The 57,671-nt window shown below is 43.6% G+C and carries 47 protein-coding genes, 1 other RNA gene and 1 riboswitch (1 of these 49 running past the window's edge); of the genes, 33 read left to right on the top strand and 15 right to left on the bottom strand.

Features of this window, described 5'->3' with window-relative positions; genetic code table 11:
- Nucleotides 1-82 carry the start of a MocR-like pyridoxine biosynthesis transcription factor PdxR gene (pdxR, locus tag FPZ44_RS25415; RefSeq protein ID WP_144995321.1) on the bottom strand. 1,325 nt of this gene lie to the left of the window's left edge, so 82 of the gene's 1,407 nt are visible here — the first part of the coding sequence; it begins with the start codon at nt 80-82; its stop codon lies off the left edge, out of view.
- 124 nt (nt 83-206) lie between these two features.
- Between pdxR and FPZ44_RS25410 the strand changes: the two genes are divergently transcribed.
- Nucleotides 207-1,196 (top strand): proline dehydrogenase family protein, encoded by a 990-nt coding sequence (locus tag FPZ44_RS25410; RefSeq protein ID WP_261378555.1) that lies wholly within the window; start codon nt 207-209, stop codon nt 1,194-1,196.
- 122 nt (nt 1,197-1,318) lie between these two features.
- Here the strand turns inward: FPZ44_RS25410 and FPZ44_RS25405 are convergent, their stop codons facing one another.
- From FPZ44_RS25405 to FPZ44_RS25395, 3 genes are all read right to left on the bottom strand, one after another.
- Nucleotides 1,319-3,091, bottom strand: coding sequence for a methyl-accepting chemotaxis protein (locus FPZ44_RS25405; protein ID WP_144995319.1), 1,773 nt, complete (start codon nt 3,089-3,091; stop codon nt 1,319-1,321).
- Nucleotides 3,092-3,261: 170 nt separating this feature from the next.
- Nucleotides 3,262-4,866 (bottom strand): class I adenylate-forming enzyme family protein, encoded by a 1,605-nt coding sequence (locus FPZ44_RS25400; RefSeq protein ID WP_186786241.1) that lies wholly within the window; start codon nt 4,864-4,866, stop codon nt 3,262-3,264.
- A 245-nt stretch (nt 4,867-5,111) separates the two neighbouring features.
- Nucleotides 5,112-6,455, bottom strand: a complete 1,344-nt coding sequence (locus tag FPZ44_RS25395) for a lytic polysaccharide monooxygenase (RefSeq protein ID WP_186786240.1) — start codon at nt 6,453-6,455, stop codon at nt 5,112-5,114.
- A gap of 778 nt (nt 6,456-7,233) precedes the next feature.
- Between FPZ44_RS25395 and FPZ44_RS25390 the strand changes: the two genes are divergently transcribed.
- A complete protein-coding gene (locus tag FPZ44_RS25390) occupies nt 7,234-7,467 on the top strand; it encodes a hypothetical protein (protein ID WP_144995315.1) in 234 nt (77 codons plus the stop codon).
- Between the two features lie 133 nt (nt 7,468-7,600).
- On the opposite strand, the gene FPZ44_RS25385 is transcribed toward FPZ44_RS25390, so the two are convergent.
- The 4 genes from FPZ44_RS25385 to FPZ44_RS25370 all read right to left on the bottom strand — a co-directional run bounded on the left by FPZ44_RS25385 (nt 7,601) and on the right by FPZ44_RS25370 (nt 12,743).
- A complete protein-coding gene (locus FPZ44_RS25385) occupies nt 7,601-8,974 on the bottom strand; it encodes a cryptochrome/photolyase family protein (RefSeq protein ID WP_144995313.1) in 1,374 nt (457 codons plus the stop codon).
- 110 nt (nt 8,975-9,084) lie between these two features.
- Nucleotides 9,085-9,549 carry a C40 family peptidase gene (locus tag FPZ44_RS25380; RefSeq protein ID WP_144995311.1) on the bottom strand — a complete coding sequence of 155 codons (465 nt, stop codon included), beginning with the start codon at nt 9,547-9,549 and terminating at the stop codon, nt 9,085-9,087.
- A gap of 3 nt (nt 9,550-9,552) precedes the next feature.
- Nucleotides 9,553-9,697: riboswitch (cyclic di-AMP (ydaO/yuaA leader) on the bottom strand.
- Nucleotides 9,698-9,937: 240 nt separating this feature from the next.
- Nucleotides 9,938-10,771 (bottom strand): carbamoyl transferase, encoded by an 834-nt coding sequence (locus tag FPZ44_RS25375; RefSeq protein ID WP_261378561.1) that lies wholly within the window; start codon nt 10,769-10,771, stop codon nt 9,938-9,940.
- A 7-nt stretch (nt 10,772-10,778) separates the two neighbouring features.
- On the bottom strand, nt 10,779-12,743 hold the full coding sequence (locus FPZ44_RS25370) for a M1 family metallopeptidase (RefSeq protein WP_144995309.1): 1,965 nt from the start codon (nt 12,741-12,743) through the stop codon (nt 10,779-10,781).
- 151 nt (nt 12,744-12,894) lie between these two features.
- On the opposite strand from FPZ44_RS25370, the gene FPZ44_RS25365 reads away from it, so the two are divergent.
- The gene (locus tag FPZ44_RS25365) at nt 12,895-13,398 is read left to right on the top strand and encodes a YwhD family protein (protein WP_144995307.1); all 504 of its coding nucleotides are present in this window, start codon (nt 12,895-12,897) and stop codon (nt 13,396-13,398) included.
- Nucleotides 13,399-13,842: 444 nt separating this feature from the next.
- On the opposite strand, the gene FPZ44_RS25360 is transcribed toward FPZ44_RS25365, so the two are convergent.
- Nucleotides 13,843-14,463 (bottom strand): TetR/AcrR family transcriptional regulator, encoded by a 621-nt coding sequence (locus FPZ44_RS25360; RefSeq protein WP_186786239.1) that lies wholly within the window; start codon nt 14,461-14,463, stop codon nt 13,843-13,845.
- Between the two features lie 240 nt (nt 14,464-14,703).
- Between FPZ44_RS25360 and FPZ44_RS25355 the strand changes: the two genes are divergently transcribed.
- On the top strand, nt 14,704-16,950 hold the full coding sequence (locus FPZ44_RS25355; RefSeq protein WP_144995303.1) for an MMPL family transporter: 2,247 nt from the start codon (nt 14,704-14,706) through the stop codon (nt 16,948-16,950).
- Between the two features lie 124 nt (nt 16,951-17,074).
- Here the strand turns inward: FPZ44_RS25355 and FPZ44_RS25350 are convergent, their stop codons facing one another.
- Nucleotides 17,075-19,135 (bottom strand): transglycosylase domain-containing protein, encoded by a 2,061-nt coding sequence (locus FPZ44_RS25350; protein ID WP_144995301.1) that lies wholly within the window; start codon nt 19,133-19,135, stop codon nt 17,075-17,077.
- A 119-nt stretch (nt 19,136-19,254) separates the two neighbouring features.
- Nucleotides 19,255-20,322, bottom strand: a complete 1,068-nt coding sequence (locus FPZ44_RS25345; protein WP_144995300.1) for a hypothetical protein — start codon at nt 20,320-20,322, stop codon at nt 19,255-19,257.
- 293 nt (nt 20,323-20,615) lie between these two features.
- On the opposite strand from FPZ44_RS25345, the gene speE reads away from it, so the two are divergent.
- Both speE and speB read left to right on the top strand, forming a co-directional pair.
- Nucleotides 20,616-21,443, top strand: a complete 828-nt coding sequence (gene speE, locus FPZ44_RS25340) for a polyamine aminopropyltransferase (protein WP_144995298.1) — start codon at nt 20,616-20,618, stop codon at nt 21,441-21,443.
- A gap of 25 nt (nt 21,444-21,468) precedes the next feature.
- Nucleotides 21,469-22,338 carry an agmatinase gene (gene speB, locus FPZ44_RS25335; protein ID WP_144995296.1) on the top strand — a complete coding sequence of 290 codons (870 nt, stop codon included), beginning with the start codon at nt 21,469-21,471 and terminating at the stop codon, nt 22,336-22,338.
- A 165-nt stretch (nt 22,339-22,503) separates the two neighbouring features.
- On the opposite strand, the gene FPZ44_RS25330 is transcribed toward speB, so the two are convergent.
- The 3 genes from FPZ44_RS25330 to FPZ44_RS25320 form a co-directional block, all read right to left on the bottom strand.
- The gene (locus FPZ44_RS25330) at nt 22,504-22,920 is read right to left on the bottom strand and encodes a hypothetical protein (RefSeq protein WP_144995294.1); all 417 of its coding nucleotides are present in this window, start codon (nt 22,918-22,920) and stop codon (nt 22,504-22,506) included.
- A 247-nt stretch (nt 22,921-23,167) separates the two neighbouring features.
- On the bottom strand, nt 23,168-24,307 hold the full coding sequence (locus FPZ44_RS25325; protein ID WP_144995292.1) for a S41 family peptidase: 1,140 nt from the start codon (nt 24,305-24,307) through the stop codon (nt 23,168-23,170).
- A complete protein-coding gene (locus FPZ44_RS25320; protein ID WP_186786238.1) occupies nt 24,307-25,539 on the bottom strand; it encodes a copper amine oxidase N-terminal domain-containing protein in 1,233 nt (410 codons plus the stop codon). The genes FPZ44_RS25325 and FPZ44_RS25320 overlap by 1 nt, the downstream gene beginning before the upstream one ends.
- Nucleotides 25,540-25,866: 327 nt before the next feature.
- On the opposite strand from FPZ44_RS25320, the gene FPZ44_RS25315 reads away from it, so the two are divergent.
- The 10 genes from FPZ44_RS25315 (at nt 25,867) to FPZ44_RS25270 (ending at nt 39,470) form a co-directional block, all read left to right on the top strand.
- Nucleotides 25,867-26,391, top strand: coding sequence for a tubby C-terminal domain-like protein (locus FPZ44_RS25315; protein ID WP_144995287.1), 525 nt, complete (start codon nt 25,867-25,869; stop codon nt 26,389-26,391).
- 133 nt (nt 26,392-26,524) lie between these two features.
- A complete protein-coding gene (locus FPZ44_RS25310) occupies nt 26,525-27,103 on the top strand; it encodes a YwiB family protein (protein WP_144995285.1) in 579 nt (192 codons plus the stop codon).
- Nucleotides 27,100-28,779, top strand: a complete 1,680-nt coding sequence (gene argS, locus FPZ44_RS25305) for an arginine--tRNA ligase (RefSeq protein ID WP_144995283.1) — start codon at nt 27,100-27,102, stop codon at nt 28,777-28,779. Before FPZ44_RS25310 ends, argS begins: the two co-directional genes overlap by 4 nt.
- 205 nt (nt 28,780-28,984) lie before the next feature.
- The gene (locus FPZ44_RS25300) at nt 28,985-30,742 is read left to right on the top strand and encodes a sensor histidine kinase (RefSeq protein WP_144995282.1); all 1,758 of its coding nucleotides are present in this window, start codon (nt 28,985-28,987) and stop codon (nt 30,740-30,742) included.
- 2 nt (nt 30,743-30,744) lie between these two features.
- Entirely contained in the window at nt 30,745-31,503 is a 759-nt protein-coding gene (locus FPZ44_RS25295) for a LytR/AlgR family response regulator transcription factor (RefSeq protein WP_144995280.1), read from the top strand.
- 193 nt (nt 31,504-31,696) lie between these two features.
- A complete protein-coding gene (locus FPZ44_RS25290; protein WP_261378560.1) occupies nt 31,697-32,257 on the top strand; it encodes an ECF-type riboflavin transporter substrate-binding protein in 561 nt (186 codons plus the stop codon).
- Between the two features lie 49 nt (nt 32,258-32,306).
- Nucleotides 32,307-34,028, top strand: a complete 1,722-nt coding sequence (locus tag FPZ44_RS25285; protein WP_144995278.1) for an ABC transporter ATP-binding protein — start codon at nt 32,307-32,309, stop codon at nt 34,026-34,028.
- Entirely contained in the window at nt 34,021-34,854 is an 834-nt protein-coding gene (locus FPZ44_RS25280) for an energy-coupling factor transporter transmembrane component T family protein (RefSeq protein ID WP_144995276.1), read from the top strand. Before FPZ44_RS25285 ends, FPZ44_RS25280 begins: the two co-directional genes overlap by 8 nt.
- Nucleotides 34,855-35,179: 325 nt before the next feature.
- Nucleotides 35,180-36,976 carry a carbon starvation protein CstA gene (gene cstA / locus FPZ44_RS25275; RefSeq protein WP_144995274.1) on the top strand — a complete coding sequence of 599 codons (1,797 nt, stop codon included), beginning with the start codon at nt 35,180-35,182 and terminating at the stop codon, nt 36,974-36,976.
- A gap of 265 nt (nt 36,977-37,241) precedes the next feature.
- Nucleotides 37,242-39,470, top strand: coding sequence for a M1 family metallopeptidase (locus tag FPZ44_RS25270; protein WP_186786237.1), 2,229 nt, complete (start codon nt 37,242-37,244; stop codon nt 39,468-39,470).
- A gap of 90 nt (nt 39,471-39,560) precedes the next feature.
- On the opposite strand, the gene FPZ44_RS25265 is transcribed toward FPZ44_RS25270, so the two are convergent.
- Nucleotides 39,561-40,715, bottom strand: a complete 1,155-nt coding sequence (locus FPZ44_RS25265) for a S8 family peptidase (protein WP_144995270.1) — start codon at nt 40,713-40,715, stop codon at nt 39,561-39,563.
- Between the two features lie 397 nt (nt 40,716-41,112).
- Here FPZ44_RS25265 and rpoE point away from each other — a divergent pair, with 397 nt between their 5' ends.
- From rpoE to FPZ44_RS25180, 17 genes are all read left to right on the top strand, one after another.
- The gene (gene rpoE / locus FPZ44_RS25260; RefSeq protein ID WP_144995268.1) at nt 41,113-41,664 is read left to right on the top strand and encodes a DNA-directed RNA polymerase subunit delta; all 552 of its coding nucleotides are present in this window, start codon (nt 41,113-41,115) and stop codon (nt 41,662-41,664) included.
- A 406-nt stretch (nt 41,665-42,070) separates the two neighbouring features.
- Nucleotides 42,071-43,672, top strand: a complete 1,602-nt coding sequence (locus FPZ44_RS25255) for a CTP synthase (RefSeq protein WP_144995266.1) — start codon at nt 42,071-42,073, stop codon at nt 43,670-43,672.
- Nucleotides 43,673-43,957: 285 nt separating this feature from the next.
- The gene (locus FPZ44_RS25250; RefSeq protein WP_144995264.1) at nt 43,958-44,353 is read left to right on the top strand and encodes a response regulator; all 396 of its coding nucleotides are present in this window, start codon (nt 43,958-43,960) and stop codon (nt 44,351-44,353) included.
- A 234-nt stretch (nt 44,354-44,587) separates the two neighbouring features.
- Nucleotides 44,588-45,442, top strand: a complete 855-nt coding sequence (gene fba / locus FPZ44_RS25245) for a class II fructose-1,6-bisphosphate aldolase (protein WP_144995262.1) — start codon at nt 44,588-44,590, stop codon at nt 45,440-45,442.
- A 313-nt stretch (nt 45,443-45,755) separates the two neighbouring features.
- Nucleotides 45,756-47,003 (top strand): UDP-N-acetylglucosamine 1-carboxyvinyltransferase, encoded by a 1,248-nt coding sequence (locus FPZ44_RS25240; RefSeq protein ID WP_144995260.1) that lies wholly within the window; start codon nt 45,756-45,758, stop codon nt 47,001-47,003.
- 268 nt (nt 47,004-47,271) lie between these two features.
- Nucleotides 47,272-48,564, top strand: coding sequence for a transcription termination factor Rho (gene rho, locus FPZ44_RS25235; protein ID WP_144995258.1), 1,293 nt, complete (start codon nt 47,272-47,274; stop codon nt 48,562-48,564).
- Between the two features lie 35 nt (nt 48,565-48,599).
- Complete coding sequence (locus tag FPZ44_RS25230; RefSeq protein WP_144995256.1) at nt 48,600-49,868, top strand: radical SAM family protein; 1,269 nt, start codon at nt 48,600-48,602, stop codon at nt 49,866-49,868.
- A 188-nt stretch (nt 49,869-50,056) separates the two neighbouring features.
- Entirely contained in the window at nt 50,057-50,254 is a 198-nt protein-coding gene (rpmE, locus tag FPZ44_RS25225; RefSeq protein WP_028594973.1) for a 50S ribosomal protein L31, read from the top strand.
- 142 nt (nt 50,255-50,396) lie between these two features.
- On the top strand, nt 50,397-51,383 hold the full coding sequence (locus FPZ44_RS25220; RefSeq protein ID WP_144995254.1) for a helix-turn-helix transcriptional regulator: 987 nt from the start codon (nt 50,397-50,399) through the stop codon (nt 51,381-51,383).
- Nucleotides 51,383-51,961: a hypothetical protein gene (locus FPZ44_RS25215; protein ID WP_144995252.1), complete on the top strand. Its 579-nt coding sequence runs from the start codon at nt 51,383-51,385 to the stop codon at nt 51,959-51,961. The genes FPZ44_RS25220 and FPZ44_RS25215 overlap by 1 nt, the downstream gene beginning before the upstream one ends.
- A 135-nt stretch (nt 51,962-52,096) precedes the next feature.
- Nucleotides 52,097-52,363, top strand: an RNA gene (ffs, locus tag FPZ44_RS25210) — signal recognition particle sRNA large type.
- A 246-nt stretch (nt 52,364-52,609) separates the two neighbouring features.
- Nucleotides 52,610-53,701 carry an ATP-binding protein gene (locus FPZ44_RS25205; RefSeq protein ID WP_261378559.1) on the top strand — a complete coding sequence of 364 codons (1,092 nt, stop codon included), beginning with the start codon at nt 52,610-52,612 and terminating at the stop codon, nt 53,699-53,701.
- A gap of 113 nt (nt 53,702-53,814) precedes the next feature.
- A complete protein-coding gene (dnaX, locus tag FPZ44_RS25200) occupies nt 53,815-55,560 on the top strand; it encodes a DNA polymerase III subunit gamma/tau (RefSeq protein ID WP_144995248.1) in 1,746 nt (581 codons plus the stop codon).
- 35 nt (nt 55,561-55,595) lie between these two features.
- A complete protein-coding gene (locus tag FPZ44_RS25195; RefSeq protein ID WP_144995246.1) occupies nt 55,596-55,907 on the top strand; it encodes a YbaB/EbfC family nucleoid-associated protein in 312 nt (103 codons plus the stop codon).
- Nucleotides 55,908-56,025: 118 nt separating this feature from the next.
- Nucleotides 56,026-56,622 carry a recombination mediator RecR gene (recR, locus tag FPZ44_RS25190; protein WP_144995244.1) on the top strand — a complete coding sequence of 199 codons (597 nt, stop codon included), beginning with the start codon at nt 56,026-56,028 and terminating at the stop codon, nt 56,620-56,622.
- Nucleotides 56,623-56,781: 159 nt separating this feature from the next.
- On the top strand, nt 56,782-57,111 hold the full coding sequence (locus tag FPZ44_RS25185; RefSeq protein WP_261378553.1) for a DUF2508 family protein: 330 nt from the start codon (nt 56,782-56,784) through the stop codon (nt 57,109-57,111).
- Nucleotides 57,111-57,377 (top strand): pro-sigmaK processing inhibitor BofA family protein, encoded by a 267-nt coding sequence (locus FPZ44_RS25180; protein WP_144995242.1) that lies wholly within the window; start codon nt 57,111-57,113, stop codon nt 57,375-57,377. The genes FPZ44_RS25185 and FPZ44_RS25180 overlap by 1 nt, the downstream gene beginning before the upstream one ends.
- Nucleotides 57,378-57,671 lie beyond the last annotated feature (294 nt).

Below are 57,671 nucleotides of genomic sequence, written 5' to 3'. Positions count from 1 at the left end.
TAAGAATTTTAGTTCGATAGCTTTCATAAATTTGACGGTATAGAGGAGTGCCTGATGAGCGATCTAGCCCGATCCATGTCATACGATCAGTCCCTTGTTTTAAAAGTGGTACTCTCTGTTTTGTTCTGGATTGGTCCTGTTATCATCCATTTTAACACGGTAAGCTCATAGCTAATAAAGCTCATTTGAGTGTGAAGGAGATGATAATGATGTTGGAAACAGCAACTGTTTCGTCAGTAGCATCAGCCTGGGAAACTTCAGCTTCACAGGCATTAAAGGCTATGGCTCGCGATGAACAAATGAAAGCGCAAGTTCAACGCGCTGAAGGTTTATATCCATTATTATTAAGTGCTGCAAAGCGGTTTGTCGTAGGTGAAACTAGAGAGGAGGCTATATCAGAAGCGTGCAATTTGTTATCGAAAGGGTATAACGTATCTTTAGAATACATCTGTGAGAACATCCGTGATATACAGGATTGTATCTCGGCGAAGGATGAATTTCTTGGGCTCATTCGCATTGCTGGCCAAGCCAATCTGAAATCTACGGTGTCCCTTGATTTATCCTATATGGGCATGAATGCTGATCCACAGCTTGCTTATGAGCATTTACTAGAATTGGCCCAAGAAGCTGAACGTTGTGGTATTACCATCATGATCAGTGCTGAAGAATCAACTAAGATTGATCAGATTCTTGGAATTTATAAAAGAATAGGTGAAAGGTACGCAAATATAGGGATTACGTTGCAAGCTCATTTGCATCGGACAGTCCGTGATTATTTAGATATTCAAGCTTATCCAGGAAAAATCCGAATTGTAAAAGGAGCTTATCAAGAAGCGGCAGATGTTGCACTCGCGCGATCGGAGGAACTGAATGAACGGTATTTAGATATAGTCGAGATGATAGTGGCTACAGGACGTCCTATTTCCATTGCAACGCATGACGAAACTATTATTGAGGAAGTTGTGAAGAAGGGATATTTAAATCAGCCGAATGTTGAAATAGAGATGCTGTATGGAGTTAGACCAGAGCGACTAAAAGAACTGAAGGATGAGGGGTATCAAACAAAGGTTTATGTATTATACGGGGTGGAATGGTATTTATATGTTTGTCATAGGCTCGCAGAATTTCCTCCGAATATATACAAAGCAATCGCGGATATGGCTAATCCCTATGCTGAGAAAGAGTCTCCCTATTAAGTAGTTCTGCTTAATGCATACAAAATTCCATATTTATCGGAGTAAGCGAATAGAGGAGCGAGAGTAGGCTAGAATACGTAAAGGCCGGAAGTCTCCTGTTGGGGGCTCCGGCCTTAGATACTTTAAAACGATGATTCATTCACTTTGAATTTTCCGATACTTGCAGAGACAACTTCACTAAGTGAATGCAGACGCTCCGCCGATGTATGCAACGACTGGAATGCCGCAAGCTGATCAGAAGAGGAAGCGCCGATCATTTCCGTTGTTGCAGCCGCTTCCGCAGCGACATTGGATATTTCTTTGATGGCATCTACAACGTGACTTCGTAACTGTTCAATTTGTTGAATGTCACTGTTGACCGTATGAATGGAGGTCACGATCTGTTCGAAAGTGACAAACATCGATTCGAAGACAGTACCAGCTTCAGCGACAATTTGGCTTTGTTTGCTCGCTATTTGTTCCGTCGTTTTCATAATGGATAACGTATTGCTAAACTCATTATTAATATTGGAAATGGTATTTTTAATTTGTGTTGTAGCATCAAACGATTGTGTCGCAAGCTTGCGGATCTCAGTGGCTACTACTCCAAATCCTTGCCCTGCTTCACCTGCACGAGCTGCTTCAATGCTAGCATTCAAGGCAAGCAGCTTCGTTTGTTCAGTAATATCATTAATCGTTTGTACGACGACACTAATATTTTTCATATTATTAGCCAGACGGGCAATTTCTACAGTAGCTTTGCGTTGTACCTCGTCGGCTTGCGCAGTATGATCTTGAAGATCACGGACTTTATCCATACCGCCGCCTAGTACTTGTTCAGCTTGGGAGGATAGACCATTAATTTCCTTGCTCTTCTCACTAACTCGCTCGATGTTATTAGATAATTCTAACGTGCGCTGGTGTGCAGCTTCTGTTAATGAAGCTTGGAGAGTCGCTCCGTCTGCAATATTTACGATGGCCTTTTGGATGCTTTCACTCGTAGCCGTTGTCTCCTCAGAGATTGTGCTCAACTCTTCGGCAGATTCACTAACATCTTGTATTGAGCTTCCTACGGTAGCAATCAGCGTTTGGGTTTGGTCGATCATCGTTCTAAAGTCTTTAGATAACGCTCCGAGCTCGTCTTCCGCCATAGACTGAATTTGTACCGTAAGATCTCCCTCGGCCACTCGTTTCACATTGTCACGTAAGTGGCTAATTGGGCGGTTAATGGAACGAATTATGCCCCAGCCTAGAAGTGAACTAAATAGTACACATACTAGGATAATGATAACGGTATACCAAAGTAAAGATTGATAGTCTTGTTTGACTTCGGTACGCATTCGTTCATTTTCCTCGTTGTATAGTTCGCCGATCGCATCCAAGTTCTCTTCCATGCCATTGAATTTTTCATATCCCTCACCGTATGAGAGCTGAATACCTTGTTGGCGCACAGCAGGATCTGTGGACGATATATCCTTTAGAATGCGTTCCGCCACTGCCTCAAATTCTACCTTGGACTTGTTATATGCTTCGATAAGCTCTACTTCTTTGGGAAGAGACAGATTGTTTGCTGCATATTCGTTAAATCTGGAATGGGCCTGATCTTTTTGCTTTTCATAATATTCGAGCTGGCTCTTAAATTTGTCAGTGCCGGGCTCATACATATGAAGCGATCTTTCAGCCGTTATCCATTGGTACAGATCGATACCTACTGCCCTTATGAGCTCGGTATTTTGTGCGTGAACATTCAAACTTTTTTCCAAAGTGCTTTGTACTTTATAAAGATTGTACAGGCCTGTTCCCCCGATAATAAGGTTTGTTAAAAGGGCTACAGCGACTGCAATTAGTATTTTGGCACGAATAGATATTTTCTGAAAAACCTTTCCTGAGCGAATTGGTTGCCCCTGTTGTTTCATCTCTCTATTATCCCCTTATTTTCATGGTAATTGCGCAAACGTAATTAGTAGTAGTGTAGTTATAATATTTCATAAATAAAAATATTATGGATGATAAATATATGTTAATGCTAACATAGTAAATTGGGTTAATCTAGTAAGTAGGGCCATTGGCAGAGAATCATTTGCCATCAGTTAATCATTCGTGTCCGCCCCTCCCAAAACTTCCTTCTAATAGCCGCTTTATTCAACTTTCCTACCGCTGTTTTAGGGAGATTATCGATGATTTCCAGTCGAGTAGGAACCTTATAACTAGCTAGTTTTCGATAGAAGTATTGCTGCAACTCACTTAACGTAATCCATGATTTTTTATTCAAAGTAACGACGGCCGTAACTTCTTCTCCTTCGTCAGGCAATGGAGTACCTATTACAGCAATTTCACGAATGGAAGGGTGTTTGCTGAGTACTTCTTCAACTTCAGAACAGTAGACATTTGAACCATTTACAATAATCATATCTTTTTTTCGATCTACGAGATATAAAAATCCATCTTCATCGAATTTTCCTAAGTCCCCCGTGTATAGCCAACCGTTTCGAATGGCTTTCTGTGTTTCCTTGGGATTGTTCCAGTAACCCAACATCATCTGCTCGCCTTTACAAATAATTTCTCCTACCCTCCCTGATTGAACGTCGTGACCAAATTCATCAACGATACGTATTTCAAAAGGTTGTTGGCCCCAACTAGTAATATTTGAAGGGTTACCAACGGATAGTAGCCGCTCTAATTTACCATCTATAAAGCACTGGTTTACTGGCAAAAAACTAATACATTGACCACTTTCCGTTTGCGAATAGACTTCTTTAATTTGAGCATTAGGAAAAACTTTACGTGCTCTATGTAGTGTGTTCACACTGATTGGAGCTCCTCCACACGAGATCACTTCAACGGATTCCATACATCGGTCTTGGATACTGTCCATCGTAACGATATCTCTAAGTAAAAGCCCGACCGTGCCAAGATATTTTATTTGCTCGCGCTCAATAATATCAATGACATCCTTAGCTCGCAAAGGATAAGATTCTGCATAAATCAGACAGCCACCTTCATATAGGGTTGTCCACAGCATAAATTGTCCGGTTATATGAGCCTGATTTAACACAATAGCCTTCTTTGTAGGATTGTGACCTCCCCTTTTTATTGGGTCCATAAAAGACCAATGACTAATACTGCGATGAGAATGCATGACACCTTTAGAATGACTGGTTGTGCCCCCTGTATAAATGATGAGTGCTATGTCATCCGGGTCAGGCTCATACCATTGTGTTAGCGGTGGGGACGTGGCAATAAAAGTTTCTATGGAATGTGTATTACCGCTACCTTGCAAGGGAATAGCATAGGTATTGTTTAGTAAAGAGAAACATTCCTCTACTTGTAAATGATGAGAGTCGTATACGATAGCGATAGGGTCTGCACTTTGAAGTATTTGATTGATTTCATTCGGTACTAGGTTGGGGAAAATAGTAACCGGAATAGCACCTATTGCTATTGCAGCGCATTCGGCAATAACGAGATAGGGAGAAGGATGGCTTAGCAAGGCTATTCGATCTCCAGATTTGAAGCCTAGTCCGTGAAAGCTATAGGCGACGCAATTTACTTGATGCAGCAACTGCCCATAAGTAAGGATGATGTTCTGTTGTTTGATTGCGCAATTGGTGGGATGCATCTTTGCAACAGTGGGTAATATTTTTGAGAGCAGCATGTTTTTCCCCCTATTTAAGGTAGCTCCATTATTCATCACAATCACTCTTGCTGCATAATTAGAACGTATCATCATAACTGATTTACAGCAATGACTTTTTACGACCTTACGGATAAATTTTGTCGCTGGGTGGTCTTAAGTTGCATGGAGCTTTCATTGGGGCTTATTTATTATCTTTCACCCTGCTGGCAAGTGAGGTCGTTCTATGTATACATAAAATGGCCGCAGGTACCTCAACCAGGTGCCTGCGGCCATTTATGGTTATGACTTATCCGTTGAGCCTAAGGGATTACCTTCCATACATCAGCGCTGCCTGGTGTTTCACCTTGTGTCCACCATTTAGCCTCATAGTTTAGTCCGTTGTGCGACACTTTACTGCCGCCTACGTAAGCTGTTGCTGCACTCCATGCGGGATAAGTAGTTGATGCTGGCATTGTGGTGACATTCAATACATTGCTTGCTGCGGATACATTTCCAGCGGCATCAATGGCTTTGACCGAGAAGGCATAACTCGTATTAGGCGTTAAGCCTGTAACGAGATGTTCGATTGCTGTTCCTGGGACAGTCGTTATCAACGTAGTACCGCGGAATATTTGATATCCAGTAACTCCAACATTATCTGTTGAAGCATCCCACATTAATGGGATCGTTGTCGTTCCAATCATGCCCATGACATGCAAGCTGCCCGGAGCTGTTGGAGCTGATGTATCTGGGCCACTGGCAGCAAGCGTTTTGAAAGTTACTGTGTTGCTTGCCGCGGATACATTTCCGGCAGCATCAATGGCTTTAATTGTAATGTTGTAGGTTGTATTGGCAGTTAAACCGGTCAAGGTAGTAGTTAGTGCTCCGTTTATAGTCGCGATTTGGTTAGCACCATTGAAGATACGATACCCGACAACGCCAGTGTTGTCTGTAGACGCATTCCAATTGATTTTGGCGCTTGTTGTAGCGATATTGGATGCTGCAGCACCTGTCGGAGCAGTTGGAGCCGTAGTGTCGGAGCTTCCGCCTCCAAAGTTAACATCAATCACATTATAGAAAGCATTTAGTGTATCGGAAATTTCCCAAACTGCGAGGATTACTTGATAGCCTGACCGGCTAGGGACGTTACAAGTATCAGAGTAAGTGCCGCCTGGCTTCTGTCCATTGGAAGATACGCTGCAGAATGGTGTTAAATCGAATGAGGCGCGAGTAAGTGGGGCATTAGGGTCCCAATTTTGTTTTGTAATGTAATATTTCCAGCTTGCTGTTGCGTGAGGGACTTTGATGCTCCAGTTAAAGGTATTCGAACCTGCGCTTATATTAATTTTTGACCAGCGAGTGGAGGATTGTTGATCAAGTTGAGAGAACATGCCAACGCCAGCGCTTGCAATTTTCCCATCAGCAGGCCCGCCAGAAGGAAATCCTTTAGTTCCTTCTAGACTGTATGGCTCATAAATAATCAATCCACAGTTTGCATTTACGTTATTCGCACAAAGACCTGCACGACTGTTAGTTACGTAACCGTGTGCGGAAGCTTGATCCGCCAGTATGAGTGACATGGTGTAGAGGAGTACGAGTGTAATACCGCCAGTGATAAGAAATTTTAACGGATTGTTATTTAATAAGCGTAAAGAAGACATCATAAATCCCTCCATTTTCATATTCATGAATAGACAAACATAACCTGTGGTTGTCAGGTGCCAGCATTGGCTCTAGCTACTTAGAGTCAAAGACTGCCTGTTTGTTAACGAAAAAAATAGCCGCCTCCCTTCGTCAGTACGAATATATACAAACTTTTAGTAGAGTCCATACTCCCGATCCTTACCATTCAGTAGAAAGCGATTTCACTAGTAAATATGCAAGAAACTAGAAGCAACACTATCATATCCATGCTATAAAAAATGAGCAATACCGATCTTGCCGCGATTACAATTTTGATTCTATGGATACAGATAGATTAGCGGGTTCATTGAGCAATATGACTTAGATCTAAGTTTCTATACAGTTCTTGAAAACTACCATTTTCGAGATATGTCGGATTTTCAATGTAAGTAAGGAAAGGAGAAGGTGAGGATGCTCAGCTTTATATAAATTTTCAGGGGTAAGCTTCGTGTTCAATCCCTCCAGCTATTTTTTAAACGCAAAAAAGACCGCAAGGCTATACCTGTGGTCTACATGGCCCTCGATGGAGGGCAGCTTAAATAAACCAATTAGGATATTTATGGAATAAACTTATCATGCAAAGTTAACGTGTATTTCATTTTATTTTCAGGTTTATGCTTCATAATAGCTAATAAGTTGCTTCAAACATCATGATCTGGTTAATAACGTATGGGAAAAACATATGGCGAATTGTATGGTCTATAAATCGAATTTTTAATAAATAAAAGTTAGTTTTGAATCGGAAAGGTGGAAATAAAAATGAAAAAATCGACAAGTGCGGCGGCGGCGTGGTCTTTTTCAATGATGATGCTATTAGCGCCAACAATATCTGCTCAGGCGGATTCATCTGTACCAACTGCGCCGTCTGTCATCAAGATGGCAGAAGTACAAAAGCGTGTCGATAATCCGGATAAACGGCTACTGACGCGGGAAAAAAGCAATTTGTTCCACGAGAAACATGTCGAATCGGAACGTAATGCCAGCGAGAAATAATAAAAGTGTCGAAGAGGGCATTTGCAGTATATAAAGCTACTTAGGTGAACATAATTCCTTATTGCTGCAGCAATAGACCACATAGAAAAGCAGGCTATGAACGGATGATCAAAAGTCCGTTAAGCCTGCTTTTTCATTTATTTTGCTGCTTGTTTTGCTTCAGCAGTAAGCTATACTGCTCAATTGCACGAATACGAGCTTGTTTCAGATCGACAATGGCATTTGCTTGTGGTTGATGTATCGCTTTGTCGGAGAGATGAGCGATTTGTGGCAGCCATTGGCGAATATAAGAGCCGCTTGGATCGTATGTCTCTGATTGGCGTACTGGATTCATAACGCGGAAATAGGGGGCAGCATCATAGCCTAGCGAAGAGCTCCATAGCCATCCACCCCGATTGAGTACGTGATCGTAGTCAGCTAGTTTGTCTCGAAAGTAAGCTTCACCATAGAAAAATGGACAGAGTAGCTGCTTTGTTAAGAACATAGCTGTGACCATTCGAAGGCGATTGGGCATTGCTCCTGTTTCTTTTAACTGTGTCATAGCGGCATCAATGATCGGTATCCCGGTTTTTGCTTCCGCCCAATAGTTGAATGCATCTGTGTTGAAGCCAGACCAATCAAATTTCTGCTCATACGAGAAATAATCTGGGTTTCGCAATGCTTGATAGAGATAGAAGTCACGCCATGCGAGTTGGCGAACCCAGCTGTCTACATAAGAACTCTTATCTTGAGCAGCTACTTGTTCGTATACTTGTCGAATGGAAATAGCTCCTGTGTTTATATATCCGCTCATTTGACTTGTATGGCTCCACCCATACCTATCTCTTCCTCGCTCATAGTCGGGGAGCTTTTCTGCTAAGAAGTTTTGCAGTTTTTTCTGCGGTTCCTCTTCTGAAAATGAAGGGGATGTCGACTGTAGAGCGTCATACAACCATAGAGGGATCGAAAAATCTTGTATAGTACTTGGCGAAACTTGTACCGTTTCAAGGTCATTTAGCGAAGTAAGCATAGGCGGTTCCGCAAAAAGATGCATAGCCTGTTTCCATTTGTTATAAAATGGGGTAAATACTTTGTAAGGCTGATCACGGTTGGCAAAATGATCAAAGGAATCAGCATCAATAAGCATATGATCGATATCGGTTATTGTCTTTAGCCCGCAAGCTTGAGCCGTATCGATTAATGTCTGGTCGCGTTGTTTGGCATAAGGAGTTAAATCCTCATGAAAAGCGACTATCTGCAGAGGGTAATTAGCGGCTAACAAGAGTAGAACTTGATCAGGTGAACCATAGGCAATCACTAAATGTTGGTTGGCTTGCTGGTAGTTTTGTTGCAGGCGACTAACCTGCTGCAAGAAATGTCGACCACTATGCTCACGAGCGCGGCATTCATCTAGCAGCGCGGGATCTAGAACGAGTATATGAATGCCAGGCATGTGCAAGGAGCGAAGTTTATCGAATAGTCGCATGTCTGTCGTACGTAAGTCACGCCGATGAAACCAGACGTACATGGAAATTCTCCTTTCGAATTGAAGGTGAGGGGAAAATAAAAACCCGACAGGATGTGTTAATCACCTCCCACCGGGCTTGGTATCACGTATTCATATAAAAGAAATAAGTACTATTTAGCGTGTTTCTCGAATTGTGTGTCGCTCATTACGCGACGAGCACCCAAGTAACGATCTTCGTAATAGTTCATGCTAAGCTTGTCGATTGTAACGCCCTTATTCGTAGCAGAGTGAGCGAACTTACCGTCGCCTACATAGATACCAACGTGGGAAACGCCTTTGCCGCTAGTGTTGAAGAATACAAGGTCTCCAGCGCGAAGCTCGTCTTTGGAAACTTTAGTGCCTTCTTCAAACTGAGAGCCAGACGTACGAGACAAATCTAAGCCTAGTTTGTTAAATATGTAGCTAGTAAATCCTGAGCAATCAAAGCCGCTTGTTGTTGTACCGCCGTATTTGTAATCTACTCCGATTACTTTGTCGATTGCGCCATCCATTGTCGTTGCTGCGAATGCACTTCCTGCTCCAAATGATAGCAGTAGGCTTGTCGCCAGTGCGGCTGTGATTAATTTCTTCTTCAAGTATAGGTTCCCCTTCCGTGCCTGCGAGGTTAGCTGTAGGGTTCGGTTGAAGGTCTCCCTATGATCCCTGTGCAATCCGAGATCAATTCACCCAAAAACTTGGTTCCCCCGCTTCCCGGATGTCTCGGGAATTCGGCTTTCATAATAGGACATCTTACATTCCGTCACACGTAATTACAATTTTGCAAGAAATTCATCGTCGTTCATGACAAACTTGTAATAAATCTACGGTTTATTTTAACAGACATTTTCGGATTTTACAAACTGCTTATGTCCAAAAACGCAAAAAAACTTGCTTAAACCTATCATTTAGGCTCAAGCAAGCGTTTTCTTCATTCTTTTTTGTTCATTTTCTAACTATTTCTCGATATTACGCATGCAATCTGTTTTAAATAGGCTTGTTGTCGGTCTTTTGCCACAAATCAAACCGACTTGAAAGGCTCCATATTTGTAACAAAGTCCTTATGGCTGGATAAGCCTGTTGTAACAAAAGGGCAGTCATTCCTGTCCAAAACATAGCTGCTGCTGTAACTAATGTACTTCCGATCAATCCTATAGCGAGAAAGAATAAAGATATTCCGAGTATAGGCAGCAGAGCGCGTATACCCGTAAGTAGGGCTGACCATATTGATTGCTCACTAGCCTTTCCAAATTGCATAAATAAGAATAAGTGATGTACAATCCATCCACCAACAAGCCAGAGAATGAGTACGGGTGCTGCCTGTTGTAGGAGCTCATTTGCACTCATGGCACTTTCTAGAAGAGCAATTAATTTAGGTACGATCCAATATGCCGGGAGAAGTACGAGAATCAGTTCAAATATATATAGTAAGCTGATCGGTTTCCACAATGCTTTCATACCGCGAAAGAATGCAAGTCCTTTGCTATTGCGTTGTGAATAAGACATGCTGTGCAGCAATCCCGCATGAATGAGTGGAGTAAGCAGCATACGCAGTGCTACAAATCCGACGAGTGTCCATAAATAGGGCGCATACTCCGTTGTTTTAGTTAATTGAAAATGCGCCTCGATATGGAATAAAGAACGACTTAATTCTGTGGGAGCGGGCTCAGGATAGCGTTGCAGCAACGGAACGACGATATGATCAATGAAGCGGTACAAGAAGAATCCCCATAACAGCTGATAAATAAATAGAATAATCCAGATGTATAGATGTTCTTTGACCCAATCCCAACCCGCGTGAATATGAGGTTTTATTGTCATCAACTGATCACCATCCTAACAGCTTACTCATCATTTCGATCCATTTCATTGCCGTCCAATCAACGCGAGTACGTACGGGTTCTTTTACAGATGCCTTCATATAGTTATTAATTTGCTTATTGTCCAGCACGATCGTATGTAGAGGATCGACGAATACCCAAGCGAGCGGTGAAGAATGGGTCAGCTTGTATTGAATACGATCTCCTTCACCAGACCATACTTTGCGGGTTGTACTCCCATCTTCGAATCGGAATACAATGGGTACTTCAGGGTAATCGGCACCACGTTTGGAAATATGAACGATCGACTCATATTGGTTGCCAGTTTTGTTTAATTGAATGGACTCTACTGCAAAGTCAGCCATCTGCCGATCGTACACATACTGACTGAAAAATGAAGTCCAGCTGCGCTTGGTAACGGATTCCACAACGCGTTGAAAATCGGCAGTAGTAGGGTGCTTGAAACGATATTTTTCTGTATAGGTTTTTAATATTCGTTTCATTGTCTTCTCGCCTACTTGGCGCTCCAAGGCTACTAGTACGAGCTTTGCTCTTACATATACATTTTCTGCATAGTGTTCTTGATTATGATATTGCCAAGCTGACTGCTTTAACGGGGCAGGAGAAGTAATGTAGCTAGACTCCACCATCAAATTTGGGACAACCCCAAATTCCGATTCCATCAGCTTATCTTCAGCGTAAGACGTAAAGCCTTCATCCAGCCAGGCTTCCTCAAATTCGTTAGAAGCGAGTAAGCCGTAGAAGTATTGATGGCCGATCTCATGTACAACCGTTCGCTCTAAATCATAGCCTGGACTATCGTCACCGGCTCCGAATGTCGTCACTAGTGTAGGATATTCCATACCGCCAGCTCCGTTGGCTTCAAGCGGAGGTACTACAATAGATAGTGTTGAATACGGGTACTCTCCGTACCATTCGCTAAATTGATTTAGAGCTGCTTTGGCCGCATACATATAGCGTTCTTTTAGTGCTTGGTGTTTTGGATCTAAATAGAGCTTAATGCGCACGCCAGGCACATTTTTGGACGAGAAAGGTTCCTCAGCATAGATGAAATTAGGAGATGCTGCCCACGCAAAATCGTGTACATCATCGGCATAAAAGTGATATACCTTGCTACCATTCGCGGTCACAGGCGTTTTCGTTGGAAATCCAGTCGCTGCAACGATATAAGACTCAGGGACCTGAATCCGGACATTAAAAATCCCATAATTCGAGTAAAATTCGGAGTTCCCATGATATTGATGTACATTCCATCCATCTGCATTGCGTCCCCTTGTACCTGCCTTTTCATAGGCGGTGAGCTTCGGGAACCATTGTCCTGCCATAATGAAGTTGTCAGTAGCACCCATGCGTGCAAATATGCTTGGCAATTTCACTTCATACTTCATTTTTAACGTAATGCTCTCACCAGCTTTGACTGGTTGGGGCAGGCGTAATTTCATCACCGTTCGATCTTTCGCATTGCCATCATCTGGCTGAACGTATTCCAGTCGATTCATCAGAGGCAAGCCATCTTCTGTCTGAATCGCGGTGAGTCGCATATTGCCGTAGCCATTTGTAGGCATTGTATCTCCGCGTAGTTTCCCCCCAGACTCTTTCATGAAAGTGGTATCTGCTGATTCAAAGGCATTCGGATAAAGGTGAAAATAAAGTTCATTCACGGTTTTGCGCCCTGGATTGTTCCAGGTTACTGCCTGCAATCCGTGTAGGGTCTTAGACACCTCGTCCAGTTTCACGTCAATATGATACTCTGCAATTCGCTCTGAGCGCGGAGTATCGATTGGAGGTGGTGGGGGAGCAGCGGGCCCCTCTTTCCTCGTAATCTGTTCGGTTGCTTCAGGTCCGACAGAAGGGACTAGTTCATTAGGCAGCAGCCATATTAGCAAGCAAAATCCCGTTGTCATCAATACGATAGCATATAAGGCGGAGCGATAAGCATGAGCTCGGGTCATTGATTCGTACCTCCCGTTGACAAGCATCTACCGCATGTATATGTTGGCTTTTACCCGATTATTAGCTAAAATAAAAAATGATTGTGATCCGGTTGTATGCTGCTATCTAGACAAGTGGGGAGCATTTGCATACGAGGAAGGAGAATAGACTATGGAACAAGAAAAGAAAGCTAAGAAGCAGCTTGCATTCAATGTTGTAAGCAGCAATGATAAGCATAAAGGATTCGGTGCAGGCAGCATCGATCTGAATAGTGTATCACCGGTTATTATCGATGAGGGTCGAGCTTACATCGATATGGGTGCCATGCACGCAAAAAGTAAGGTAGAGCGTGGCATTAAATTTTCTATGAATAAGGAAGACGTGCCGAACGGTCGCCAATGTTGGATCGTTTGGGTTGCGGTGGATCGCTCACCAGAGGGTTCTTTCTATGGAGGCCTGACAGCTTGTGAGATGCTGGTGGATACAGAAGCAAAGCGTGGATGGAAGATCCTTGCTGACCATGTAAATAAGATGGATTATGCGATGAAGCGCCGTGTGATCGTTGATGGACTTGGTGCTGAAGAAAAAGCAGCCCTTCGTCAATTGCTTGAGACGCATAATGCAGAGTGGTGGGAACGTACTCCTGCTGAATTTAAGGCGGAGCTGGAGGCATAACGTCTCGTAATATGGATTTCGCGGGGAATTAAGTTCTTCTGTCCATATATGTAACTGCTCATTGTATACAGTGGCATCCTGTCATGAATAAACAACCTTTGTTCCGTAGCGTGCTGCGGTAATGAGGGTTGTTTTTTCGTTTTTATCATCTTTAAGATTGTGGGCTAGGTTAAAGTGTTGATGGGAAAGCAGACAAAAAAAGTCCCACCCCATAATATAAAGTCGCGGGGTGGGCAAAGTCTGTTACCTAATGAAGGGATTTAATTCAACGCAAAAATGTAACCCAAAGCATTAATTCAATGGTGAATCATGTCTAAAGGCTACGTTACAAATATTAGCAAAATTCGCTTTCGAGGGCAATAGGTAAAATTCGACAAAGTTCGCGAAATTTCACGCAAGGTGGTCATTATTCCGACCACCAGCGTTTAAAATGCAATTTAGCTACTACTTTTTCATTGCTCCTTGCCAGAAAAGATCTACGATGGATGCAGCCAGCTGTTCATGGGATGAGAATAGTTGGCGTGCGCTATCGCGGTTGCCCATCATGAGTAATGAGGAGAAAGCATGAGCAAGCAGCATAGGCGATCCTGATTGCAGTTGTCCTTGTTCCATAGCTTCCTCGAAATGTTGTGCAAGCAAATCATACAACATATGCTCAGCTGAACGAATTCGTTGTATGTGTTCCTCAGACAACTGTTTCTCTGCCTCTTTTAGCATGGTTTCCAGGTCGCTGTGCGGCTGTGCAATCTTTACATAAGCAACACGTTCCAATCGATCGCGCAAATGTCCTTCACTGTCCATAAGAGACTTAGTAGCTTTATGTGCAATCGTCAGCATAAATTCGATAGCCGCGGTGAACAATTCAGCTTTGTTGGAGTAATAGTAGTAAATAGTGGCTTTCGTAACGCCGCATATAGCAGCAATTTGTTGTAAAGATATAGCTTCATATCCCTGTTCCATAAATGTCTTGGCAGCCGTTTGAATAATGACCTTCTGAATAGGCATTTCTTGTTCATTGAGTTTTGGTCTGCCAGGGGTACGAGAAACTCGTTTTTGTTTCGACATGTATAGGTCACTCCATTTCTGCGTTTCGTGCATCTATTGATCAAAAAGTAGTTGTTAAAATATTAACCTTCGGGTATATATAATATTAGAGTTCTTAGTTAATACTTTTTACACATTAGATGAAATCAGCCAGTAGTTACGGTCTAGTATACCTTTCCAAGCTGTAAAAATCACCCGCAGCATAGGCGGAGAACGACGTAACTAATGGTAAATACGTGTAACCGTAGAAGGAGGAGCGTAATGGAAGGTTATCGTGGATTGACCAAGTGGGTTACTGGAAAGTATGGCAGATGGATAACTCTTGCGTTATGGATTGCTGTCGTACTCGTGTTAAGCTTCATTTGGCCAAATGTAAATTCACAAGAGAAAAATAATGAACCAAGCTTGCCAGAGTCGGCTCCGTCCGTTCAGGCGGAACAAATGGCAAATAAACAATTTCCAGGTGAAGATGGCTCGCCAGCCCTTATCGTATGGAAGCGTGAGGGAGGCATCGAGGTCGGAGATATTCATAAGCTGCAGACATTAACGAAGCAATGGCAGCAAAGTCCTTTGCCGTATATGGAAAAGGTTATACCTTTGCATCAACTCCCAACCCCTGCGGTGATGTCGCAGTTATCGGAGGATCGTTCTACACTTGTGTTCCCAGTTATTTTTGATGAACAGGCAGATCCTGATCAATTAAAAGAGGGCATAACACAGTTAAAGCGGGATGTCACAGATCAGTTCGCTGATGATCCATTTAGCGTAAGCTTAGATGATAAGGAGAAGCTGTCTGCACGTATTACGGGGCCTGTTGGTATTCAAATTGATGCTACAGGATTGTTTAAAAATGCAGATGTATCTTTGCTTATTGGAACGGTACTGCTTGTTGTGGTCATATTACTGCTTATTTATCGCTCGCCGATACTCGCACTCATTCCATTAATTGCTGTAGGGTTCGCTTTTGGTGTTACGAGCCCAATATTAGGCTATATGGCTCAACAAGGCTGGATTACGGTAGATGCGCAAGCCATTTCCATCATGACCGTACTCTTGTTTGGCGCAGGTACGGATTACTGCTTATTCCTAATTTCGCATTATCGTCAAATGTTGACGATAGAAGTTGATAAAGTCCGCGCCTTAGTTGCTGCTTTCCGTGGTTCGGCAGGTGCTATTGCCATGAGCGGCCTTACGGTTGTGCTTGCACTATTTGCCCTGCTGCTTGCTGAATATGGGCCTTATCAGCGTTTTGCGGTGCCGTTTAGTATTTCAATATTTATTATGGGTCTAGCTAGTTTGACGTTAGTGCCTGCTATGCTTGCTATTCTAGGAAGAGTTTCCTTCTTCCCATTCGTTCCTCGCACGCCACAGATGCAGGAAGAGAGAGCGAAACGTACTGGAAAGATAGGGCGGGCTCACAAGAAGCAGGCTAATCCTTCAGACAGTCGCATCGGAAGACTTGTCGTGAGCAAGCCTTGGAGCGTTATTGTTGTGACGCTGCTTTTGCTAGGTGGGCTTGCAAGCTTCTCACCACAAATCAAGTATACGTATGATCTGTTGTCTTCCTTTCCATCCAACATGGAATCCAGAGAAGGGTTTACAGTAATCGGGGAGCAATTTGCCGTTGGTAATCTGGCTCCCGTTCAAGTCATCTATGATTCAAATGGTAAGCCAACTTCAGTGGCAGAAGCTCTGCGTGCCTTACCGTTTGTATCTACTGTTTCCGAACCACAGGTGGGAAAAGAAAACAAAGAGATTATCGCTCACAATATCGAGTTCAATATAAACCCTTATTCCGTTGAGGCGATGGAGCACATCCCTGCCGTTCGTTCAATAGTGGAACAAGCGCTTCAGCAAGCTGGAGTGTCGGAAGTAGAGCAAAAAGTATGGATAGGCGGTCAAACTGCTGCACAGTATGATACGAAGGTAATAGGCCAACGAGATACACAGCTTATTATTCCAGTTGTTATCGGTCTTATTTCCTTACTGCTGCTCGTTTATTTGCGCTCCATTGTCGCGACTATATATTTAATTGCTACGGTAGTCTTGTCGTATTTCTCTGCACTTGGTCTTGGGTGGGTTATTTTCCATTACGGATTCGGTGTAGAGGCGATACAAGGAGCAATACCGCTCTACGCATTCGTCTTTCTTGTTGCCTTAGGTGAGGACTACAACATCTTTATGGTGTCTCGTATTTGGCAGAAGAGTCGGTATTTGCCGCTAAAGCAAGCTATTCGTGAAGGTGTGAGTGAGACGAGTTCGGTTATCACTTCGGCTGGCATTATACTAGCTGGCACATTCGCGGTCTTGGCCTCTTTGCCGATACAAGTGTTGGTGCAGTTTGGCACGGTTACTGCGTTAGGTGTGCTGCTCGATACGTTTATTGTACGTCCTCTACTAGTGCCAGCAATTACCGCTGTGTTAGGGCGTGCTGCTTTTTGGCCGGGATTGCACCGAAAGGTTGATGCAGCGCAGTTAAATAGCTCTACTGCTACGGAACAATCATAGTTGGCAGGATGTTAATAAAGGCAGATTGGTATCCAAGCTACTTTTGAATAAATATATATACAAAATAAAGCCCTGAAGATGCTGCATCTTCAGGGCTTACTGCTTAGATAGTACAATTTTAATGTTATTCTGACCACCAGCGTTTAAAATGCTGCCACCAAGACTTTTTCTTGGCTTCGGCTTCAGGGAGTACGGTCTCTGATTTGGACTTGTCGACTTGTTGCTGATCATGTTCATTGCATATTTCTTTAGGCTCTGTACCACGGACAAAGGTTTCAAGTTGTTTTGCGGAACAGCCTGCGCCAGCAAGCTTGCCGGTATTAGGATCGATATAGGTACTTACAATGTTATCTGGTACAGGGAAAAGCTTTGGTGGCACATTAGCCAATGCTTTTTCCGTGAATTGGGCAAATATCGGTGCGGATCGACGAGCATCTGATTGTGTTATCTTTTTGCCTTTGTCATAACCTACCCATACCGCAGTAGCTAGCTCAGGCGTATAGCCTACGATCCAAGAATCGGAATCGGTTGTCCCTGTTTTGCCGGCTACAGGTCGTTTAATCAGAGTAGATACCCGATTGCCCGTTCCTCCTGCCTCAAATACACTTTCCATAAGGTTGGTGAGGATGTAAGCCTCCTCAGGGAGTACCACTTGCTTCTCCACAGGTGTAGGAGCTTCATACAAGAGACGACCACCCGCATCTGTTACCGCTAGCACGGTACGCGGGGTTACTTGTCGCCCCTCATTGCTAAGTACAGCATAGGCAGTTGCCATTTGAAAAGGGCTGACAGGAAAAGTGCCTAATGCTAAAGATGGCAGCGGCTTTAGTCCATTTTGAATGCCTAATCTCTCCGCCATATTAACGACTTGCTCAGCTCCTACCTGCATCAGTGTGTTCACGGCATAAATATTATCGGATGCTGCAATTGCTTGTCGAAGCATAATATCGCCATAATATTTATCTCCATAGTTATTAGGCTTGTACACTTTGCGGCCTTCGTCATAGGTGAAAGAAGTCGGTTGGCTGACGAAGCGCGTGGCTGCCGTTATGGCTTTCTTCTCAAGTGCAGCTAGATATACAATCGGCTTAAACGAAGAGCCAGGCTGCCTTGTCTCCGCAAATACGCGATTGTATTGATTGGTGCGGTAGTCCTTGCCCCCGATCATCGCCTTTACATCACCTGAGCGAGGATCAATTGCGACCATAGCTGCTTGCAAATCGCCTTCCTCTGGGACATGCTTGGCTATTGCCGCTTCAGCGGCTGCTTGTACCTGACGATCCAGCGTCGTATAAATACGCAGACCTCCTGTGGCGAGCGTAGCTTCAGAAATACCTAATGCATTCAGTTCTTTTTTCACATAATCACGGAAAAATGGGGCCACAAGCAGCTCAGAGCGATCGGTGCGTGAGCGGAACGCAAGTACTTCGTCATAGGCTTCCTTTGCCTGTGTATCTGTAATTTGACCTAGCTCAACCATGCCGCGAAGGATAACTTGCTGTCGATCCTTCGCATTTTTCATGTTTAGCCAAGGCGAATAATAGGAAGGACCACGCGGGATGCCGACAAGCATTGCGCTTTCAGCAAGTGACAGTTTACGTGCTGACTTGCCGAAATACATTTGTGAGGCTGCCTCAATTCCGTAAGATCCGTGTCCATAGTAGACGTTGTTTAAGTACAACGCCAAAATCTCATCTTTGTTATATTTCATTTCCAGCTGTAAGGCGAGTAATGCCTCTTTCAGTTTGCGCTTCCATGTTCGTTCATGCGACAAATATAGATTGCGCGCCAATTGCTGTGTGAGTGTGCTTGCCCCTTGTTTTGTTGACATGTGCTCTAGGTTAACAAGGGTTGCTCTAGCGATGCCGCGTGCATCTACTCCCCAATGATGATAGAAATTACGATCTTCCGTTGCGATGGTGCCTTGAATGACATAGCGTGAGATCTGATCGATTTTAACGGATTGCCGCTGCATCGATCCTGATGTAAGCATGGCAACAGGCTTGCCCTCTCGATCTAACAGCTCGGAATCCTGCTGAATTTGCGATGGGGGCAGGTCTGTCATATATAAGTAGCCAATTACGGTCACTGTCGTGCCTAGGCCGAGTACGAATAGAGTGATAAAGCCGGTCAGCAACCATCGGAGCCAGCGGTTTTTGATTTTGCGTTGCGTTGTGACGGCCATTTCGAGTTCCTCTTTTCCTGATGCGACAACGATGCCGCAACTGATCTTAGTAATCAGTATGGAATAGGAACATTAAGGATATTCATTTCTGCTGCATATATTCGTGATTATTCCTGTGTTTAGAAACCAAACTCTACTTGATTCACGTTCAAGGATTCATTGAATTGAACATGGATAATAACCCCGTCTTTCTTATACAGACTCAATTGATACATTTTCTTGTCAAAGAAGGCTGTATACCCGGTAATATCAACGCCAAGTATCTTATCAATCAGAGGCTTGGCAGCTTGGACTGCCTCTTCTTTCGTGTATTTGTTATCTAGGCCTTTAAAATAAAGGACGTTGGAAAGGCCGGCTGAAAGTACTTTTCCACTCTCACCATGAATGTAGACCGATTGCAGCTCGTTCCCTGAATAAACGATATAATTTTCGTTGGTATCTCCTTCTTCTTCATCCAAACTTACGATGGTTTGAAAGTTCCAATATTCTATCCCGTTCTTGTCATTGGTACGCACTGCATAGTTAAAAGGTACCGGTTGTTTTGGTGTGAGGTGTCCAATGGCCACCTCAGCAGTTTGTCGATATTTATTATCGAGGGTATGTATAGGATGAATGAACTGATAGGCAGTACTTACTTCATTGCTTTTTAAATCATGCTTCATAATTAGGTATTGTCCCATATAAGTGCTAGAATCCACTATCTGTATGTGTTCTTTTTTGCTTAGAAAATCTTTTTCAAAATAGGCTTTCTCGATGTTAAATCTGGGTGGTGCGAGATTTTGAATCAACTCGTTTGCTGATTTGAAGGTAACAGCTGCAGGGCTTGAGATTTCCTTCTTGGAGAACTCTAATTTAATCGATACTATTTTAGCTGTTTTTCTATCAAGTATGATGACAGCATCCTTACTCTTTGATTCTAGGTACCAGCATGACATTTTTGTTTTGTTTTCTATCCAATCAAGTTTGTAAGCCCGGCTCAGAGTGAAGGTTTTGCCATTCCCATAGTTCTTTAGGGCTTGCTCAGCAGCGTTCAAGTATTCTTTATCCAACTTGGAGATATCGATACCTTCATCGTATTCATCTTGATAAGAGGTCGATTCAGCCGAGACTGAAGTGGTGGAGATAGTAAAGCTCAGGATCAGTGCTAAGACAAGTGTGCAGAGAAATGACTTTTTACAGTTATACATGGTGTATTAATCTCCTTTTTAAGTGGTAAATATAAACTACGGATCGCTAGCTCTATTTATTAAGGTACATAGTGGATAGCGTTTTCCACTTTACTACAAATTTCGGGTCGTGTAATGATAAACATTTCCTGCAAATTATATAAAATGGTTGATTTTTGGGGGGGATTCTATATAATAGCTTTTGTTTGGTGCAAATTGGAGATGAAGTGTTACGAATGTTACACCTGAACCATTACGAGCATTTCTAACTGGGACCAACGATACCATCACCCGAAGAAAGAAGGTTGATTGTTATGGAATTGTGGTTTACGGAGAAACAAACGCCGGCATTCGGCATTACGGCAAAGGTTCGCGAGACTTATGTAGATGAACAGACGCCATTCCAACATTTATCAATGGTGGAGACCGAAGAATTCGGCAGAATGCTCGTACTGGACGGCATGGTCATGACGACAGTAAAAGACGAGTTTGTATATCATGAAATGGTCGCTCACCCTGCGCTTGTGACGCATCCGAATCCGAAGAAAGTGCTCGTTGTGGGCGGTGGAGACGGCGGCGTTATTCGCGAAATTTTGAAGCACCCTTCTGTAGAGAAGGCTGTACTTGTTGAAATTGATGGCAAAGTCATCGAGTACTCCAAACAGTACTTGCCAGAAATCGCTGGCGAGTTGGACAATCCTCGTGTAGAAGTCATTGTAAACGATGGCTATATGCACATTTTGAACAGCAAAAACGAGTATGATGTTATCATGGTAGACTCTACGGAGCCTGTAGGCCCTGCAGCACCGCTCTTCGAGCGTGGTTTCTACCAAGGTATTTATGAAGCATTAAAAGAGGACGGCCTGTTCGTTGCACAGACGGACAACCCTTGGTTCAAAGCGGACTTGATTCAGCAAGTTAACCGTGACGTAAAGGAAATTTTCCCGATCGTACGTGTATACGGCGCGAACATTCCAACTTACCCAAGCGGCTTGTGGACGTTCACAATGGGAAGTAAGACGCATGATCCGCTTGAAGTGGATGCGGCTACGATCCCTGATATGCCAACAAAATACTACTCCTCACGCCTTCACCATGCAGCATTCTGCTTGCCGAAGTTCGTTGAAGATTTGACGAAGTAAGCGGAGCGCAAAGGAGAAGACGACGATGAGATTAGATCAAAAATATTCGGGTAACGTATTTATTCTAAGCTCTGACAACTACGAGGAATCCAAAGCAGTCATTTATGGTATGCCGATGGATTATACGGTATCATTCCGTCCTGGCTCCCGATTCGGCCCTGGCCGTATTCGCGAAGCATCTGTTGGATTAGAAGAATACAGCCCTTATCTCGATAAGAGCTTGGAAGAAGTAACATACTTCGATGCTGGCGATCTGCTGTTGCCATTTGGTAATGCGGCACGCAGCTTGGATGTTATTCAAGAGTATGTAGCGGGCTTGATGAAAGACGACAAGTTCCCAGTTGGACTTGGCGGCGAGCATCTTGTTTCGTGGCCGGTCATTCAAGAAGTATACAAGAAGTATCCGGATCTCGCGATTATTCATATCGATGCGCATGCTGATTTGCGTGAAGATTATGAAGGTGAGCCGTTGTCTCACTCAACACCACTGCTTAAGGCAGCGAAGTTGATTGGCAGCAAAAATATTTATCAGTTCGGCATTCGCTCTGGTTCCCGTGAGGAGTGGGCGTATGCGCGCGAGAACATCAATTTCTATCCGTATGAAGTAGCTGAGCCTTTGCGTAAAGTACTTCCTGAGCTTGCTGGTCGTCCGGTATATGTAACGATCGATATCGACGTACTTGACCCTAGCTGCGCACCTGGTACAGGTACGGCGGAAATTGGCGGAATCACGACGAAAGAGTTGCTGGAAGCGATCCATCTTATTGCTGGTTCGGAAGCGAACATTATCGGCTGCGACTTGGTTGAAGTAGCGCCGATTTATGATCCAACGGAGCAAACACAGATTGCAGCGAGCAAACTTATTCGTGAAATGCTGCTTGGTTTCGTAAAATAATAATCTAACGTAATCTTAACCACCTTTCTCGACTATGCATCTTATTTGTATAGCAGGAAGGTGGTTTTTTAGTTTGAAGTAGTAAGAGAAAGCGGCTGCCCCTTATCAAGAGGGGGATAGGGCAGCCTACTGCGTGCTGTCCTACTTATTTAAGTAGGAGTCGGCTTACAGTTTAGCGATAATAACGAATTGTGCGGATCTTGTATAGTTGTAAGGGCTGAAGAGAGACGTAACCCAATTATAATCGCCAGAAGAATAGTTGGTTGTAACATATAAGATGTCTCTTAAGTTATTTTCAACCCACCATCCACCACTGACAGGTTTGTAGTTTCTTCCACCTATATTTCTCCCGTTAAAGAAGAATGTAAAGAACGAGTTTGGATCAATGTCATAGGTGTACGAAAAACGATAGAACCCGTTGCCGAGATTTTGTGTAGCTTCTGCATCATCGGGAGTTACGGTTATTGATTGTTTATTTACGTCTTCAGGTATAACAACCCCTGCGTTCTTAGCCTTTACTGTTCTGCCAAATCGGATCGAGCCTCTTGGTCTAACTACTCTCGTATTCAGTGTATGGCTCATCTGAATCCCTCCTTATTTACTGCTTATAGTAAATGCATTTAGATTGGTAAGGGATTGGACTGATAATCTAATATATTTGCATGATTTTCATAGGGGGGTATCACTAGAGAGATATAAGTAGGATATAAATAGAGTTTAAAGCAAATGAAAACGCCCAGCATATCCATCTTGGAAGAGGAATGCTGGGCGCATTGTGTCTATTTGTAAATTCTTCATTAGGAGACGTATTAAGGGCTGTTTTATCTTTTTATATTTTCATTAGCCCGGAATTGATAAGCAAACGGTTTAGCTCGGCTTTTTTCTCATTTGAAATCGTATCTGGCTGAAGGCCCTTCTGTTGAATCTTGGTCATGTCTGGTGCAAAGAACTCTTGCGTCGTCAACATCAAGTAAGACCCATCGCTCAGCTCATAAGGCATTTGCATAACGCCTTTACCGTATGTTTTTGTACCTACGACAGTTGCTAGATCATAACCTTGCAGGAAGCCTGTAAGAGCTTCTGATGAGCTTGCTGTATATTCGTTTACAAGCACAGTCATCGTGTAATCAGGCTTCTTGCCTTTATCAAGGGTAGAAGAAGACACCAACCCTGCTGGACTCTTGTAGTAAGTAAACACGCCTTTGTCACGCAGCAAGGAAGCTACTTGTCTCGTTTCTTCCATCAATCCGCCTGTATTGTAGCGCAGATCGAGAATGACAGATTTCATGCCTTGTTTGCGCAGTTCATTCCATTGTGCTTCGAATTGCTCATACACCATTTGATCCATAAAGGTGTAGATGCGGATATAGCCTGTGCGCTTGTCCAGCATTTGGCCTTCTACAGCAGCCATCGGAAGAACAGCACGCTTAATTGTCTTCGTCAATTTGTCCTTACCACGTTGTACGACGAATTTAATCGACGAATCTTTTTTGCCAAATAAAACAGAGAAGATGTCTTGCTTCGTTTGATTCTTTACAGCTTTTCCATCGATAGAAACGATAATATCTCCTTGCTTAAGGCCTGCTTGTTCAGCAGTAGACCCTGGAGTAACTGTAACAATGCGGTATTGACCTTGCAGCTTTGCAAATGTAATTCCGATATGAGCCATTTCTTCACTCTCAGACCAGTTATTCATTTGCTCCCACTCTTCAGCCGTAATATGGCGGGAGAATGGATCTTTTAGCGTAGCAGCTAATTCTTGCATCGTGCTGTTTTTAATTTGCTCGTCTGTAAATGTGATGCCGTAATGCTCTTCAATGAGCCCTGCAGCTTCTTTTTTAACTTCTAGAGAAGTTGAGGCTGCCTCTGTATTTGCATATGCCTGATCAGGTTGAATAACGAATACACCTGTTAATAAGGTAAATGTCAGGACGAAGCTAATGATCGTGCGCATGGAACGAAGTTTCATTATAATTCACCGCCTATTACCGTAGTTGAGATTTCGTCGATGGAAGAGACTTTCCATTTGCCATCTTCCCCTCGCTCCAACGAATAGAGCATAGTTGATTCCATAGGTGGTGTATCCGTTTGATTCAACATGGTATATTTCTCGACTGTTGCGAAGAAGGCATGTTTATCATCTGCGGCAAGCACAACCTGCTGTTTAAGCTCAGCTTTCATATCAACTTGTGCAAATAATGTTTTGAATTTGCTCGAGAACATCATTTTTACAAGATAATTATCAGCTGTGAACAGGCTGTTCAGTTTATCCCAGTTCTCGCTGTTAATGGACTCTATGACGATATTAGCTACATCTTTAAACGCTTGCTGATCTGCTTCAGGCAAGGTTACTTTCGTTTTCTCCCAGCCCTCTTTTAGTTGATAGGAAACGAGATTCGGCGTTATAGAAATAATGCTCTCCAGCGATTCTTCGTTTTTACCTAGCTTCAATAAAAATGAAGAAGGCATAGTCATAGATGCAACTGCTTGATCCCCGTTATAAACACTGGAAACGACGGTTGCACTGACGGAAACACCATTTTCATTCACATCTGCAATCGATACATCTTCATAGCTTGACTTAATAAGTTTGTGGCTATATTGATTCTGGTTCTTCTCCATTAGCTTGTAGAAGTGAGATTGCTTGTCGAACATGTTCAGGTAAGCAGTTCGATCGCCACTATTCTCATACAAAGCTAATTTGGTGAAGAAGTCTTTTGTTTCTTTAAGTCTTCTCTCTTCTAGTGCTGCGGCTTGTTGATCATGCAGGGTATATGTATGTTTAGCACTATTGGATTTTAGTTCAAGCCCAATGATATCGCTCACAGAGCGCAGCGGGACATAGAGCTGGCCTTTTACTAGCGTAGCAGGGGCAAGCATTTTATGGTTAGTCTCCACATTGCCCTTATATTGCTTCACTTTCGCTGTATTCGTTTGGAATACGACGGTTTGTGAACCGTTGCTTGCTGTTAGGCTTTTGTTGGTTGTGCTCCATTTGAGCTTATAGCCGAGCTGCTGCAAGAGCGGGCGTACTTCAACTAAGGAAACTCCATTTTTGACAATCGGATTTACTTCACTAGTCGTAGATTGATTGTAGTTAATGATGATGCTAGGTGCTGCACTTGCGGTCAAGCTTCCAGTAGCGATGGCTATTGCTAGTGTGGCAGCAGTAACGGTCTTCTTCATGCTGACGTTGAACATGATGTCCCCTCCAATTAAGATATATGCGCATATATTCATGAAAAATATCCCAAAATACTAGTTTCATGTTATGTTATGACATGAAATAGAGTAAGTCTTCTTCATTAAGCAAAATATATAAGTTGAAAAATTAAGGTTTAATTTACCAACTTATTTTATCAGGAAATATGATGAAATAGGTTAAAAATCTATTAAATACAAAAATTATTACCTAATATTCGTAGAGTTAAATATATTTTAAACGAGGTATCTGTATCGATTCGCTTGTTATGTCTAGTAATATACATAGAAATCAGCAATTTATATCTTGGAAGAGGTGGAGATGAAATGGCTGTTTATACATATAAGTCACATTTTTACAAAAAGAGCACAAAAGAAATAGAAATTTTGGATGAGAATAATAATAGAATTGGCTCTATGCAGAGATATCATAAAAATAAATGGATGCGTGTTGTTGATCATATTATAAATGAATACGAAGTGAACCTCGAAGCGTTTCATGTGGATGGCGGCTCTATGATAAATGTTGTTGATATTACCCCACTCACAAAATTGATTGGCGCTGAATGGAAAATAGAGCATGCGGATGGGGAAATCAGCCTTATCTCAGATAAGACGAAAATAAAGACAAATATCCGTTATGAATTACAATATAAAGAAAAAAGATTTAGTTTTACGAAAGATCTAGGCGATCGAATTATGCGCTTGCGAGATGAATCGGATATGCTCCATGCAGAAATTACATATGATAAAATGCTCCCTCCTATTACGATTACGATAAAGAATCATACGGAAGAAGTAGATGTTCGGATGATAGCATGCGTGTATTATCTTTATTCGCTTCGAACCTAACGTATGGCCATTTTGGAGCATTATAGGCAGTAAGGTAGAAATGGACTACAAAAGCCTCCAAGAGGTTGCAAATTGCGGTCGTTTCCCGGATAATTGATGGAATCAGATTATTTAAGGAAATGGGAGTTACACGATGGCAGACAAGGTGAACTTGTCGAACGGGAATCCGGCGGCAGCGAACAAATATCGCACCCATCTTACGATTAAGAGTGTGCAGAATAAGGAACAAGTTGAGCATACTGTGGATGCGGACGTATACTGCAAGGGCAATCATATCTACATTAGATATGAGGAGCCCGTCTTGGCTGCTGAAGAGGATCGTTCTCAGGCGGTCAAGCGACGAAGTAGCTCAGCTGGAACGGCAGAAGATCAGGTCCAAGCAGTACCGGCTACGAATGTGATGCTGAAGCTTAGTGCGAATGAATGGAAGCTGACTCGACGCGGGGTCGTGGAATCGGAAATGTCTTTTACGCCGAATGTGCGTCTGAACGGCTACTATCGCTCTGCTGCATTGCGATTTCCACTCGTTACGGACACAAAGCAGTGGACACGACGTGATCAAGCTGTTGAAAAGAACGGAGTTATTGCGCATTTACCAGAGTATGTCGCATGGGCATACGATTTATATATAGAAGAAGACTGCGTTGGCCAATTTGCTTTGCAATTGACATTTAATTGGCCGAGCACATCAGAGAGGGAGCATGGAATATGAGCACAGGAGTTATTGAACGGATTAATCAAGGGGTTATAAAGGCTATTGAAGAGGCGATTTTGAAGGCAGGTATCGTAACACGTGAGGAAATGCCTGCATTTGTTATAGAATTTCCAAAAGATAAGACGCATGGTGACTTGGCTACAAACGTAGCGATGCAGCTTACTCGTATTGCCAAGCGCAATCCTCGTCAAATCGCAGAGGCGATTATCGAGAATTTGGATACAGCTGCAGCTTCCATTGAGAGCGCGGAAATTGCAGGCCCAGGCTTCATTAACTTCCGTATGAACAAGAGCTATTTGTACGATGTAGTAAAAGAAGTAGCGGAACAAGGCGACAACTACGGTCGTATTACGGCAGGTCAAGGACAACGTGTACAAATGGAGTTCGTTAGTGCGAACCCAACAGGAAGCCTTCACCTAGGCCATGCTCGTGGTGCAGCTGTTGGTGATGCAATTTGTAACGTACTAGACTTCGCGGGTTATGAGGTAACACGCGAATACTATATTAATGATGCTGGTAATCAGGTTGTAAACTTGATTTTGTCTCTTGAATGTCGCTACAAGCAAGCGCTTGGGCTTGACGCAGAGATGCCTGCAGATGGTTATCACGGTGAAGATATTAAAGGCTTTGCTCAAGAGCTGGTAGAGCAAGAAGGCGATCGTTTGCTTCAGCTTTCAGAAGAAGAGCGCACAAAGTTCTTCCGTGAGTTCGGTTTGAAGAAAGAATTAGACAAAATTAAACGCGATTTGGCACGTTTCAAAGTTAACTTCGACGTATGGTTCAGCGAGACTTCGTTGTATGAGAGTGGCGTAATTACGCAGGCGTTGGACGAATTGAAAGCACGCGGAAAAGTGTTTGAAGAAGGCGATGCTACATGGTTGCGTACGACAGAGTATGGCGATGACAAAGACCGTGTATTGATTAAAAATGACGGTACTTACACGTACTTGATGCCGGACATCGCTTACCACCGTGATAAATATGCTCGTGGCTTCGATCGTGTTATGAACATCTGGGGTGCTGACCACCATGGTTATATTCCGCGTATGAAAGCAGCTATGGAGGCGCTTGGCAATGATCCGGATAAATTGATCGTACTTGTAGCGCAAATGGTAAGCTTGTTCCAGGACGGCGAGAAAGTGAAGATGTCTAAGCGTACGGGTAAAGCCGTAACGATGGAAGATTTGATGGATGAAGTAGGCGTAGACGCAATTCGTTACTTCTTCACGATGCGTTCGACAGATTCTCATCTCGATTTCGATATGGACCTTGCAATCTCCAAGTCCAACGACAACCCTGTCTTCTACGTACAATACGCACATGCTCGTATTTGCAGCATCTACCGTCAAGCAGAGGAGCAAGGTGTTGCTTTGAAGCCGCTAAGTGAAGTTGATCTCAGCACATTGACAGCTGAGCATGAACTTGACTTGCTGCGCAAGATGGGTGAGCTTCAAGCGGAAATCGAAGTTGCAGCACGTGACTATGCACCGCATCGCTTAATCCGCTATGTATATGAGCTAGCATCTATGCTGCACAGCTACTACAAGGCAGAGCGCGTAATTACAGAAGATGCAGAGCAAACGCAAGCTCGTTTGGCACTTCTCGGTGCAGTTCGTACGGTTATTGCGAACGTTCTTCGTCTTGTGGGTGTATCCGCTCCAGATCGTATGTAATTTATAAATTCTAGCATCGGGCTAGTACTTCTATAGAATGATGTAACGGACGGTATCACCTTAATGGTGGTACCGTTTTTATTATTCATTCTCATTCCATATATCCCCTGTCATATATCTCCTGTAGTTTGACCTCCTCGCATTTGTCCTGTTCTTGTATAATGAAGTCACAGAATGTAAATAGAAGCACGGGGGTGCCTATTCGATGTTACAATTACTTCCTCTTATGCTAGAGAGAGTAGGTATCTTGCTTATTATCGCCTTCGTCCTATCTCGGATGAAGTCTTTCCGACGGATTATTCACTATGAGCATGGCTGGAAAGAAAAAGTGCTGCTCATTGTCGTGTTTGGTTCATTTGGCGTTGTTAGTAACTATACAGGGGTTCATATATACAATGAGCTCGTATCTTCGCAAGCATGGAATGTAGCTGTTGATCCGGATAGTGCGATTGCGAATACCCGAATTATGGGTGTCGTAATTGGTGGTTTGCTAGGAGGGCCGCTTGTCGGATCGGGTGTCGGTGTGATTGCAGGCTTGCATCGCTTGTTCCTAGGAGGATTCACGGCCATTGCCTGTGCCTTTTCCACCATTGCGGCAGGTGTTGTAACCGGATTCATCGCACGAAAATTTCGGATCCGCAATCCGCATGCGCCTTGGCATGCAGCCGGGATCGGTATTTTGATGGAATGTGCCCAAATGGGTATTATTTTGCTAGTAGCGGCACCGTCAACGGAGGCATTTGCACTTGTTCAGGTTATCGCTGTACCGATGATTGTGGTAAATGGCTTCGGAACGTATTTATTCATGACGATTATCCAATCCATTTTTCAAGAAGAAGAACGTTCCAGAGCCGTGCAAACGCATAAGGTACTGCACATTGCGGATCAAACTCTACCGTATTTTCGTCAAGGCTTGAATGCAAGCTCTTGCCGCGAAGCGGCGCTTATTATATTGAAAGAAACGAATGCGGATGCCATTTCGATTACGGATAGAACACGAATCCTCGCCCATGTAGGCGTCGGTGCTGATCATCATATCGCTTTGCAGCCAATCACAACAAAACTAACTCGGCGAGTATTGGACGAGGGGCTTGTGCACAAGGCATGTTCTCGCGAAGAGATTCAGTGTTCTAGTGGCCACTGTCCACTCCACGGGGCATATGTTATACCGCTTTATGTACGGAACAAGACAGTAGGCACGTTGAAGCTATACTTCAAAAGTCCATCTCGACTAGATCAAGTCGAGAAAGAGCTTGCGGAGGGCCTAGGAAAGCTATTCTCCAATCAGTTGGAATTGGCAGAAGCAGAGCTGCAGAGCAGATTGTTAAAGGATGCTGAGATTAAAGCGCTGCAAGCGCAAGTACATCCACACTTCTTATTCAATGCGATTAATACCATTTCGGTACTCTGTCGAACAAACCCGGAACAGGCTCGCAAGCTGCTGCAGCAGCTCAGTGTCTTTTTCCGCAGCAATCTTCAGGGTGCTCGATCGATGCTCATTCCGCTTCATAAGGAGCTGGAACATGTAGAAGCTTATTTATCGCTGGAGCAGGCTCGCTTTCCAGGTAAGTACACAGTTGAATTTTGTATTGATCCTTCTTTTAAGGAAGTGCTCATACCACCATTTACCTTACAGCCGCTGGTGGAGAACGCAGTGAGGCATGGCTTCGGCAAAGGCTTTAAAGGAACAGGGCATGTTCGTATTCGCTCGGAAGCGGAGAGAGATACGATGGTGCTTATAACCGAAGATAACGGCAAGGGGATTTCGACAGATGCTATCGGTGCGCTTGGTCGAGAAGTGGTACCTTCACAAGAAGGAACCGGAACGGCACTTGTTAATATACGAAGTCGAATTCAAGAAATATACGGCAGTCAGGCTACTTTTACGCTGGATAGCAGACAAGGAGAAGGGACTACCGTTGTCATAAGATTGCCACGAGATGACACTAAGGAAGGTGCATAGGCGTGATTAGAGCATTTATTGTTGATGATGAGCCATTAGCAAGGGATGAGCTCATGTATTTGCTTCGCAGAACGAAGCGCGTGGACATTGTAGGAGAAGCTGAGTCGTATGAAGAGGCGCTGGATGGCATTCAGGAAACAACGCCTGATGTGATCTTCCTCGATATTCAGCTGTCGGATGCAACAGGCATTGAGATTGCAGAACGACTCAAAGAAGACGGATGCCAATCTGCGATCGTATTTGCAACAGCTTATGATGAATATGCCCTGAAGGCATTTGAGTTGAATGCTACAGATTACATCTTAAAGCCATACGAAGAGGCGCGTATACAACAGACGGTGGAGAAACTTGCTCAGCGGTTAGCTGTTCCTGCGTCTCAGCCTGCTGCGGCTAGCGGCTCGTCTGTCTCGGCAGCTTCTAAAACTCTTGAGCGAACAGAGCGATTAGCTGTGACAGTAGATGAGCGAATTGCGGTACTGCATGTTGACCGCATTATTTTTATTGAATCGGAAGAAGGTAAGGCTGTCGTCGTGACGGAAGGGCAGCGATACAAAGTAAGTGAAGCATTGACGGTGCTGGAGCGCAAGCTGAATCATCCTTCTATGCTTCGCGTTCATCGCTCCTATTTAGTCAATGTAGACTATGTAAGAGAAATTGAACCTTGGTTCCATTCTACGTATGTGATGAAGATGAAAGATGGTGCAAGTATACCGGTCAGCCGCACGTATGTGAAAGACTTGAAGCAGAAGCTTGGTCTATAGGAGATCAAGCAAAATATTGATGCATAATTACACGCGCCTTGCTATAATAATGCTTGCAATCTAAGCCACTTCCCATAGAAGGCAGTGGCTTGTTTTATGTACAACTAGAGTGGCATATAGATTGTAATATCAAAAGATGCTACCTGCTCAAGCAGGCGCGCGATAAATCCATATTGGAGAAGAAAGGGTGAAGATGATGAAGCAATCCATTTTCAACTTGGACACGAGGACTGTTGTTGCGATTGGAATCGGGGCTGCATTGTACGGTTTGCTTAACTGGGTTTCCATTCCGGTGGCACCACAGACTGGACTGCGTCCAGCCATTGCAATCTTGACGGTATTTGGAGCTTTGTTTGGTCCTATCGTTGGTTTTTTGAGCGGAGCTATCGGTCACATTGTGTTTGATTTATCTTCTGGCACGATTTGGTGGTCATGGGTATTGGGATCGGCGATTAGCGGTCTCGGTATGGGACTCGTATTCATGAGCAAGTCATTCAGTATTAAAGAAGGGCGCGCAACTGGAGGGAATATTGCTACTCTAGCTATTGTTGGATCGTTGGCATTGATCGTCGGATTCGGCATTTCTAGCGTACTTGATATTTATCTGTTTGGAGAAGCGCCAGATAAAATGTTGTTGCAATTTATAGCGGCTTCTTTGTCTAACATCACCGTGCATGTCATTCTAGGCGTTGGTGCTGTACTTGGATTGTTGAAAATGAATCGCAGCAATTCCAATCTCAAAGTATCAAAGTAATAGGATTACAGTAATCCTTGAATAAAGGCAAATAGGGGCAATGAATAAGATGGCAGAATCCATTCTTTCTTTTAATCAATTCAGCTTTCAATATAGTAGCTTGGCTGAGCCTACCCTTCATGACATATGCCTCGATATTTACCCAGGGGAAAAAATATTAATAGCTGGCCCGAGCGGTTCCGGCAAATCCACGTTAGCCCATTGTATCAATGGGCTAATTCCATTCGCCCACAAAGGGAAAATATCAGGCGATTATACGTTGAAGGGTTGCTGTCCGGCAGAGCAAAGCATTTTTGAGATTAGCCGCAGTGTCGGTACAATATTGCAAGATCAAGATAGTCAGTTCATTGGATTGACGGTTGATGAAGATGTCGCCTTTGCTTTCGAAAATGATTGTGTTGCTCCCGAGGAGATGAAACCGCGGGTGGCCCGAGCGCTTAGCATGGTTGATATGCAGGAGCACATGAATCAAAGTCCGCATGAACTGTCTGGCGGCCAGAAACAGCGTGTTTCTTTGGCAGGGGTCATGTCTATGGAAGTTGATATTCTGCTGTTTGATGAGCCGTTGGCCAATCTGGATCCTGCGAGCGGTAAACATGCGATGAAACTAATTGATGACATTCACCGCGACAGCGGCAAGACGGTCATTATCATTGAGCATCGAATTGAAGATGTACTGGAACAGCCAATTGACCGAATTGTTGTGATGGCAGAAGGTAGAATCGTTGCTGTTGGTACGCCGGATGAGATTCTTTCATCGAATGTTATGCAGGAAAATGGGCTTCGGGAGCCTTTGTATATTTCGGCATTGAAGTATGCGGGCTGTGGGCTTACGCCAGATGCTCAGCCATCTTCTTTGGAAAAATTGAGTGACAATGAGCAAGTGCGTCGAGCACTTGGAGAATGGATTGAAGTGAGCGATAACTCGCCGCATGAACATGAACCCGTTCCTTTGGCAGAACTGCAAGATGTTCGTTTTGCCTATGGGGAAGGCACTGAAGTGATTAAAGGTGTTTCATTAAAAATTGGAGCAGGCGAACGAATTGCGTTGCTTGGTAACAATGGAGCGGGAAAAACGACCTTATCTCAGCTGCTGACGGGCATGGTTACACCGACATCAGGTGATATTCTTCTTAACGGAGAGTCCATTCGTCAATGGTCGATCCGCCGCCTTGGCGAGCAGATTGGTTATGTGATGCAAAATCCCAATCATATGATTACCCAAACGATGATCAGGGATGAAGTCGGCTTGGCACTGCGTATACAAGGAGTGCCTCAGGCAGAAATTACAGCCAAAGTAGAAGAAGTGCTGCGTATTTGCGGCTTGTACAGTTATCGTGATTGGCCTGTATCTGCGCTTAGCTACGGACAGAAGAAGAGGGTTACGATCGCTTCTATTATGGTGACGGAGCCAAAACTGATTATTGTGGACGAGCCAACGGCTGGTCAAGATTTTAAGCATTATACGCAATTTATGGACTTCCTATCGCGATTAGCGGAGCGAGGCGTCTCATTACTCTTTATTACTCACGATATGCATCTGGCACTAGAGTATACAGAACGAGCAGCTGTACTTTGCAATGGCGAGATTATTGCGTCAGGTTCTACAGCAAGTGTGCTGACCGACACGGAGATCATGAAGCGTGCGAACTTAAAGGAGACATCTTTGAGCATGCTTTCTCGTTCGACTGCAGTGGCAACTCCTGAAGCGTTGGTGCGTCACTTTATCCAGTACGAGAAACGGAAGAAGCAGGTGAGTGAGCATGAGTAAAGCGGGAATGCTGTACATCGAGCGGGATACATTGTTCCATCGATTAGACGGTGCTGTTAAGCTGATTATGCTGCTTGCCTGGACAGTAATCGTCTTCTTGTTTCAGGACATTCGTGTCTTTATTGTACTTTTCATCATTGGGCTTGTACTCCTTATGAGTGCGCAGCTGCCTTGGAAGCGAATAAGGTTGCTCGTATGGGTAATTATCGTATTTAATATCTTCAACTCTATATTTACGATACTCGTCTCGCCTGCATATGGAAGTGAAGTGAACGGGACGACGACCGTACTTATTGACTTAGGCTATGAAGTGCTGACGCTAGAGACCGTATTTTATATCCTAACATTATCAATGAAATATATGTCGTTGATGCCTATTTCGATACTGTTTGTCTATACGACACATCCGACTCGCTTTGCGGGCAGCTTGAACCGTTTAGGGGTACCGTACAAAATTGCCTATGCATTTAATATTGCGTTTCGCTACATCCCTGACTTGAAAAAGGACTTCATTAGCATTTCTCACGCAATGCAGGCGCGCGGAGTGGGTTTAGCACGTGGAGAGGGCACGCTTATACAGCGAATGAAGCATTTTGCAGCGATAGCAATTCCACTTGTGCAGTCTTCGCTTGCACGGATTGATACAGTAGCGAATGCAATGGACTTGCGCGGCTTTGGCAAAAATGCGAAGCGTACATGGTATTCCTCTTCTCCTTGGGGAAGAGCGGATATTGGTATCGTCATTGTCTGTGTCATTGTATTAGCTGTGTCCATTACTGTGCGTGTACAAGGCTTCGGAACATTCTGGTATCCTTTTAACTCATAGTAACTATTTAATTGCAATGGGAGTATAGAAGCTACCACTGATGGATTTTCTCATTAGGTATTTAGCTCCATAGTAGATGTTTCATTGTAAATACAAAGGGTCGAGCGAGGGTTCGTATAGGAACCTGAACTCGATCTTTTTGTTTTTCCGCTGTTTTATCAATTCTTACCCCACCTATTTGCATATCAAGTCAATTTTATTGCAACTCAACCCTCGATTTTTGCAAGTGGAAGCGAATCTTGCGCATTTTATTTTGAAAACGCTTTATTTCCATTTTCATCTCATAAAATACAAGTATAGAAAGTTTAGAAGGGAGTCGATCTCCATGAACGCGGTAACGATAGTAATCGGTTCTATATGTATTCTTATGATAGCTTATCGTTTATATGGAACATTTATGGCAGCAAAGGTACTCAAGTTGGATGATTCTAAGCCAACTCCTGCACATGCTTTAAATGACGGCAAAGATTATGTTCCATCTAATAAATGGGTGACTTTTGGACACCACTTCGCAGCGATCGCTGCAGCAGGTCCGCTCGTTGGACCGATATTAGCAGCCCAGTTCGGTTATTTACCAGGTTTGATCTGGCTGTTGGTCGGTGCAGTTATCGGGGGAGCTGTGCACGACATGGTCGTGTTGTTCGCTTCGATGCGTAAAGAAGGAAAGTCGCTTTCCGAGGTAGCAAAAGAAGAGCTTGGACCTGTAGCTGGTTTTTGTACAGGGTTGGCGATGTTGTTCATCATTACGATAACAATGGCAGGTTTGTCGATGGTTGTCCTTCACGCATTGGAGAACAATCCATGGGGAACATTTGCAGTTGCGATTACGATTCCGATTGCAATCGGAGTTGGTTTGTTCCATAAGAAGACAGGGAACTTGAAGCTTGCAACGACAGTCGGTTTTATTTTAATGATGATTGGTGTATTCGCTGGTCCTTATATTCAAGGCACAGTGCTTGGCGATTGGTTAACACTTGATGCGAGCACATTGGCAGTCATTTTGCCGATATACGCATTCTTTGCAGCAGCATTGCCGGTATGGCTATTGCTTGCACCACGCGATTACTTGAGCAGCTTTATGAAAATCGGCGTATTTATCGCCTTGATTATTGGTGTATTTGTTATTAACCCGGCGATTCCTTTCCCGGCTGTTACCGAATTTATTAATGGCGGCGGTCCAATTCTGGCTGGTCCGGTATGGCCGTTCATCTCGATTACAATTGCCTGCGGTGCGATTTCTGGTTTCCATGCCTTTGTTGGTTCTGGAACGACGCCGAAAATGATTAACCGTTGGAGCGATATAAAGAGCGTCGGTTTTGGTGCGATGTTGGTAGAATGTATTGTAGCGATTATGGCTCTTATTGCAGCAACTGCATTGCAGCCAGCTGACTACTTTGCAATTAACTCGACACCTGAAGTGTTCAAGACACTCGGTATGGAAGTTGTTCATTTGCCTGAATTGGCACAACAAATTGGCTTGGATCTAGAAGGAAGAACGGGCGGCGCAGTTACGCTAGCGGTAGGGATGACGTATATTTTCACCCAAATTCCTTGGTTTGAAAACTTGGCAGCGTTCTTCTTCCAATTCGTTATTATGTTCGAAGCAGTATTCATTCTAACAGCGATTGACGCAGGTACTCGCGTATCTCGTTACTTGATTCAAGACTTCTTCGGAGAAATCTACAAGCCGCTTAAGCGTGTAGATTGGGTACCTGGAGCAATCTTTGCAAGTGCATTGGCTTGCTTCATGTGGGGCTACTTGCTCTTCTCTGGCGATATCGGCTCGGTATGGGCATTGTTCGGTGTATCGAACCAATTGATGGCATCGATTGGTCTTATTATCGGAGCGACGGTTATTTTGAAAATTGCGGATAAGCGTTGGTATGTACTTACTTGTCTCGTCCCGCTTGCATACTTGTTCATTACAGTAAACTATGCAGGCTTCTGGATGATTAAAAATGTGTACTTGAACGAAGCTGCAAAAGGCTACAGCGTTCTAAACGCAGCATTGTCCATCATCATGCTTGTTCTTGGAATCATTATTATGATTTCTGCGATTAAGAAATGGACACAGATGTGGAATACACCGCGACCTATACTAGAAAAAGTATCTGTGACTTAGTGTAACCCCAAATTACTATATATCATCGGGTACAGTCATCTTAGATAAACAAGGCATCTCTTCGGAGATGCCTTGTTTGTTTTTATAGACATGCTTCCAGAGCTGCTTGCTACTTACATGACAGTATTGTAAGTTTCATATCTCATACTGCAAGGATAATCTAAGGTACATCATGATGGGCACATCTATAATGAAGATAACAAGTACAACGAAAATGTTTGTTACATCGACAACTAGATCGACATACATGGGGGGTCAATTTTTTATGAAAAAGAACAAATCATCGCGAGTATTGCGAATGGCAGCAGGTCTACTATCGATTACGATTGCTTCTCAATTTCTACTAGCTCCATCCATAATTGAGGCATCTACTAGTGTAAAAGAGGTAAAGACGACATCTTCTAGTAATACGGTATCCTCAAGCACAGGGAAGCACGTTCAAGATGGACAACGGACGAGCCCTATTCAATATACAATTGATCTCAAACTAGACGAAAAACAAATGAAACTTTCTGGCACACAATCTGTTTTGTTTCGCAACACAACGAAAGATGAACTATCTGAAGTCGTGTTCCATACGTTCGCGGATTCCTATCGTTCAATCGATACGCAAACATCTATGTTTCAGACAAGCAATAAGGAAATTGCCAAGGAGTATCCTAATAAGAAGCCTGCGGACTTCCTAGGGGGCATAGACATTAAACGAGTAACGGATAAGTCTGGGGAGGGGAAGCTTTCTTTTGAAAATAAAAACCAATCCCTGTCCGTTAAGCTTGGTAAGACTTTAAAGCCAGGTGAGGAAGTCGTTATGGAACTCGACTATACCGTTGATTTGCCATTTGGCATGCAGCGTTTAGCTTATTATAAAGACTTGATTAGTGCCGTTCACTTCTACCCGGTTGTTGCTATGTATGATGAGGAAAAGCAAGATTGGAGTCGGTTGCCATACAGCAAGACACTGGAAACGGACTATTTTGAGTCTTCCGATTATAAAGTTAGCCTGAATGTGCCGGAAAACTACAAGGTAAGCATGCCAGGAAAACTGCAAGAGACGGCTGCGGACAATGGACGAAAGGTAGTTACCGCTACTGCAGATAAGACACGTGAATTTGTGTTTTTTGCTAGTCCGAATTATAAAGTGAAGTCTAAGAACGTGAACGGCGTAAACATTGAAATGTACTATTTCGGAGATAGCAAGGAAAAAGATGCAGTTGCTGAGCGCTATATTAATCAAGCGGCGAAAGCAATCGACTTCTTCGGAAAGAAATTTGGAGCCTACCCTTATCAAGATTTCCGCATCCAGGAAACCTATGTAGAAGGTGTGGCGATTGAATATACACGAGTCATTCAGATGGGGCAGATTTCGGATCATACAGTAGTGGAAGACGATTCCGTATTTATTCATGAGGTAGCACATCAGTGGTTCCATGCTATTATCGGTAACGACTCTGAGACAGAAGGGTTTTTGGATGAAGGTCTAACGAACTTTGCAACTTCCTACTTCTACGAAGAACAGAAGGACGAGATGCAAGGCTTTAACGGTATGCGTATGGCATCGGCTCCTTCGGAAAAAGCAATTGCCTCTAATAATGATGAAGCTGGGGATGAGGCGCATCCGCTTTACTATGAACGCGGTCGTCTTGCTGTGTATGAGTTGTATCGCAAAGTAGGACAGCCAACCTTCGACCGCATTATGCAAGAGTACTACAACCGTTACGCACTTGGTAACGCTTCGATTGCAGATTGGCTGCAAACGATTGGAGATATTGCCGGTAAAGACATTCAGGAGCATATGCGTAAATCTTTATATGAACCCAACTTTGATCTTTCGGATGCGTATAAGTTAACTCCTGAAGAAGAACAGCATCTTACGGGACTTATGATGAAGTCAACGTACGATCAAATTTTTGAAAGCAACGCTAACTTACCGCAAGAAGTGTTTGCTCGTATGTACCACCGTGCTTATAACGGGGAGCCTGTAACGATCGTGCTTAGCGATGGAGTATCGAAAAAGGCGATGGAACAACAAAAGCAGTTGGCAGAACAGATTCAAACCCTGATGCAAATGGGCGGGGCCGAAGCGAAAATCGTAACAGAGCGCTCGTTAGTGAAGAAACAGCTGGAGAAGGAACTTTCGAAGAGTCATATTATTGCGATCGGCAGTTCTCGCCATAATCCGGTTATCCAAGCATTGAAGCCTGGCATTCAAAAGGGATCAAAGGCTATTCAATTGGATTGGAACAAAGCGATGAAGCAGAAAGATACGTCAGGAGTTTATATGGTAAAGCATCCTTATCATAAAGACCGCCTACTTATGCACATTTACTGGACGTCAGAGCAAGTAAATGCTAAAGCTTGGCCTACTATGATGCAAACCATGATGAAGACATCGAACTTTAGCAGCGATTTTTATCAATGGTTCCAAATGAATGGACAAGGTAAAGTGACTGCACAAAAATTTGAAGTTAACCCAATCTCAAAGTTTTTTGAATAATAGGGCTAGCGTCTAGAAAAAAATGAAGCAAGACAACGAATACCCGTCTCTGGGATAACAGGGACGGGTGTTTTGTGTTGGTTAGCATGCTTATCTACATTCATTAAGCAATCTTGCAATATCAATTTCTCCTGCTGGACTTTCTTTGGTGCTGCTAGCGCGTCCGCGAAGCGGTTGAATAGGGTTGGCTGTACGACGAAGCAATGCTTTAATTTCGGGGGGCTTTAATTCTGGTTTAAGTGCAAGCAGCAAGGCGATAGCGCCGCTTACATGGGAAGTAGCCATTGATGTTCCGCTCATCTCATGATAATTGCCGTGAAGCCACGCCGATACAATTTTGTCTCCAGGTGCATATATATCAACATAGGAACCTCGGTTACTGAACGGGGCAATACGGCGGCTGTTATCGGTAGCTCCTACAGAGATGGTTTGACTGTAGCGGGCAGGATAGTCGATCGTTTTTCGCTTGGCATCATTGCCAGAGGAGGCTACTACGGCAATGCCGGCGTTGGTAGCTTGAGTTACAGCATGCAGCAGTGACTTGCTGCGAGTCTTCATGCCGAAGCTCATATTAATAAGGTGAAGCTTGTTGCGCACACACCACTCGATGCCTTGCACGATATCAGACACATAGGCTGACCCATTTTCATCAAATGATTTGACGGGGTGTATGAGAGCACGCGGCGCCACTCCGATGATGCCATACATTTGATTGGCTGCTGCGATCGTTCCTGCGATATGAGTGCCGTGCCCGTTATCATCTTGTGGAGGGCGTCCAGGTTGAACAAAATTGATTCCTGATAAGAGTGAGTGACGTAGATCAGGGTGGTGGTAATCAGCTCCGGTATCAATAACTCCAATCCGAATCCGATGACCAGTCGTGGTACTCCATGCATGAGGGGCTTTAATGTGGCGCACTCCCCATGGAATACCTCTTTCCCCAGTGGAAGTGGTGCGGAAGGTGGTGTTGATCATCATACGAGTATCCTCTTCGACAGTGAGCGCTTGTTTGAAAGGGCGCCAACGCTGTTCCAACCCCTTTGGAAAATGAAAACGTAGGCTGGAGATAATCGGCCTTTCTTCCATGTGAGCCAATGCAGGATGGGTATTGCACAGCTCTTTTAGGGCTTTCCGACAGCGCTCGTAGAGACTTCGATCATTGAAGCCGATAAGGTATGGGCGTAAGCCTTGTCCGCCAGAGGAGATCTCTTGAAGTAATAGGTGGAGAAAGACAGACACATCCAATGTGCATTCCCCTCCCGACAGGTCTTGTGAATGTATCGTATGCGGTTTGGAGCGGGGTGGACTGGTATAGCTGCCTTTTTTATTGAAGTTAGGCCTTATTCCGTGTCAATCGAAGACTCAGGACATAGTATGGAGTAGAGCTTTATTAGGCTCTGCAGGCCACAGCTGGAGCAGCGAATTGCCCTCCGGCGCGGATACAGTCGAACGCGAAGGGGAGCCTTCGCGTTTCTTTTTTTTGACGAAATTAAGCGCAAATGGTCCTAGATTGGCATATCGGCTCATTTGTAATAAGAAAACTTGCATTTTCACTTCAAATCGGTTTTACTAAGGTGTGAACATGGATATGTTTGTAGATAAAGCAGTGTTTTATTGAACTTTTGCGAGAGGATGTGTACGTATGAGCACCCCGTTGGAATTGAAGCTGGATCCCGACAAAGTACAAGAAATGCCGATGGTGGATCTTGCTTTTGAAATATTGAAAGCAGCCAACACGCCTTTCTACTACCGTGACCTTATGAATGAAGTAGCGAAGCTTCGTGGATTGACAAAGGAGCAAATTCTTGATGTCATCGCTCAGCTATATACCGAGATTAATATCGATGGTCGATTCGCTTGTGTAGGAAGCAACATGTGGGGCTTGAAACGCTGGTATCCAGTTGACCGTGCTGATGAGAATATTACAGGCGGTACGAAGCGTCCACGCATTATCAATGATGATGATGATGATCTAGAGGATGATGACTACACAGAGGAAGACGATTCCTATAACAATGACGACTTCGACTTCGCAGATGATGACAGCGACGATGCATTCAGAGACGAAGATTCTGAAGTGGAAGAAGAAGAAGAAGAAGACGTCATGATTGAAGAAGAAGATCTAGACGAGGAAGCATCGGAAGATGAAGACTCTGAGGACGAATATGACGACGAGGAAGAAGAGAAAGCATAGGCGGTAAGCCTTGTCTGTTCTCGGGCCATCCAACTACTGGAGCATTGATGCTTCTGTAAGTTGGATGGCTTTTTTATACTTATTTTTTCCCGTTCACCTTCCCTTGACATTGGACAACCTAACGAGTAAACTAGCATATGGGCTTTGGATTTATCTATTAATTATATATATATTGTGAGTATAAAGTGCCCCGTGACCACGGGAGTCACTTTTTTGTTTTTTATAGGTATTGATTTGTGGAAATGAGCGAAGGAGGCATGATAAATTTCATGTTCCCCAGCATCAATTTTTCACCTGCAAATGGGTTACGATAACAACATGCATCAAATGGCATCGAACCTGATTCGCAATCAAAGCCTCCCGAGGACTTGTCATGAATGCACTTGATCATAGGAGGGTTTCACCAGTGACAAAGTATATTTTTGTAACGGGCGGCGTCGTATCATCTTTGGGTAAAGGGATAACGGCTGCATCCCTGGGCAGATTGCTCAAAAATCGCGGATTGAAAGTTACAATCCAAAAGTTTGACCCATATATTAACGTGGACCCTGGAACTATGAGTCCTTACCAGCACGGTGAAGTATTCGTGACGGACGATGGTGCAGAGACGGATCTCGATTTGGGTCACTACGAACGTTTTATTGACATTAACCTTTCTAAGAACAGCAATGTAACTACAGGTAAAGTGTACTCTTCGGTTATTTCCAAAGAGCGTCGCGGTGAATACTTGGGTGGTACTGTTCAGGTTATTCCTCACATTACGAACGAGATTAAAGAGCGTGTGTTCCGTGCAGGCAAAGAATCCGGTTCTGATGTAGTCATTACAGAGATCGGTGGTACTGTTGGTGATATCGAAAGCTTGCCTTATCTAGAAGCGATTCGACAAATCAAGAGTGATGTAGGCCGTGAAAATGTGATGTACATTCACGTAACGCTTATTCCTTACATTAAAGTTGCGGGCGAAGTGAAAACGAAGCCGACGCAGCATAGCGTTAAGGAATTGCGCAGCATCGGTATTCAACCGAACATGCTTGTATTGCGTACAGAAGTACCAATCACAGAAGAAATGAAGAAGAAGATTGCGCTATTCTGCGATATTGATGCAAATGCAGTTGTAGAATGCCAAGATGCTTCTACTTTGTATGAAGTGCCATTGATGCTTCGTGATCAAGGTATGGATGACATCGTTGTAAATCACTTGAAGCTTCAAACACCAGAACCGGATATGGGTGACTGGTTGCAGCTTGTTGATCGTGTTAAGTCGCTCGAAGAGCAGGTTGAGATTGCAATCGTGGGTAAATACGTTGCGTTGCATGATGCATACTTGTCCGTTGTAGAAGCATTGTCTCATGCTGGCTTTGAAGCGAACTCGGATGTTAAAGTTCGTTGGGTTGATGCAGAATTAATTACTGACGAGAATGCAGCTGAGCAACTTGGCGGCATTCACGGTATTCTTGTACCAGGCGGATTTGGTGATCGTGGTGTAGAAGGTAAAGTATCTACGATTCGTTATGCACGTGAGAACAAGATTCCATTCTTCGGTATTTGCTTGGGTATGCAAGTGGCAGTAATCGAGTACGCTCGTTCTGTTGTTGGTCTTCAAGGTGCGAACAGCTCTGAGATTAATCCAGCTACAGAGTACCCTGTTATTGATATTTTGCCAGAACAGAAGGATATTGAAGATCTTGGCGGTACAATGCGCCTTGGTTTGTATCCTTGCAAAGTGCAACCAGGAACACTTGCGATGGATTGCTACAAGGATGAGCTTGTATACGAGCGTCATCGTCATCGCTACGAATTCAACAATGAATATCGTGAGCAAATGGAACGTGCAGGATTTGTATTCTCAGGTACATCTCCTGATGGACGTCTTGTTGAGATTGTGGAGCTTCCAGACCATCCGTGGTTCTTGGCGGTTCAATTCCATCCGGAATTTATCTCCCGTCCTAACCGTCCACAGCCACTATTCCGTGAATTCGTCAAAGCTGCAATTAAGAACCGCGGTTAATTATTGAACCAAATATATAGTGCGGAAGCGAGTGTTTGCCTGATCGTTATTAGGGCATGCACTCGCTTTTTTATTACATAGGCTTTTTAACAATAATGATGTTCCTTCGCATTGTTTTGGAAACTTTAAGCGATTTCTTTTTCAAAGAAGGAATTTTAAGGGAAGACGCGAATATGTACTTTTACGACGTTTTTGCCCATCATGAAGATAATATGGTGAGGCAAGCGAGGGATAGTCATTTGGCTACCATTGCTCGTTCGTGAAACACAATGGGAGGGGTACCAGTTGGATAAGAAGAAAGTATTGATCGTAGATGACCAGAACGGTATACGTGTTCTTCTCATGGAAGTGTTCAGCAGCGAAGGGTATTTAACCTATCAGGCATCCAATGGCAAGTTGGCCTTAGAAATTGTGCGCAACGAGACACCAGACATTGTGCTGCTTGATATGAAGATCCCCGGCATGGATGGCCTTGAAATACTGAAGCAAATCAAAGAAATGAAGCCAGACTTAAATGTCATTATGATGACTGCTTATGGTGAACTCGATATGATCAAGGAAGCGAGTGATCTTGGAGCACTGATGCATTTTACGAAGCCGTTTGATATTGATGAAATGCGTGTTGCTGTCAATATGACACTAGAGCGTTCTTCAGGTTCGTCGGTATCTATATCTTCGTAAGCGCTATAAATGGCATACTTAGATACAGTTTGATGAGATAATTAGGGTTAATATCCATCTATATATAACAACGGTCATTTTAACCATATACTCCTTGGCAAAAGTCGACTTTAAACTTCGTTTGCTGTCAAGAGTTTGTATATTTTTTGATGTGCAATTGTGGTATAATAACGACTGTAAAGATGTCGGCTAGCCTTAACAGAAACAGACGACAATCCATAGGAGGAAGTAACCATGCCATTAGTATCGATGAACGAATTCCTGCCTAAAGCTAAAGCAAACAAATTTGCTGTAGGTCAGTTTAACATCAACAACCTTGAGTTTGTACAAGCTATCACAGAAGCTGGTATGCTTGAGAACTCCCCACTTATCTTCGGTGTTTCCGAAGGTGCATTGAAGTACATGGGTATCGAGTACACTGTAGCAATGGCTGAAGCAGCTGCTAAGAAATCCGGCTTGCCAATCGCATTGCACCTTGACCACGGTAGCACATTTGAAGTAGCTATGAAGTGTATCCGTGCAGGATTCTCTTCCGTTATGTTTGATGGTTCCCACCATGCATACGAAGATAACATCCGCTTGACTAAAGAAGTTGTTAAAGCTGCACACGCTATGGGCGTATCCGTTGAAGGTGAATTGGGTACAATCGGCGGTACAGAGGACGACTTGACAGTTGATGAAGCGCATGCACAATTGGCTGATCCAGAAGAAGCAATCCGCTTCTATGAAGAGACAGGCGTTGATGCTTTGGCAATCGCTGTAGGTACTGCTCATGGTATGTACAAAGGCGAGCCTAAGCTTCACTTTGATATTATGGAAGCTGTAACAAGCAAGATTCCAGTTCCAATCGTTCTTCACGGTGGTTCCGGTGTTCCTGACGACGCAATCACGAAAGCTGTTGCATGCGGCGTAGGTAAGATCAACGTAAACACAGAGAACCAAGTTTCCTTCACGAAGACGATCCGTGAATCTCTTGCTAAGCAAGAAACGGTTTACGATCCTCGTAAATACTTGACTCCAGCGCGTGAATCTATCGTTGAAGTCGTTCGTGAAAAAATCCGTTTGTTCGGAAGCAGCAACCAAGCATAACAAGCGATGATCGCATTCGCACGTTAACGGATATGGGAATGACACTGGTACGTTCCAGTGTTCTTCCCATTTTCTACTTATCTAACATTTTTCATAAAGCTAGTTATTGTAGTACAATTGTATAGATATAGGTAGAGATACCGAATTCATAGGGAAGACTGGAGAACGGAACAATTACAATCAGTTACATGTGCGTAATGGGTTCCGTTGTGTTGTATCGTAGAAGTATGTTGCCGTGATCACGATATGAGTTATTATTTCGAGCAATCTGGGTAAGCAGGTATGCAAGGCGTAGGAGGAGCATTTTACAACTATGGAAAAGATAATGATTCAGGGCGGTCGTCCGTTGCGCGGTACTGTGCAGATTAGTGGGGCTAAGAATAGTGCAGTTGCGCTCGTACCGGCTGCTATTTTGGCAGAGACAAAAGTAGTATTGGAAAACTTGCCAGTGATTAGCGATGTAGAAACGTACAGCGAAATCCTTGCTGAATTGGGCGGGGACGTAAGCTGGGACGGGAATACGATGCATATTGATCCTTCTCGTATGATTTCTATACCTATGCACAATGGTCTTGTAAAGAAGTTGAGAGCTTCTTATTACTTGATGGGCGCTTTATTAGGACGATTTGGAGAAGCGACAATTGGTATGCCTGGTGGTTGCAGTTTCGAACCGCGTCCTATCGATCAGCACATCAAGGGATTTGAAGCATTAGGGGCAACGGTTACGAATGATCATGGGTCGATTCATATTTATGCGAAAGAACTTCGCGGAGCTAAAGTTTATTTGGATGTAGCGAGTGTGGGTGCTACGATTAACATAATGCTGGCGGCAACAAGAGCTAAAGGCATAACAACGATTGAAAATGCGGCTAAAGAGCCTGAAATTATAGATGTAGCCACATTGCTTAACGCGATGGGGGCGAAGATTAAAGGTGCCGGTACAGGTACGATTCGTATCGAGGGCGTTGACAGTTTGCATGGCTGTCGTCATTCGATTATTCCAGACCGTATCCAAGCGGGAACTTATATGATTGCTGCTGCGGCGACACGAGGTAATCTTCTCGTTGATAATATAATTCCGAAGCATATGGAGGCATTGACTGCAAAGTTGGAAGAAATGGGTGTGGAGATTCTTGAATCAGGTGAATCGCTTCGTGTCATTGGCAAGGAGAACTATGAGCCTATTGATGTCAAAGCACTAATATACCCTGGCTTTGCTACTGATCTGCAGTCGCCTATGGCAAGTTTGCTTACACAGGCATCAGGTGTAAGTATGCTAACGGATTATGTTTACAGTAACCGCTTTAAATACGTCCCTGAGCTAATGCGTATGGGAGCTAAGATTCGTGTAGAAGGACGTTCAGCTATTATTGAACGCTCTAAGTTGCATGCTGCTACAGTCAAGGCCGCCGATTTGCGCGCTGGGGCGGCATTGGTTATCGCGGGATTACTTGTAGAAGACGGTGTTACCGAAGTGTTGGGTGTCGAGTTTATTGACCGCGGGTATGATAATCTTGTCTCTAACTTGACTATGCTGGGCGCAGAAATATGGAGGGAATAAGAATAAATTTTCACATTACGGGTAATCATATATAAATAGTCTACGCTGTTCATTCTATTGTGCCTGTCATTCTTCTCAGAATGATTGAAAATCTACTAGGCGAATAGGTACCCGTTATTCCCTTCACGAATCCAGACTACCATAAGATTTATATTTGGGATGAATTTATTCGGCACTCTAATAGTAGGAACAGAGCAGCTAGTGGAATTCATTCTCGTTTTCACTTAGACATCAATGTTATTTCTTGAATAGAATAGGAGTTGTATTCATGGATTTGCAAATTTCCGATTTGGAATCGAAGAAATTGACGGAGCTGTATAAGCTAGCCAAGCAGTTACAGATTCCTAGCTACGGACAACTTAAGAAAAAAGAACTTATTTTTGCAATTTTACGCGCGCAAGCAGAACAAGGCGGCTTTATGTTTATGGAAGGTGTCTTGGATATTCTTCCTGAAGGATTTGGATTCTTGCGCCCTATTAACTATTTACCAAGCCCAGAGGACATTTATATTTCCCAATCACAGATCCGTCGTTTCGATCTTCGTACTGGTGATCTCGTTTCCGGGAAATGTCGTCCGCCGAAAGAAAACGAAAGATATTTTGGACTACTGCAGATTAATGCGGTTAATGGTGAAAATCCGGATGAAGCCTCACAGCGTCTGCACTTCCCTGCCTTGACTCCTCTATATCCGGAGAAAAAGCTCGTACTGCAAACAACCCCTGAAAAGATTTCAACTCGTACTATGGATATGCTTGCTCCTGTTGGATTAGGTCAGCGTGGTCTTATTGTAGCGCCTCCTAAGGCAGGTAAGACATTGCTATTGAAAGAGATTGCGAATAGCATATCGACGAATCATCCTGATATTGAATTGTTCGTATTGCTTATTGATGAGCGTCCGGAAGAAGTAACGGATATGCAGCGTTCCGTCAAAGGTGAGGTTGTCGCTTCTACATTTGATGAAGTGCCTGAGAACCATATTAAAGTAGCTGAGCTAGTACTAGAGCGTGCTTTGCGTCTTGTGGAGCACAAGAAAGATGTTGTTATTTTGCTTGATAGCATTACTAGATTAGCGCGTGCTTACAACCTAGTTGTTCCTCCATCTGGTAGAACACTAAGTGGTGGTATCGATCCTGCTGCTTTCCATCGTCCTAAGCGTTTCTTCGGTTCGGCTAGAAATATCGAAGAGGGCGGAAGCTTGACGATCTTGGCAACAGCTTTGGTCGAGACAGGTTCTCGTATGGACGATATCATTTATGAAGAATTTAAAGGTACAGGCAACATGGAACTTCACTTGGATCGCAAATTGGCTGAACGTCGTATTTTCCCAGCTATCGATATTCGTCGTTCTGGAACGCGTCGTGAAGAAATGTTATTGACGAAGGATGAATTGGACAAACTATGGTCGGTTCGTAAAAACATGAATGAATCGCCAGAGTTCGTTGATCAATTTATTCGACGTATGCGTGACACGAAGACAAATGAAGAGTTCCTAGCGACATTAGATTCTAAGGAAACCAATCCAACACCAACTCGCCGTACACGCAGTTCCTCTGTCAGCTGACGTATGTACCGAAATATAGGGAGGACTTGCTGACAATGTATGTAGTATATGCTGACCAAGATGGGAATATGTACGATCATGATCAATTGATCGGACTAGCCCGTAGCGGGGAAATGATTGTAGAAATATTTGAAGATGAGCTAATTCCTTTGCCGGAAGGGGCTACGCTTGTAGGTTTGCCAAGCACTCGTCCCGTTGGGCTTGACCCAGATACAGGTGAAATGGTTGTTATACCAGGTGATGTACAGGCGGTAGGAGCTTTGCTACCACAAGGCTATACTCGTTTGCACATACCAAGCTATGTAAAGACAGATAAGGAACAGAAATTGCCGCTGTTTGGTTACACGGCTGTCGTCTGGAAAGATGGCGGATTTTATGTGGCAGCTCATGCAACAGATGACCCTCATAAGTGGGATCCGTTGAATTGTGATACGAGACAACTTCGTGTGCAAGTGTCTGAATTGTTAGAGCGCTATCCTGAAAATCGCTTATATCAACATTTGTCACATTGCGCACTGCAATATGAGTGCTTGACTGCTTCCAACACCTTTTTACAACGTTGGGAAGGGGCGGTACCGGTATCTTATTCATGCAATGCTGGCTGCTATGGATGTATTTCGGAACAACCGGATGATAGTGGTTTCCCTGCTCCGCAGACACGTATGAACTTCAGACCGATGGTTGATGAAGTTGTAGAGATTATGATGGAACATTTGAAGACACCGGAATCGATCATTAGCTTTGGTCAGGGTTGTGAGGGTGAACCTTCTACTCAGGCTAAAATTATTATTGAAGCGATTAAAGAAGTGCGACGTCAAACAGATATGGGCTACATCAATATCAATACAAACGCCGGTCTAACGGATCATATCCGCGGTATTGTTGATGCAGGGCTAGACTTAATGCGCGTGAGCACAATTAGTGCTTTGGACGATCATTACAATGCTTATTATCGTCCGCGTGCTTACAATTTGGCTAATGTCGAGAAATCACTCCGCTACGCATCAGAGCAGGGTGTTTATACGTCTATTAACTATCTTGTGTTCCCTGGTGTCACAGATCGTGAAGAAGAAGTTGAAGCGATGGTCGAATTTGCTCGTCGCACGAAGCTTCGTCTCATCCAAATGCGTAACTTGAATATTGACCCTGAAAGCTACTTGGAACTCATTCCTAAGGCACAAGGAGATATTCTCGGTATGAAGACTATGATCGATATTTTTAAGGAAGAGCTTCCAGATGTCGTCATTGGATCTTACTCGCATGTTCCTCCTGAATTATTACAGCGGGCGAAAGCAAAGTATTGATGGGATTGCATTCCCTTCATTTTTTGCAAATGAGTTTCCGATAACATTGAGTAAATGGAACGGAAAACGTAAGTCTTTCAATATAAAAATGCAAGTTGCGTACCCTATATCGGTGTGCTATAATCCATCTATGTGTCATTTATAACTCTGAGAACGCAAAGGGCTCAGGGCGGAAAGAGGTGAATTCGATGAAAGAAGCAATTCAACCGAAATACTACGTAACGACTGTATCTTGCGCTTGCGGCAACACATTCGAAACAGGTTCCGTTAAGGAAAACCTTAAAGTAGAGGTTTGCTCCAACTGCCATCCATTCTTCACAGGTAAGCAGAAGTTCTTGGATGCTGGTGGTCGCGTAGACCGTTTCAAAAAGAAATACGGCATGTAATTTATATGAACAAACTCCCTTGTGTGTATATGCAGGGGAGTTTATTTTTTTGCCCATTTTTAGTGAGCACAAAATGTCAAAACAATCTTTTCCTAATCTTGTATGATAATGCTGTGGATTTGATCGAGAGAAGGTGCTGTTCATGTGGGTGGAACATAAAGAGTGGGTCCGAGAAGCGATACGCTATATGGAGTTTCATCTAAAAGAAGATGTGGAGTTCGAAGACGTTGTCCAGCATACAGCAGTTTCAAGGTTCCATTTTCATCGAATTTTTAAGGAGCATGTCGGTATTAGTGCATCTGCCTATCTTAGGGAGCGGAGATTGACCTTGGCGGCAATGGAATTACTTTCGACGAACAAGCGCATATTGGACATTGCCTTAGAGTATCGTTTTGCTGGACAAGATTCGTTCTCTCGGGCGTTCAAGCGTCAGTATCAAATGACTCCGCAGCAGTATCGTAGTGGATTTAGGCCGTTTCAACGGACACAGGAGGAGGTTGGTTCTTATATGTCTAAAAATGAACATCAGACAGGTTCTGGTCAAAGCTACAATGAATATGTAGAACAACAGGAAATACAGAATGTGCAGAGTAAGCTTCCCGTAGGATGGCTGTTTACAGGGATGTTTCCTAACCAATATCAAGCTGAGTTGGATCGACTAGTTGTGCATCGCGGCACAGTATCCGCAACCGTTAAAGGGATAGCTAATGCTAATCCACAAGGATTTGGAACGTTGATGCAAATGTTTAAGGCGAAAAAATATCAAGGTAAACGATTGCGACTAACTGGATTTCTGAAGACGAAAGAAGCACAAATGGCTGGTTTGTGGATGCGTGTGGATGGTAAGAATGAGGAGCCATTGGCTTTTGATAATATGATGAATCGACCAGTAGTGGGTACGAAGGACTGGGCACAGTATGATGTTGTGCTCGATGTCGACCCATTAGCTGAAGCGATTGCGTTCGGCGTTATATTGAGCGGGGAAGGTCAAGTTTGGGTTGATGGTATTCGAATCGAAGAAGTGGATCAATCGGTTCCCACTACCGACTCTTTTATAAATGAGGATCAGACTTTGCCGGACGATCCATTTAATCTAGATTTCGAAGTGATTCGTGGTGAGGAAGTTTGATGTGGGAAAAGATTATTGAGATGTCACTTGGATTTCTGTTGGATCTAGTGAACCTCAAATATCCAATGGAAGTGGTGGCCTTGTTTCTGGGTTTGGCTATTCTGTATGGCGCAGTACAATTTATTGCCTTACGTTGCTTTAGGACCAAGGACAGTATGCCGAATTGGGCTAGTGCTTTAATTAGTGCGTTCGTTTCTCTACTTATGGTAGGGATGATTCGGTTCATTTTGAAAATGGTTCAGAGTGCATGGCCAGATCTGGGGCTTCCAAGAGAATTATCGGAATATATTCCTCTTATCGTTCTATGTATGCTCATCGCTTTGTTTGCTTGTCTACATTTGTTTATTATCGCCGTAGTATTTCGTGAAAATGCAATGCATTGGAATGGAACTTCCTACGTTATCCTACTCGCCTTAGCTACGTTAGTTAGCTCAATACTTCTAAAAGCTGTGTATTCTACCTCGGGTATGACATGGAATGGTTACTTAGTCGCGGGGGGAATAACAGCTTTGATAAGTACGACTTGGTACAGCTTGCATGCATTGTCTCACAAAAAATCATTGGAACTAAGTGGCTAAGGAAACTCTGGAGTCGAAATGGCTATGATGAGTCTACAATTATATGACTCTCTAATAGTTATTAATAGGCCGGCTAGGTTGTTAAAGTTTAACTTGAGTTGCAACTTGTCTGTAAATAGTCTATACTAGGTCTTGCCGTGCTAGACGGGGAGGTAGCGGTGCCCTGTAACTCGCAATCCGCTGTAGCGAGGTTGAATTCCTGTTAGAGGTTTTGTCGATGTGAGGCTGGAGCCTATGTGTGGTGTTGACGGTTTGGTCCTTCGCAATATGCGCTTATGAACCTGGTCAGGTCCGGAAGGAAGCAGCCATAAGTAAGTTAGCGTATGTGCCGGAGGGAAGCCTAACCTGAGCTGTCGCATAGGAGTGCCGCTTGGATCGCAATTATCAATAACAGGTGCACGGTTCTATCTTATAATTTAGACTAGCGCGTTGACACCGATATTGCTCGGTGTTTTTTTATATGTAAATATATGATGGGCACTGATTGTGAGAGAAAGATACATAAGAATAATGATGCTATGAAGCTTGGTGAGAGGTTTTTCTACAGAGTGAACATGCATCATTGAACATACACTTCAATGAATATATATATGGGGTGAGCGCGTGCATAACGGACCTATAACACCACTGGAAGAAGCTGTCTCGAAGTTGGCAGAAGGGCGAAGATCTCCTACTACTGGTGAACGAGATGCTGTGACATTGTTACAGCGTTTTGCTGATACGTTTTTACGTGATGTCAATTTAGGCGTGCTGCTCATAGATCTTCAATTTAGGCTGGTTGATATAAGTGATACGGCTTGCAAATTGTTAGGGTGGAGTCGGGAGCAGGTGGTGAATCACCGTATCAACGAGTTGTTTGGAGCGATGCCGAAGGAGCATCATCCGATCAAGCGATCGCTGCTAGGGGGAGTGGTTGCTACTAACTATGCTTTTTCCTGGCAGAATGGAACCTACCGTCATGAGCTGTTAATGGATTCGAATGTTGTTCGATGTGAAGATGGTCAGATTTTAGGGGCATATGTACTATTTAAGGATGTTACTAATCTCAAATCGTTAGAAGAGCAGGTTCAACGAAATGATCGATTGGCTATGGTTGGGCAAATTGCTGCTGGTACAGCTCACGAGATCCGTAATCCGCTAACTTCAATTAAAGGGTTCCTTCAAATGTTCAAAAGGACGCTAACGGAACGCGGGATGAACAAAGAAGTTGAGTTCGCCGATATTATGCTTACCGAATTGAATCGTATTAATGAATTAGTGGGTGAGTTCTTACTTTTGAGCAAGCCTAAAGATTTAAACATCGAACAGCTTCGTATTGAACAGGTAATGGAAGAGATTGTTCCCATTATTCGAAATGAAGCAGTTATGCATAATGTGGATGTTCGTGTAGTCCATACAGTGCCGCTACCGCCTGTAGTAGCTGATCGGGAGATGCTGAAGCAAGTATTCCTTAACATAGCCAAGAACGGAATTGAGGCTATGGTTGATGGAGGGCATTTGTCGATCTATTTGAAAATAGACGAATCGTGTAAGTGCGTTCTGGTAGATATACACGATTCTGGGCCAGGGATTCCGGGATTCCTTGTAGACAAAATATTCGATCCTTTCTTTACAACAAAGCCCAATGGAACTGGATTGGGATTGTCCGTGTGTCAGAGAATTATTTCTGATATGGGAGGCGGCATCCGTGTTGCATCCAAAGGATACGGCACAACCTTTACAATAGCCATACCTTACTAATACCCAATAACAGGTGTTAGAGGGTGTGGCTGTTTTTTTTGTAATTGTGATATAGTATAATATAACAAGCTTCGCATGAAGTGATGTTAGTATAAACGTTTCGAGGTTACAGTATGGGTCATATTGCATTGTATCGCGCATGGCGGCCACAGTCATTTGGTGACATGGTTGGCCAGCAGCACATAATTCAAACGCTACAGAATTCGTTGCGGGAGCAGCGCTTTTCGCATGCTTATCTGTTCAGCGGCCCGCGTGGAACGGGGAAGACGAGTGCGGCCAAAATATTAGCCAAGGCGGTTAACTGTGAACGTGGTCCGAGCACTGAGCCTTGTAATGAATGTGAAGCGTGCCGACGTATCACAGCTGGAGCTGTTATGGACGTCGTAGAGATTGATGCTGCGTCTAATCGTGGTGTCGAAGAAATTCGAGATCTCCGCGAGAAAGTTAAATACGCTCCTACCGAAGTTCGTCATAAAGTGTACATTATCGATGAAGTACACATGCTGACAACCGAGGCTTTCAATGCACTATTGAAGACATTGGAAGAGCCTCCTGCGCATGTGATGTTTATTTTGGCAACTACGGAGCCGCATCGGCTTCCTGCCACAATTATATCGAGATGTCAGCGCTTTGATTTCCGTCGAGTATCACTTGAAGAGCAAGTAGATCGGTTGGCACAAGTCTGTTCAGAAGAAAAGATTGAAGCGGATCGAGACGGCTTAGAATATATTGCGAAATTGTCCGATGGCGGCATGCGTGATGCAATAAGCCTATTAGATCAAGCGGCTTCCTTTACAGATGGGCGTGTCACTTATCAACAAGTGCTTGATATTACAGGGGGCATGCCTGAGGAGCAGTTCGCTAAGTTGGCTCTAGCAGTTCGTGAGCAAGATGTAGCAACCGTACTAACTGTAATTGAACAGATGATGCAAGAAGGTAAAAGTGCGGACAAATGCATGGAAAGTTTGTTATACTTCTTCCGTGACCTGCTAATGGTCAAGCTGGTGCCTGATGGGGGAGTGATGACAGAACGTTTGACACAAGTCAATACGTTCCGTGATATTGCTGAGTCATACGGTGCTTCGGACTTATTTGCAGTCATTGATACGTTAAATCGTTATCAAACAGAAATGAAGTATGCAACACAGCCTCAGACATTATTTGAAGTTGCGCTATTGCATATAGCGACTCAACGTTCAGGTACAGTATCGGCTTCTTCATCGGCAGCGAAAACGGGGAATGTTCCTGTTGAAGCCTCTGGTATTGTTCAACAGCTTCAACGCCAAGTGGCCGCACTTGAAAGTAAGTTAAATGATGCTTTGAAGCAAGGTGTTCATACGGAGGGATCGTCCGCTGCAAGTTCTACACGTGAGCGTACGGCCGCTGCTGTTCGTCAAAATGTTCGAGCTTCTGTACATGCTAAAAAGCCGCCGCAGTTCGAACAATATGTAGCAAATCGCAACAGTCCGCAATTCCAACAAGTTCGTGGTCAGTGGGGTCAAGTACTCCAACGAGTTAAAGAAGTGGGTGTAACCATCCACGCATGGCTCGTTAATGGTGAACCGGTATCTATACTTGAAGATGGCCTATTGGTTGCATTCAAGAACACCATCCATCGGGACACGACTGAGAAGCCTTCCAATCGCGAGGTTATTGAGCGTGTGCTGCAGGAAGTGTTGGGTAAGCCTTATCGTTTGGATACGATGATGCTCAAAGACTGGGAAGTGACGGATAAACCTTCTGATGCTCCGAGTGAAGCGTTTCAGTTAGAACAAGAAGGGGCAGAGGATACAAAGGGAAAGTGGATTGACGAGGCTATCCAGATGTTTGGAGAAGAACTCGTTATCATAAAAGAATAACATTCTAATTGGAGAATAAAGGAGAGTATACGGCGATGAACAATATGAATCAAATGATGAAGCAAGTTAAGAAGATGCAAGAGCAAATGTTGAAGGCACAAGAGGGATTGGCTGACAAAATCTCTAATGGTACTTCTGGTGGCGGCGCTGTATCCGTTGAAGTAAATGGTCACAAAAAAGTTCTTTCCATTAATATCAAGCCAGAAGTAGTAGATGCAGACGATATTGAGATGCTTCAAGACTTAATCATCACAGCTGTAAATGATGCTTTGACTAAAGCAGAAGATATGGCTAATGATGATATGGCTAAATTCACAGGTGGTATGAAAATTCCAGGATTGTTCTAATCCAGGGGTATTAGGTGCAATGCTAAATGAATGAACGACCATAGTGGTGTCACGCTCCATCTTGGATGCAGGGCACCACTATTTTGTATCATGGACAAGTTCAAGAGGGAGCGGGATTATGTATTATCCAGAACCGATAGCGAAGCTAATTGAAGCATTTTCGCGCCTTCCAGGGGTAGGACCCAAGACAGCGGCTCGTCTTGCTTTCCATGTGCTTCGCATGCAGGAAGATGACGTGATTGATTTCGCTAAGGCGTTGGTCAACGTCAAACGCAATCTAACCTACTGTTCGGTCTGCTGCAATATTACGGATACAGATCCTTGCCGAATCTGTCAGGACAAATCAAGGGATGTTTCTGTTATATGTGTTGTGCAGGAAACGAAAGATCTAGTGGCGATGGAGAGAATGAAGGAATTCCAAGGGCATTATCATGTGCTGCAAGGTGCGATTTCTCCTATGGAGGGTATTGGACCTGAAGATATCAAGTTGGCGGAATTACTAAAACGCCTTAGTGACGAACGAGTAAAGGAACTCATTTTGGCGACAAATCCGAATATCGAGGGTGAGGCAACTGCGATGTACATATCGCGCCTTGTTCGTCCTTTCGGTATTAAAGTGACCCGTATTGCGCACGGATTGCCTGTGGGCGGAGATTTGGAGTATGCAGACGAGGTTACGTTATCAAAAGCGCTAGAAGGACGTCGTGAATTATAGATAGCCTTTAGTTGTCTGGGTGCTTATATGCTGTTTATGTGCAATACGCTAATATAAACCGGTACGTAGATTCTGTTATGAATCCATGTATCGGTTTTCGTTCTATATAGAAGTTTTCATCCATAAGCTTAAAGTAGACGAGCTTATGGAGGTGTTGGTATGTTCAACATGATTTGGTGGGACAATCTTAATAAACAGTTGCGGAAGGTAGTAAAAAGGCATACTGATTCAAATTTGCAAGCAAATCATTCGAAAGCCGCGGAACTCGAGCTCGAGCATCAGCGTTTAATTGAGGAACTTGATGATGCTTTTATGGAGTGGAAGCAAGCTCAGGTACGATTCGAATATGCTCTTGGTATGGACGAAACGGATTATGCAATTTGTACAATGGAAGCATCGGAGAAGCGATTAGCTATGTTGCTGAAAAGGGCCAAGCAGAACAATCTTCGAACGAATGCCTATCGCCAATTGATAAAGAGGTGCTCGTAATGAGGTTGATTGTTATCGTTGTGCTGGCTGTTTCCTTGCTGCTTTTAATGGGGATGCTCTTACGAAACAAAGAAGCACGTAGGGGGATGTCCTGGTTTATGCTTCATGCTATCGGTGCGTTTGTTATGTTGTATTTAGTTAATTCGACAGGTTTAGGGATGGATGTAGAGGTTGCTGTTAACCCTCTTACCCTAATAACAGTAGGGCTATTTGGGGTGCCTGGCTTAGCGGGAATTGTATTCCTTAAAATGGCAGTATTAATATAGTTGACGAGGTGGCTTGTGTATGATAAATTAATAAACGTCGCTTCGGACGAAACAAAAAAACAAAGACAAACGATGTCGAAAGACAACGAAAAAGTTTTTGAAAAAAGATGTTGACACTGAAACGACAACATGATATATTATAAGAGTCGCCGCTGAGAAACACGGCGAACGAGAGCGAAAGAAAACGAATCGAAAGATGAGTGATCTGAGCCGAATTGTTCTTTGAAAACTGAACAACGAGTGAAACGTTTGATATAAGAAATTCAGCAATGAATTTCGTCAGCATTACAAATG

This window comes from Paenibacillus agilis (assembly GCF_007786455.1).
Classification (GTDB): Bacteria; Bacillota; Bacilli; order Paenibacillales; family Paenibacillaceae; genus Paenibacillus_B; species Paenibacillus_B agilis.
The sequence above is the reverse complement of the archived record's forward strand: the minus strand, read 5'-3'. Positions and strand labels throughout refer to the sequence as shown.

Bases quoted from the DNA above. Each gene is read 5' to 3' on its own strand.
- FPZ44_RS25410 (WP_261378555.1), top strand. From the start codon at position 207: ATGATGTTGGAAACAGCAACTGTTTCGTCAGTAGCATCAGCCTGGGAA.
- FPZ44_RS25405 (WP_144995319.1), bottom strand. From the start codon at position 3,091: ATGAAACAACAGGGGCAACCAATTCGCTCAGGAAAGGTTTTTCAGAAA.
- FPZ44_RS25400 (WP_186786241.1), bottom strand. From the start codon at position 4,866: ATGAATAATGGAGCTACCTTAAATAGGGGGAAAAACATGCTGCTCTCA.
- FPZ44_RS25395 (WP_186786240.1), bottom strand. From the start codon at position 6,455: ATGATGTCTTCTTTACGCTTATTAAATAACAATCCGTTAAAATTTCTT.
- FPZ44_RS25390 (WP_144995315.1), top strand. From the start codon at position 7,234: ATGAAAAAATCGACAAGTGCGGCGGCGGCGTGGTCTTTTTCAATGATG.
- FPZ44_RS25385 (WP_144995313.1), bottom strand. From the start codon at position 8,974: ATGTACGTCTGGTTTCATCGGCGTGACTTACGTACGACAGACATGCGA.
- FPZ44_RS25375 (WP_261378561.1), bottom strand. From the start codon at position 10,771: ATGACAATAAAACCTCATATTCACGCGGGTTGGGATTGGGTCAAAGAA.
- FPZ44_RS25370 (WP_144995309.1), bottom strand. From the start codon at position 12,743: ATGACCCGAGCTCATGCTTATCGCTCCGCCTTATATGCTATCGTATTG.
- FPZ44_RS25365 (WP_144995307.1), top strand. From the start codon at position 12,895: ATGGAACAAGAAAAGAAAGCTAAGAAGCAGCTTGCATTCAATGTTGTA.
- FPZ44_RS25360 (WP_186786239.1), bottom strand. From the start codon at position 14,463: ATGTCGAAACAAAAACGAGTTTCTCGTACCCCTGGCAGACCAAAACTC.
- FPZ44_RS25355 (WP_144995303.1), top strand. From the start codon at position 14,704: ATGGAAGGTTATCGTGGATTGACCAAGTGGGTTACTGGAAAGTATGGC.
- FPZ44_RS25350 (WP_144995301.1), bottom strand. From the start codon at position 19,135: ATGGCCGTCACAACGCAACGCAAAATCAAAAACCGCTGGCTCCGATGG.
- FPZ44_RS25345 (WP_144995300.1), bottom strand. From the start codon at position 20,322: ATGTATAACTGTAAAAAGTCATTTCTCTGCACACTTGTCTTAGCACTG.
- speE (WP_144995298.1), top strand. From the start codon at position 20,616: ATGGAATTGTGGTTTACGGAGAAACAAACGCCGGCATTCGGCATTACG.
- speB (WP_144995296.1), top strand. From the start codon at position 21,469: ATGAGATTAGATCAAAAATATTCGGGTAACGTATTTATTCTAAGCTCT.
- FPZ44_RS25330 (WP_144995294.1), bottom strand. From the start codon at position 22,920: ATGAGCCATACACTGAATACGAGAGTAGTTAGACCAAGAGGCTCGATC.
- FPZ44_RS25325 (WP_144995292.1), bottom strand. From the start codon at position 24,307: ATGAAACTTCGTTCCATGCGCACGATCATTAGCTTCGTCCTGACATTT.
- FPZ44_RS25320 (WP_186786238.1), bottom strand. From the start codon at position 25,539: ATGTTCAACGTCAGCATGAAGAAGACCGTTACTGCTGCCACACTAGCA.
- FPZ44_RS25315 (WP_144995287.1), top strand. From the start codon at position 25,867: ATGGCTGTTTATACATATAAGTCACATTTTTACAAAAAGAGCACAAAA.
- FPZ44_RS25310 (WP_144995285.1), top strand. From the start codon at position 26,525: ATGGCAGACAAGGTGAACTTGTCGAACGGGAATCCGGCGGCAGCGAAC.
- argS (WP_144995283.1), top strand. From the start codon at position 27,100: ATGAGCACAGGAGTTATTGAACGGATTAATCAAGGGGTTATAAAGGCT.
- FPZ44_RS25300 (WP_144995282.1), top strand. From the start codon at position 28,985: ATGTTACAATTACTTCCTCTTATGCTAGAGAGAGTAGGTATCTTGCTT.
- FPZ44_RS25290 (WP_261378560.1), top strand. From the start codon at position 31,697: ATGATGAAGCAATCCATTTTCAACTTGGACACGAGGACTGTTGTTGCG.
- FPZ44_RS25285 (WP_144995278.1), top strand. From the start codon at position 32,307: ATGGCAGAATCCATTCTTTCTTTTAATCAATTCAGCTTTCAATATAGT.
- FPZ44_RS25280 (WP_144995276.1), top strand. From the start codon at position 34,021: ATGAGTAAAGCGGGAATGCTGTACATCGAGCGGGATACATTGTTCCAT.
- cstA (WP_144995274.1), top strand. From the start codon at position 35,180: ATGAACGCGGTAACGATAGTAATCGGTTCTATATGTATTCTTATGATA.
- FPZ44_RS25270 (WP_186786237.1), top strand. From the start codon at position 37,242: ATGAAAAAGAACAAATCATCGCGAGTATTGCGAATGGCAGCAGGTCTA.
- rpoE (WP_144995268.1), top strand. From the start codon at position 41,113: ATGAGCACCCCGTTGGAATTGAAGCTGGATCCCGACAAAGTACAAGAA.
- fba (WP_144995262.1), top strand. From the start codon at position 44,588: ATGCCATTAGTATCGATGAACGAATTCCTGCCTAAAGCTAAAGCAAAC.
- FPZ44_RS25240 (WP_144995260.1), top strand. From the start codon at position 45,756: ATGGAAAAGATAATGATTCAGGGCGGTCGTCCGTTGCGCGGTACTGTG.
- rho (WP_144995258.1), top strand. From the start codon at position 47,272: ATGGATTTGCAAATTTCCGATTTGGAATCGAAGAAATTGACGGAGCTG.
- FPZ44_RS25230 (WP_144995256.1), top strand. From the start codon at position 48,600: ATGTATGTAGTATATGCTGACCAAGATGGGAATATGTACGATCATGAT.
- rpmE (WP_028594973.1), top strand. From the start codon at position 50,057: ATGAAAGAAGCAATTCAACCGAAATACTACGTAACGACTGTATCTTGC.
- FPZ44_RS25220 (WP_144995254.1), top strand. From the start codon at position 50,397: ATGTGGGTGGAACATAAAGAGTGGGTCCGAGAAGCGATACGCTATATG.
- FPZ44_RS25215 (WP_144995252.1), top strand. From the start codon at position 51,383: ATGTGGGAAAAGATTATTGAGATGTCACTTGGATTTCTGTTGGATCTA.
- dnaX (WP_144995248.1), top strand. From the start codon at position 53,815: ATGGGTCATATTGCATTGTATCGCGCATGGCGGCCACAGTCATTTGGT.
- FPZ44_RS25195 (WP_144995246.1), top strand. From the start codon at position 55,596: ATGAACAATATGAATCAAATGATGAAGCAAGTTAAGAAGATGCAAGAG.
- recR (WP_144995244.1), top strand. From the start codon at position 56,026: ATGTATTATCCAGAACCGATAGCGAAGCTAATTGAAGCATTTTCGCGC.
- FPZ44_RS25185 (WP_261378553.1), top strand. From the start codon at position 56,782: ATGTTCAACATGATTTGGTGGGACAATCTTAATAAACAGTTGCGGAAG.
- FPZ44_RS25180 (WP_144995242.1), top strand. From the start codon at position 57,111: ATGAGGTTGATTGTTATCGTTGTGCTGGCTGTTTCCTTGCTGCTTTTA.